The 54,056-nt window shown below is 72.8% G+C and carries 48 protein-coding genes and 1 tRNA gene (1 of these 49 only partly in view); 11 read left to right on the top strand and 38 right to left on the bottom strand.

From position 1 onward, the window contains the following. Window positions 1–119: 119 nt before the first annotated feature. On the bottom strand, window positions 120–1,265 hold the full coding sequence (hppD, locus tag ACIQPQ_RS35915) for a 4-hydroxyphenylpyruvate dioxygenase (RefSeq protein WP_383779156.1): 1,146 nt from the start codon (window positions 1,263–1,265) through the stop codon (window positions 120–122). Window positions 1,266–1,390: 125 nt separating this feature from the next. On the opposite strand from hppD, the gene ACIQPQ_RS35910 reads away from it, so the two are divergent. The 5 genes from ACIQPQ_RS35910 (at window position 1,391) to ACIQPQ_RS35890 (ending at window position 5,659) form a co-directional block, all read left to right on the top strand. Then, window positions 1,391–1,879 (top strand): Lrp/AsnC family transcriptional regulator, encoded by a 489-nt coding sequence (locus ACIQPQ_RS35910; RefSeq protein ID WP_383779158.1) that lies wholly within the window; start codon window positions 1,391–1,393, stop codon window positions 1,877–1,879. Between the two features lie 22 nt (window positions 1,880–1,901). Then, window positions 1,902–2,549, top strand: coding sequence for an ABC transporter permease (locus ACIQPQ_RS35905; RefSeq protein WP_401312714.1), 648 nt, complete (start codon window positions 1,902–1,904; stop codon window positions 2,547–2,549). Continuing rightward, window positions 2,542–3,780 carry a betaine/proline/choline family ABC transporter ATP-binding protein gene (locus tag ACIQPQ_RS35900; RefSeq protein WP_401312711.1) on the top strand — a complete coding sequence of 413 codons (1,239 nt, stop codon included), beginning with the start codon at window positions 2,542–2,544 and terminating at the stop codon, window positions 3,778–3,780. Before ACIQPQ_RS35905 ends, ACIQPQ_RS35900 begins: the two co-directional genes overlap by 8 nt. After that, window positions 3,777–4,604 carry an ABC transporter permease gene (locus ACIQPQ_RS35895; RefSeq protein ID WP_401312708.1) on the top strand — a complete coding sequence of 276 codons (828 nt, stop codon included), beginning with the start codon at window positions 3,777–3,779 and terminating at the stop codon, window positions 4,602–4,604. The genes ACIQPQ_RS35900 and ACIQPQ_RS35895 overlap by 4 nt, the downstream gene beginning before the upstream one ends. Before the next feature lie 173 nt (window positions 4,605–4,777). Beyond that, window positions 4,778–5,659: a glycine betaine ABC transporter substrate-binding protein gene (locus ACIQPQ_RS35890; RefSeq protein WP_401312734.1), complete on the top strand. Its 882-nt coding sequence runs from the start codon at window positions 4,778–4,780 to the stop codon at window positions 5,657–5,659. 30 nt (window positions 5,660–5,689) lie between these two features. Here ACIQPQ_RS35890 and ACIQPQ_RS35885 read toward each other — a convergent pair whose 3' ends face one another. The 6 genes from ACIQPQ_RS35885 to ACIQPQ_RS35860 all read right to left on the bottom strand — a co-directional run bounded on the left by ACIQPQ_RS35885 (window position 5,690) and on the right by ACIQPQ_RS35860 (window position 13,004). Beyond that, on the bottom strand, window positions 5,690–6,481 hold the full coding sequence (locus ACIQPQ_RS35885; RefSeq protein ID WP_401312705.1) for a S16 family serine protease: 792 nt from the start codon (window positions 6,479–6,481) through the stop codon (window positions 5,690–5,692). A 165-nt stretch (window positions 6,482–6,646) separates the two neighbouring features. Continuing rightward, a complete protein-coding gene (locus tag ACIQPQ_RS35880; RefSeq protein WP_383779165.1) occupies window positions 6,647–7,297 on the bottom strand; it encodes an IclR family transcriptional regulator in 651 nt (216 codons plus the stop codon). A 366-nt stretch (window positions 7,298–7,663) separates the two neighbouring features. After that, complete coding sequence (locus ACIQPQ_RS35875; RefSeq protein ID WP_401312702.1) at window positions 7,664–9,457, bottom strand: DEAD/DEAH box helicase; 1,794 nt, start codon at window positions 9,455–9,457, stop codon at window positions 7,664–7,666. A gap of 216 nt (window positions 9,458–9,673) precedes the next feature. Continuing rightward, window positions 9,674–11,131 (bottom strand): MFS transporter, encoded by a 1,458-nt coding sequence (locus ACIQPQ_RS35870; RefSeq protein WP_401312731.1) that lies wholly within the window; start codon window positions 11,129–11,131, stop codon window positions 9,674–9,676. A 138-nt stretch (window positions 11,132–11,269) separates the two neighbouring features. Continuing rightward, window positions 11,270–11,869, bottom strand: coding sequence for an HD family hydrolase (locus ACIQPQ_RS35865; RefSeq protein ID WP_401312700.1), 600 nt, complete (start codon window positions 11,867–11,869; stop codon window positions 11,270–11,272). A gap of 10 nt (window positions 11,870–11,879) precedes the next feature. Then, the gene (locus tag ACIQPQ_RS35860) at window positions 11,880–13,004 is read right to left on the bottom strand and encodes a helix-turn-helix domain-containing protein (RefSeq protein WP_401312698.1); all 1,125 of its coding nucleotides are present in this window, start codon (window positions 13,002–13,004) and stop codon (window positions 11,880–11,882) included. Window positions 13,005–13,121: 117 nt separating this feature from the next. Here ACIQPQ_RS35860 and ACIQPQ_RS35855 point away from each other — a divergent pair, with 117 nt between their 5' ends. The 3 genes from ACIQPQ_RS35855 (at window position 13,122) to ACIQPQ_RS35845 (ending at window position 13,847) form a co-directional block, all read left to right on the top strand. Beyond that, window positions 13,122–13,451: a hypothetical protein gene (locus ACIQPQ_RS35855; RefSeq protein ID WP_401312695.1), complete on the top strand. Its 330-nt coding sequence runs from the start codon at window positions 13,122–13,124 to the stop codon at window positions 13,449–13,451. After that, window positions 13,448–13,636, top strand: coding sequence for a hypothetical protein (locus tag ACIQPQ_RS35850; RefSeq protein WP_401312692.1), 189 nt, complete (start codon window positions 13,448–13,450; stop codon window positions 13,634–13,636). Before ACIQPQ_RS35855 ends, ACIQPQ_RS35850 begins: the two co-directional genes overlap by 4 nt. A 139-nt stretch (window positions 13,637–13,775) precedes the next feature. Next, window positions 13,776–13,847, top strand: a tRNA-Cys gene (locus ACIQPQ_RS35845). Window positions 13,848–14,018: 171 nt separating this feature from the next. On the opposite strand, the gene ACIQPQ_RS35840 is transcribed toward ACIQPQ_RS35845, so the two are convergent. The 14 genes from ACIQPQ_RS35840 to ACIQPQ_RS35775 form a co-directional block, all read right to left on the bottom strand. Beyond that, on the bottom strand, window positions 14,019–14,420 hold the full coding sequence (locus ACIQPQ_RS35840; RefSeq protein ID WP_401312689.1) for a hypothetical protein: 402 nt from the start codon (window positions 14,418–14,420) through the stop codon (window positions 14,019–14,021). Window positions 14,421–14,769: 349 nt separating this feature from the next. Next, on the bottom strand, window positions 14,770–15,486 hold the full coding sequence (locus tag ACIQPQ_RS35835) for a hypothetical protein (RefSeq protein ID WP_401312686.1): 717 nt from the start codon (window positions 15,484–15,486) through the stop codon (window positions 14,770–14,772). Window positions 15,487–15,989: 503 nt separating this feature from the next. Continuing rightward, window positions 15,990–17,603, bottom strand: coding sequence for an SMI1/KNR4 family protein (locus tag ACIQPQ_RS35830; protein WP_401312683.1), 1,614 nt, complete (start codon window positions 17,601–17,603; stop codon window positions 15,990–15,992). A gap of 95 nt (window positions 17,604–17,698) precedes the next feature. Beyond that, the gene (locus ACIQPQ_RS35825) at window positions 17,699–18,181 is read right to left on the bottom strand and encodes a hypothetical protein (protein WP_401312680.1); all 483 of its coding nucleotides are present in this window, start codon (window positions 18,179–18,181) and stop codon (window positions 17,699–17,701) included. Between the two features lie 41 nt (window positions 18,182–18,222). Then, entirely contained in the window at window positions 18,223–19,506 is a 1,284-nt protein-coding gene (locus tag ACIQPQ_RS35820; RefSeq protein ID WP_401312678.1) for an SUKH-4 family immunity protein, read from the bottom strand. Between the two features lie 259 nt (window positions 19,507–19,765). After that, a complete protein-coding gene (locus ACIQPQ_RS35815) occupies window positions 19,766–22,078 on the bottom strand; it encodes a xanthine dehydrogenase family protein molybdopterin-binding subunit (RefSeq protein ID WP_401312675.1) in 2,313 nt (770 codons plus the stop codon). After that, a complete protein-coding gene (locus tag ACIQPQ_RS35810) occupies window positions 22,075–23,925 on the bottom strand; it encodes a (2Fe-2S)-binding protein (RefSeq protein ID WP_401312673.1) in 1,851 nt (616 codons plus the stop codon). Before ACIQPQ_RS35810 ends, ACIQPQ_RS35815 begins: the two co-directional genes overlap by 4 nt. Beyond that, the gene (locus ACIQPQ_RS35805; RefSeq protein WP_383779189.1) at window positions 23,922–24,815 is read right to left on the bottom strand and encodes an FAD binding domain-containing protein; all 894 of its coding nucleotides are present in this window, start codon (window positions 24,813–24,815) and stop codon (window positions 23,922–23,924) included. The genes ACIQPQ_RS35810 and ACIQPQ_RS35805 overlap by 4 nt, the downstream gene beginning before the upstream one ends. A gap of 273 nt (window positions 24,816–25,088) precedes the next feature. Next, window positions 25,089–26,771 carry a beta-N-acetylhexosaminidase gene (locus tag ACIQPQ_RS35800; RefSeq protein WP_401312728.1) on the bottom strand — a complete coding sequence of 561 codons (1,683 nt, stop codon included), beginning with the start codon at window positions 26,769–26,771 and terminating at the stop codon, window positions 25,089–25,091. 21 nt (window positions 26,772–26,792) lie between these two features. Then, entirely contained in the window at window positions 26,793–27,662 is an 870-nt protein-coding gene (locus ACIQPQ_RS35795; RefSeq protein WP_401312670.1) for a carbohydrate ABC transporter permease, read from the bottom strand. Then, complete coding sequence (locus ACIQPQ_RS35790; protein WP_401312667.1) at window positions 27,659–28,624, bottom strand: carbohydrate ABC transporter permease; 966 nt, start codon at window positions 28,622–28,624, stop codon at window positions 27,659–27,661. The genes ACIQPQ_RS35795 and ACIQPQ_RS35790 overlap by 4 nt, the downstream gene beginning before the upstream one ends. After that, on the bottom strand, window positions 28,621–29,913 hold the full coding sequence (locus ACIQPQ_RS35785) for an extracellular solute-binding protein (RefSeq protein ID WP_401312664.1): 1,293 nt from the start codon (window positions 29,911–29,913) through the stop codon (window positions 28,621–28,623). The genes ACIQPQ_RS35790 and ACIQPQ_RS35785 overlap by 4 nt, the downstream gene beginning before the upstream one ends. A gap of 302 nt (window positions 29,914–30,215) precedes the next feature. Beyond that, window positions 30,216–30,500 carry a DUF3039 domain-containing protein gene (locus ACIQPQ_RS35780; RefSeq protein WP_383779195.1) on the bottom strand — a complete coding sequence of 95 codons (285 nt, stop codon included), beginning with the start codon at window positions 30,498–30,500 and terminating at the stop codon, window positions 30,216–30,218. Window positions 30,501–30,529: 29 nt separating this feature from the next. Continuing rightward, window positions 30,530–31,102, bottom strand: a complete 573-nt coding sequence (locus tag ACIQPQ_RS35775; protein ID WP_401312661.1) for a YqgE/AlgH family protein — start codon at window positions 31,100–31,102, stop codon at window positions 30,530–30,532. A 263-nt stretch (window positions 31,103–31,365) separates the two neighbouring features. Between ACIQPQ_RS35775 and murA the strand changes: the two genes are divergently transcribed. After that, window positions 31,366–32,712, top strand: coding sequence for a UDP-N-acetylglucosamine 1-carboxyvinyltransferase (murA, locus tag ACIQPQ_RS35770; RefSeq protein ID WP_383779198.1), 1,347 nt, complete (start codon window positions 31,366–31,368; stop codon window positions 32,710–32,712). A gap of 166 nt (window positions 32,713–32,878) precedes the next feature. Here murA and ACIQPQ_RS35765 read toward each other — a convergent pair whose 3' ends face one another. The 7 genes from ACIQPQ_RS35765 to ACIQPQ_RS35735 all read right to left on the bottom strand — a co-directional run bounded on the left by ACIQPQ_RS35765 (window position 32,879) and on the right by ACIQPQ_RS35735 (window position 41,686). Further along, on the bottom strand, window positions 32,879–33,160 hold the full coding sequence (locus ACIQPQ_RS35765; RefSeq protein ID WP_004000874.1) for an HU family DNA-binding protein: 282 nt from the start codon (window positions 33,158–33,160) through the stop codon (window positions 32,879–32,881). 424 nt (window positions 33,161–33,584) lie between these two features. Beyond that, window positions 33,585–35,000, bottom strand: coding sequence for an NAD-dependent malic enzyme (locus ACIQPQ_RS35760; protein ID WP_401312658.1), 1,416 nt, complete (start codon window positions 34,998–35,000; stop codon window positions 33,585–33,587). Window positions 35,001–35,442: 442 nt separating this feature from the next. Continuing rightward, window positions 35,443–37,866: a HelD family protein gene (locus ACIQPQ_RS35755; RefSeq protein WP_401312655.1), complete on the bottom strand. Its 2,424-nt coding sequence runs from the start codon at window positions 37,864–37,866 to the stop codon at window positions 35,443–35,445. Window positions 37,867–37,992: 126 nt separating this feature from the next. Next, entirely contained in the window at window positions 37,993–38,775 is a 783-nt protein-coding gene (locus tag ACIQPQ_RS35750) for an anti-sigma factor family protein (RefSeq protein WP_401312652.1), read from the bottom strand. Between the two features lie 50 nt (window positions 38,776–38,825). Continuing rightward, window positions 38,826–39,347, bottom strand: coding sequence for a sigma-70 family RNA polymerase sigma factor (locus ACIQPQ_RS35745; protein WP_044471680.1), 522 nt, complete (start codon window positions 39,345–39,347; stop codon window positions 38,826–38,828). A gap of 457 nt (window positions 39,348–39,804) precedes the next feature. Beyond that, window positions 39,805–40,440 (bottom strand): CGNR zinc finger domain-containing protein, encoded by a 636-nt coding sequence (locus ACIQPQ_RS35740; RefSeq protein WP_401312649.1) that lies wholly within the window; start codon window positions 40,438–40,440, stop codon window positions 39,805–39,807. 64 nt (window positions 40,441–40,504) lie between these two features. Then, window positions 40,505–41,686, bottom strand: a complete 1,182-nt coding sequence (locus ACIQPQ_RS35735; RefSeq protein WP_401312647.1) for a uroporphyrinogen-III synthase — start codon at window positions 41,684–41,686, stop codon at window positions 40,505–40,507. A 222-nt stretch (window positions 41,687–41,908) separates the two neighbouring features. Here ACIQPQ_RS35735 and ACIQPQ_RS35730 point away from each other — a divergent pair, with 222 nt between their 5' ends. Next, window positions 41,909–42,457: a hypothetical protein gene (locus tag ACIQPQ_RS35730; protein ID WP_401312644.1), complete on the top strand. Its 549-nt coding sequence runs from the start codon at window positions 41,909–41,911 to the stop codon at window positions 42,455–42,457. Here ACIQPQ_RS35730 and ACIQPQ_RS35725 read toward each other — a convergent pair. The 10 genes from ACIQPQ_RS35725 to ACIQPQ_RS35680 all read right to left on the bottom strand — a co-directional run bounded on the left by ACIQPQ_RS35725 (window position 42,440) and on the right by ACIQPQ_RS35680 (window position 53,865). Next, window positions 42,440–43,033: a hypothetical protein gene (locus ACIQPQ_RS35725; RefSeq protein WP_401312642.1), complete on the bottom strand. Its 594-nt coding sequence runs from the start codon at window positions 43,031–43,033 to the stop codon at window positions 42,440–42,442. The two genes, ACIQPQ_RS35730 and ACIQPQ_RS35725, sit on opposite strands and share 18 nt — an antisense overlap. Window positions 43,034–43,040: 7 nt before the next feature. Next, window positions 43,041–44,432, bottom strand: coding sequence for a hypothetical protein (locus ACIQPQ_RS35720; RefSeq protein ID WP_401312639.1), 1,392 nt, complete (start codon window positions 44,430–44,432; stop codon window positions 43,041–43,043). After that, window positions 44,429–44,731 carry a hypothetical protein gene (locus ACIQPQ_RS35715; protein ID WP_401312637.1) on the bottom strand — a complete coding sequence of 101 codons (303 nt, stop codon included), beginning with the start codon at window positions 44,729–44,731 and terminating at the stop codon, window positions 44,429–44,431. Before ACIQPQ_RS35715 ends, ACIQPQ_RS35720 begins: the two co-directional genes overlap by 4 nt. Continuing rightward, complete coding sequence (locus ACIQPQ_RS35710; RefSeq protein WP_401312634.1) at window positions 44,728–45,357, bottom strand: hypothetical protein; 630 nt, start codon at window positions 45,355–45,357, stop codon at window positions 44,728–44,730. Before ACIQPQ_RS35710 ends, ACIQPQ_RS35715 begins: the two co-directional genes overlap by 4 nt. Before the next feature lie 43 nt (window positions 45,358–45,400). Next, window positions 45,401–46,426: a hypothetical protein gene (locus ACIQPQ_RS35705; protein WP_401312631.1), complete on the bottom strand. Its 1,026-nt coding sequence runs from the start codon at window positions 46,424–46,426 to the stop codon at window positions 45,401–45,403. After that, window positions 46,414–47,082: a hypothetical protein gene (locus tag ACIQPQ_RS35700; RefSeq protein ID WP_401312629.1), complete on the bottom strand. Its 669-nt coding sequence runs from the start codon at window positions 47,080–47,082 to the stop codon at window positions 46,414–46,416. Before ACIQPQ_RS35700 ends, ACIQPQ_RS35705 begins: the two co-directional genes overlap by 13 nt. Window positions 47,083–47,283: 201 nt before the next feature. Beyond that, entirely contained in the window at window positions 47,284–48,450 is a 1,167-nt protein-coding gene (locus ACIQPQ_RS35695) for an acyltransferase family protein (protein WP_401312627.1), read from the bottom strand. Window positions 48,451–48,584: 134 nt separating this feature from the next. Beyond that, window positions 48,585–50,663, bottom strand: a complete 2,079-nt coding sequence (locus tag ACIQPQ_RS35690) for a bifunctional polysaccharide deacetylase/glycosyltransferase family 2 protein (protein WP_401312726.1) — start codon at window positions 50,661–50,663, stop codon at window positions 48,585–48,587. 501 nt (window positions 50,664–51,164) lie between these two features. Continuing rightward, entirely contained in the window at window positions 51,165–52,076 is a 912-nt protein-coding gene (locus ACIQPQ_RS35685; RefSeq protein WP_401312624.1) for a translation initiation factor IF-2, read from the bottom strand. Window positions 52,077–52,848: 772 nt separating this feature from the next. Further along, window positions 52,849–53,865 (bottom strand): LysR family transcriptional regulator, encoded by a 1,017-nt coding sequence (locus ACIQPQ_RS35680; RefSeq protein WP_401312622.1) that lies wholly within the window; start codon window positions 53,863–53,865, stop codon window positions 52,849–52,851. Window positions 53,866–53,948: 83 nt separating this feature from the next. On the opposite strand from ACIQPQ_RS35680, the gene ACIQPQ_RS35675 reads away from it, so the two are divergent. Continuing rightward, on the top strand, window positions 53,949–54,056 hold the 5' end (the start) of the coding sequence (locus ACIQPQ_RS35675; RefSeq protein WP_401312619.1) for an MFS transporter. Its footprint extends 1,134 nt past the window's final position; 108 of the gene's 1,242 nt are visible here — the first part of the coding sequence; its start codon is at window positions 53,949–53,951; its stop codon lies off the right edge, out of view.

Below are 54,056 nucleotides of genomic sequence, written 5' to 3'. Positions count from 1 at the left end.
CCTCCGCCTTGCAGCTGCACGCACCACACCCCGCTCACCGGCACTCACCAGGCACCCAGGCCCGAAGCCGGCATGATCCAAACGACAGACCCTAGCCGACCGGGCGCCGGGGGGCGCGGCTACAGGTTGCCGCGCTTCTCCTGCTCGCGCTCGATCGCCTCGAAGAGGGCCTTGAAGTTGCCCTTGCCGAAGCCCATCGAGCCGTGCCGCTCGATCAGCTCGAAGAAGACGGTCGGGCGGTCCTGGACCGGCTTGGTGAAGATCTGGAGCAGGTAGCCGTCCTCGTCGCGGTCGGCGAGGATCTTCAGCTCGCGCAGGGTGTCGACGGGGACGCGGGTGTCGCCGACCCACTCGCCGAGGGTGTCGTAGTACGAGTCGGGGGTGTCGAGGAACTGGACGCCCGCGGCGCGCATCGTGCGGACGGTCTGCACGATGTCGTTGGTGTTGAGGGCGATGTGCTGGACGCCCGCGCCGCCGTAGAACTCCAGGTACTCGTCGATCTGGGACTTCTTCTTGGCGACGGCGGGCTCGTTGATCGGGAACTTGACCTTGAGGGTGCCGTCGGCGACGACCTTCGACATCAGGGCGCTGTACTCGGTGGCGATGTCGTCGCCCACGAACTCCTTCATGTTCGTGAAGCCCATGACCTTGTTGTAGAAGCCGACCCACTCGTTCATCCGGCCGAGTTCGACGTTGCCGACGCAGTGGTCGACGGCCTGGAAGGTGCGCTGGGCGGGCGGCTCGACGATCGGCTGCGCGGCGGCGAAGCCGGGCAGGTAGGGGCCGTCGTAGTCGCCGCGCTCGACGAGGGTGTGGCGGGTCTCGCCGTAGGTGGCGATCGCGGCGAGGACGACGGTGCCGTGCTCGTCCTTCAGCTCGTACGGCTCGGCGATCGAGCGGGCGCCGTGCGCGAGGGCGTAGGCGTACGCGGCGCGCGCGTCCGGGACCTCGATGGCGAGGTCGACGACGCCGTCGCCGTGCTCGGCGACGTGCCGGTCGAGGAAGTGGCCCCAGTCGGTGGCGGGCTTGATGACGGAGGTGAGGACGAAGCGGGCGGAGCCGTTCTCCAGGACGTAGGAGGCGGTCTCGCGGCTGCCGTTCTCCGGCCCGGCGTAGGCGACGAGCTTCATGCCGAACGCGGTGGAGTAGTAGTGCGCGGCCTGCTTGGCGTTGCCCACCGCGAAGACGACCGCGTCCATTCCCTTGACCGGGAAGGGGTCGGCCTGCCGGGCGGTGTCGGGAGTGAGGTCTGTGGTCTGCGTCATGCAGGCAGCGTGACCCCACCCTGCAAGGTGCGCAATAGTTCTCGCATTCACTGGGCAGTCTGCTCAGTCATACGGCGGTACTGGCGGGCTTTCTGTACAGGGTGACCATCGTGGAGGTGGTGCGGATGGGGATCGATCAGCTGGACGGGCGGATCATCGTGCTGCTGGCCAGGGAGCCGCGGATCGGGGTGCTGGAGATGTCCCGGCGGCTGGGGGTGGCGCGGGGGACGGCGCAGGCGCGGCTGGACCGGCTTCAGTCGAACGGCGTCATCCGCGGGTTCGGTCCCGAGGTCGATCCGGCGGCCCTCGGCTACCCGGTCACCGCGTTCGCCACGCTCCAGATCCGGCAGGGCCAAGGGGCCGACGTACGGGCCCACTTGACGTCCGTGCCGGAGGTGCTGGAGCTGCACACCACGACCGGCAGCGGGGACATGCTGTGCCGCCTGGTGGCCCGCTCCAACGCCGATCTCCAGCGGGTGATCGACCGGGTTGTCGGTTTCGATGGCATCGTCCGGGCCTCCACCGCGATCGTCATGGAGAACGCCGTCCCGCTGCGGATCATCCCGCTGGTGGAGCAGGCGGCGGCGGAGGGCCGGGAGCGGGACGGGAGCTGACCGGCGACAGGGGTGAGGACGTGTGAACTTCTGGGAGTACGTGAGCCAACAGCACCAGCAGCTGTTCACGGACGCCTGGCAGCACGCCAGCGCCGTCTTCCAGTGCATGGTCCTGGCCACCCTGATCGGGGTGCTGATCGGGGTCACCACCTACCGCAGCGGCTGGGCGGGCGCGCTCGCCACCACCGCGACCTCGACCCTGCTGACCGTGCCGTCGCTGGCGATGATCGGTCTGCTGATCCCGGTCGTCGGGCTGGGCGTGCCGCCGACGGTGATCGCGCTGACCCTGTACGGGCTGCTGCCCATCGTGCGGAACGCCATCGTGGGGCTGCGCGGCGTCGACGCCTCTCTGGTGGACGCGGCCACCGGCATCGGGATGTCCCGGCTGGCCCGGCTGGCGCGGGTCGAGCTGCCGCTGGCGTGGCCGCCGATCCTCACCGGCATCCGGGTCTCGACGCAGATGCTGATGGGCATCGCCGCGATCGCCGCCTACGCCTCCGGGCCCGGTCTCGGCAACGAGATCTTCCGCGGCCTGGCCTCCCTGGGCAGCAAGAACGCGCTGAACCAGGTCCTCGCGGGCACCCTCGGGATCATCGTGCTCGCCCTGCTGTTCGACGCGGCGTACGTGCTGCTCGGGCGCCTGACGATCCCGAGGGGGATTCGTGTCTGACACCGCCACGCACGGCGCGACGATCGAGCTGGAGAACCTGTCCAAGCGGTATCCGGGCAGCGCGCAGCCCGCCGTGGACGGCGTGAACATGGAGATCAGGGCCGGGGAGACGGTCATCTTCGTCGGGCCGTCGGGCTGCGGGAAGTCCACCACCCTCAAGATGATCAACCGGCTGATCGAGCCGACCGGCGGCCGTATCCGCATCGACGGCGAGGACGTCACCGACATCGACCCGGTGAAGCTGCGCCGCAAGGTCGGCTACGCCATCCAGTCCTCCGGGCTCTTCCCGCACATGACCGTCGCCCAGAACATCGCCCTGGTGCCGAAGATGATCGGCTGGTCCAGGACCCGCATCCGGGACCGGGTGGAGGAGATGCTCGACCTGGTCGGCCTGGACCCCGGCGAGTTCCACGGCCGCTACCCGCGCCAGCTCTCCGGCGGCCAGCAGCAGCGGGTCGGCGTGGCGCGGGCCCTCGCGGCCGATCCGCCGGTGCTGCTGATGGACGAGCCGTTCGGCGCCGTCGACCCGATCACCCGCGACCACCTCCAGGACGAGCTGATCCGGCTCCAGCACGAACTGCACAAGACGATCGTGTTCGTCACCCACGACTTCGACGAGGCGATCAAGCTGGGCGACCGGATCGCGGTACTGCGGGAGCGCTCGCACATCGCCCAGTTCGACACCCCGGAGGCGATCCTCACCAACCCGGCCGACGACTTCGTCTCCGGGTTCGTCGGCGCGGGCGCCGCCCTGAAGCGGCTGAACCTGACGCGCGTGCGGGACGTGGAGATCACCGAGTACCCGACGGTCACCGTCGACGACCCGCTCCAGACCATCTTCAACCGGCTGCGCTCCAGCGGCACCAACGAGATCCTGCTGCTGGACCAGCGCGGGCGGCCCTACAAGTGGCTGCGGCGCGGCGACCTGATGCGCGCCAAGGGCTCACTGGCCCGCGCGGGCACCCTGGTCAGCGACACCGTCACCCGCGACGCCACCCTCCGCGACGCCCTGGAGGCGGTCCTCACCGACAACACCGGGCGGGTCGCGGTGACCGGGCGGCGCGGCGAGTACACGGGGGTCGTCGACATGGAGACGCTGCTGAACTCGGTGCACGAACTGCTGGAGGCCGACCGGCTGGAGGCGCTGGAGGCGCAGGCCGAACTGGCGGAGTCCCGCAGCGCGCAGACCCACGCCGCGCAGGAGGGCCCGGCCGGGGAGGCCGTACGGTGACCGCGCCCGAGCTGGACCCGCCGCGCGAGGCGCCCCCGGAGGCGGAGGCGACGCGACCGCCCGCCCCGCCCCCGCCGCCCCGGCGCTCCCGGCTGACCTGGCAGCGGCTGACGTTCCTGCCCGCGTTCCTGGTGGCGCTGCTGCTGGGCACCTGGCTCTGGTTCCAGCAGGCCGACCTGGACCCGATCTCCGAGAACGCGCTCTCCGACGGGCAGGTGTCGAAGGCGCTGTGGCAGCAGGTCGAACTGACCGTGATCTCCACGTTCTTCGTGCTGATCATCGCCATCCCGGCGGGCATCCTGCTGACCCGGCCCCGGCTGCGCCGGGCGAGCCCGGTCGCGCTCGCCGTCGCCAACGTCGGCCAGGCCACCCCGGCGATCGGCCTGCTGGCGCTGCTGGTGATCTGGCTGGGCATCGGCCGCCGCGCCGCCCTGATCGGCATCATCGCCTACGCCGTGCTGCCCGTCCTCTCCAACACCATCGCCGGGCTCGACGCCAACGACCCGACGCTGCTGGAGGCGGCACGCGGCATCGGCATGTCCCCGGTGGGCGTACTGACCCGCGTCGAACTCCCGCTGGCGGTCCCGCTGATCCTCGCCGGGGTGCGCACGGCGCTCGTCCTCAACGTCGGCACGGCGACCCTGGCCACCTTCGGCGGGGGCGGCGGCCTGGGCGTGCTGATCACGGCGGGCATCACCAACCAGCGGATGCCGGTCCTGGTGCTGGGCGCGATCCTCACCGTGGCCCTGGCCCTCCTGGTGGACTGGCTGGCCTCCCTCGCCGAGGTGCTGCTGCGGCCCCGGGGACTGGAGGCGACCCAGTGACGGCGGGCGCGGGACGGGGTGCGGCACGGGTCGGCGGCGTGCGGCGGGGTGCGGGTGTGCGGCGGGACGGAGCCGTACGGCGGGGCCGGGGTGCGGGTGTGCGGCGGTGGGTGGCCGGGGCCGGGGTGCTGGTGCTGACGGCGGCCGGGTGCGGGCTGACCAGCGGCTCGCCCATGGTCGACGACGTCTCCCCCGGCTCCATCGGGAAGGGCGAGCCGCTGGACGGCGCCCATCTCACCGTGACGGCCAAGGCGTTCACCGAGAACCTGATCCTCGGCGCGATGATCGGCATCGCCTTCCAGGCGGCCGGGGCGGAGGTGCTGGACCGCACCGGCATCCAGGGCTCCATCGGCAGCCGCGAGGCGATCCGCAACGGCGACGCGGACGCCATGTACGAGTACACCGGCACCGCGTGGATCACGTACCTCGGCAACAGCGAGCCGATCACCGACCCGCAGAAGCAGTGGCAGGCGGTGCGGGACGCCGACGGGAAGAACGGCGTGACCTGGCTGCCGCCGTCCCGCCTGGACAACACGTACGCGCTGGCCATGAACCAGGCGAACTTCAAGAAGTACCGCACCCGGACGCTCTCCCAGGTGGCCGCGCTCTCCAGGTCCGACCCGTCGGCCGTGACGCTGTGCGTGGAGAGCGAGTTCGCCAACCGCGCGGACGGACTCTCCGGCATGCAGAAGGCGTACGGCATGAAGGTGCCGTCCGGCCGGATCACGCAGATGGACAGCGGGATCATCTACACCCAGGTGCAGAAGGGGAGTTGCACCTACGGCGAGGTCTACACGACCGACGGCCGGATCGCGTCCATGAACCTGGTGGTGATGGACGACGACAAGGACTTCTTCCCCAACTACAACGCGGCGCCCGTCGTCAACTCCAGGACGCTGAAGAAGTGGCCCGCGATCGCGGGTCTGCTCGACCCCATCACGAAGAAGCTGGACAACAAGGTCGCCCAGGACCTCAACGCCCGCGTGGACGTGGACGGCGAGGACCCGCACCAGGTCGCCCTGGACTGGATGAAGGCGGAAGGGTTCGTGAAGTGACGTACGTGGTGCGGGAGTTGGGGCCGTCGCTCAGCAGCTCGGGACGCGGCCCGTGCCCTTCGCCAGCGCGACGAGCGCGGCGACCGCGCCCTTGAGGGTGGTGACCGGGATCAGCCGCAGGCCCCGGGGCAGGTTGGCGCGCGCGTCCCCGCACTCCGCCTTCGGCACGAGGAAGACGGTCGCCCCGTCGCGGCGCGCGGCCTGCGTCTTCAACGCGACCCCGCCGACCGCGCCGACCCTGCCGTCCGGGTCGATGGTGCCGGTCCCCGCGATGTCCCGGCCGCCGGTGAGGTCGCCGCCGCTGCCGTCGCCGTCGAGCTTGTCGACGATGCCGAGCGAGAACAGCAGCCCGGCGCTGGGGCCGCCGACGTCCGCGAGCCGCAGGGTGACGTCGATGCCGTCGTCCGTGCGGCCGAGGTAGCGCAGGGCGGCCTCGGTCGCCGCGTCCTGCGACTCCTCCATCTGCTCCGTGTTGTGCCGCTCGATCTCCTTGACGTCACCGCCGGTCGGATAGACCGAGTCGCGCGGCATGACCGCCTGGTCGGCGCGGAACCAGCTGTCGACGACGTCGCCCAGCGAGACCCGGGTGTCCGGGTTGGTCGCCTCGATCGTCGTCATCCGCAGCTGACCGGTGGTGTCCCGGACCGGGGTGCCGGAGATCGTGATGACCGGGGTGCCCTTGTTCTCGCCGAGCACGTCCGCCGTCAGCCCCGGCTGCGCCACCGAGAACGGCAGCGGCGCGAACCCCGCGGTGACCAGCAGCGCCACGAACGGAACGGCACAGACGGCGAGGGCCCGGGGGCGGGAGAGACGAGAGAGCACGGGGTCAATGTACGCGAGGGGTTCCGGCCCCGGCGCCGGGGGCGGACAGCGTACGCCGAGCCGCGCGGCGGGCGACCGGGGGGCGTGCGCCGACGGTGCCGCGGGCCGGTGGCGGGCGGCGCCCCGTACCGGCCGGCCGGCCTGCCTGCCTGCCCGTCACCGCGGCTACCGCAGGGCTTCCGCGACCTCCCGTGCCGCGTGCATGACCCGCTCCCCCACCCGCTCCGGCACCGCGTCGCTCAGCATGACGACGCCGACGCTGCCCTCGACGCCCGTCACCCCGATCAGCGGCGCCGCGGCCCCGCTGGCGCCCGCCTCCAGTTCGCCGTGCGTCAGCGTGTAGCCGGGGTGCTGCGCGGCGGAGGAGGTCCGCTGCCGCGCGGAGAGGATCGCCCGGCCCGCCGCGCCCCGGTCCAGCGGATGCCGGAACCCGGCCCGGTAGGCCACGTGGTAGTCGGTCCAGGTCGGCTCGACCACGGCGACCGCGAGCGCCTCGGAGCCGTCGACCAGGGTGAGGTGGGCGGTCGCCCCGATGTCCTCGGCCAGCGACCGCAGCGCGGGCAGCGCCGCCTCCCGTACGAGCGGATGCACCTGGCGGCCCAGCCGCAGCACCCCGAGCCCGACCCGGGCCCGCCCGCCGAGGTCACGGCGGACCAGCGCGTGCTGTTCCAGCGTGGCGAGGAGGCGGTAGACGACCGTCCGGTTCACCCCCAGCTTGTGGGACAGCTCGGTGACGGTCAGCCCGTGGTCCGTGTCGGCCAGCAGCTTGAGGACCTTGAGTCCCCGGTCGAGCGTCTGGGAGGTCTCCGCGGTCACGACGCCCACTCCTTCAGTGGTGAGGTCGGCGGCCATCGTCGCGGCGGGTGCGTCACCGAGTCCCGTCAGTGACGCGCGTCAGAGGCCGCCGTTCGGCAGAGACCCGGCGTTGTCCGGGTCTGGTCGCTTCACGGCTGCGCTCCGCGGCGGCGCTGCCACGGGGCGTGTGCGTAGCGGGACATTAGCGAAACGGGTTCGCTCAGCGGAAGGCTCCGTCCAGAATCCGGTCAAGGACAGGTACGGACTACTTGCGTTTGTACCGATACGTACAGTGCGCGCAGCGGCCCCGGCCGCCCCGTCGGCCCCACCTGTCACAGGCGGGGGCCGACCGGCTCCGGGGATCACGGCGTGACGGCCCCGACGGGGTCACGTCATCCGGGTCGCCCACTCCTGGACCTTGGTGATGCGCTGCCGCAGCTGCCCCGCCGTCGCCTCCGCGCTCGGCGGACCGCCGCAGGCCCGGCGCAGCTCGGTGTGGATCACGCCGTGCGGCTTGCCGCTCTGGTGGACGTAGGCGCCGACCATCGTGTTGAGCTGGCGGCGCAGCTCCATCAGCTCCTTGTGGGAGACGACGGGCCGCCGCTCGGCGGGCAGCTCCAGCAGGTCGGCCTCGTCGTCGGGCTTCTTGCGGCTGTGCGCGATCTGCTTGGCCTGCCGCTTCTGCAGGAGGAGCTGCACCTGCTCGGGTTCGAGGAGGCCGGGGATGCCGAGGTAGTCCCGCTCCTCCTCGCTGCCGGGGTGGGCCTGCATGCCGAACTCGGCGCCGTTGTACATGACCCGGTCGAAGACGGCGTCGGACTCCAGCGCCTCGAAGGGCAGCATGTCCTGGTCGCCGGTGTCCTCGTCCTGCTGCTTCTCGGCCTCCTGGAGGAGCTTGTCCTCCTCCGCGTACGGGTCCTCCTCGCCGTCCTTCTTCGGCTTGTCGAGGACGTGGTCGCGCTCGACCTCCATCTCGTTGGCGAAGCCGAGCAGGTCGGGGACGGTCGGCAGGAAGACGGAGGCGGTCTCGCCGCGCCGCCGGGACCGTACGAAGCGGCCGACGGCCTGCGCGAAGAACAGCGGGGTGGAGATCGTGGTGGCGTACACGCCGACGGCGAGGCGGGGCACGTCGACGCCCTCGGACACCATGCGGACGGCGACCATCCACCGGTCGGTGGAGGCGCTGAACTCGTCGATCCGGTTCGAGGCGCCGGTGTCGTCGGAGAGGACGAGGGTGGCCTTGCTGCCGGTGATCTCCCGGATCAGCTTGGCGTAGGCGCGGGCCGACTCCTGGTCGGAGGCGATGACGAGGGCGCCCGCGTCGGGGATGGCCTTGCGGACCTCGGTGAGCCGCTGGTCGGCGGCGCGCAGCACGCTCGGCATCCACTCGCCGCGCGCGTCCAGCGCCGTCCGCCACGCCTGGCTGACCGCGTCCTTCGTCATCGGCTCGCCGAGCCGGGCGGCGATCTCGTCGCCCGCCTTGGTCCGCCAGCGCATGTTGCCGCTGTAGGAGAGGAAGATCACCGGCCGCACGACGCCGTCGGCGAGCGCGGAGCCGTAGCCGTACGTGTAGTCGGCGGACGAGCGGCGGATGCCGTCGTTTCCCTCCTCGTACGATACGAAGGGGATGGGGTTGGTGTCGGAGCGGAACGGGGTGCCGGTGAGGGCGAGACGGCGGGTGGCCGGCTCGAACGCCTCCAGGCAGGCCTCGCCCCAGGACTTGCTGTCCCCGGCGTGGTGGATCTCGTCGAGGATGACGAGGGTCTTGCGCTGCTCGGAGCGGTTGCGGTGCAGCATCGGGCGGACGCCGACGCCCGCGTAGGTCACGGCGACGCCGTGGTAGTCCTTGCTGAGCGGGCCCGCGCTGTACTCGGGGTCCAGCCTGATCCCTATCCGCGCCGCCGCCTCCGCCCACTGCTTCTTCAGGTGCTCGGTGGGCGCGACCACGGTCACCTGCTGCACGACGTGGTGGTGCAGCAGCCAGGACGCGAGCGTCAGCGCGAACGTCGTCTTCCCGGCGCCCGGGGTGGCGACGGCGAGGAAGTCGCGGGGCTGCTCCTGGACGTACCGCTCCATCGCGCCCTGCTGCCAGGCGCGCAGCTTGCCGGCGGTACCCCAGGGGGCCCGGCCGGGGAAGGCGGGAGAGAGGTGGTGGGAGGTGGAGGCGGCGGTGGTAGTCACGGTCTCCGGTTCGTCGGTCGTTCGGCACGGCCGCGGACGAGGGCCCGGGGACGGCGCGTACGACGGCGTACGGCGTCGGTGGCCTCGGCACGGCTGTGTGGACATCGGCACGGCCGTGCGCGCCAGGGGCACGGCTGTGTATGACAACCGGGCCACCCTACCGGCGGCCTCCGGCCGGGCACGCGCGAACGAGGCCGCGTCGCCCCCGGGTGGGACTCACGTCACAGCCGCCGCGGCCGTCGCGGGCTGCCGCAGCCGGGTCGTCACCCAGGCCCCCACCAGGGCGACCACGGCCATCGGCAGGAAGACGGCGGCGAACGCGACCGGATGGGCGCCGTGCGCGGCGTCCCCGGTGGCGTGGGCGACGGTCCCGCCGCCGAGCGCGGCGAAGGCGGCGCCGCCGGTGGCGAGCAGCAGGATGTTGGCGAGGCCGTCGGAGATCTGCAGCGCGGCCGAGTTGGTCCCGGCCTCCTCGGGCGCGGACAGCTGGAGCAGCAGCACACTGGTGGAGGAGATCACCAGCCCCATCCCGAAGCAGCCGAACCCCCAGGCCACGGCCACCGTCCACACCGGTACGGCGGGGATCAGCACGCTCGGCGCGGCGGCGATCGCGGCGGCCACCAGCACCATCCCGGACGTCATCAGCCGGTCCCGGTACGGCTCGACGCGCGGCCGGGACTGCACCCAGGAGCCCAGCGCCCAGGTGGCGCCGCCCGCGGCGAGGGAGAACCCGGCGAGGGTGGGACTGAGGCCGCGCTGGGTGACCAGCATCAGCGGGACGAAGGACTCGGCGGCGATGAACGACCCGGCGGCGACCCCGCGCAGCAGCACCACCGACGGCAGCCCGCGGGCGGCCCGCCAGGTGCCGGGCGGCAGCAGCCCGCGCACGGCGGGCACGAGGAGCGCGACGCCCGCGGCGGCGGGCAGCACGGACCAGGGGCGCAGGTCCTGGGCGGCGTACTGGAGCAGCCCGGCGCCGCAGGAGATGCCGAGCGCGAGCCGGATGCGCCGCCGGTCGACGGATGCCCCGGCGCCGCCCTTGACCGGTCCCCCGGCCCGCCGCCGTATCTGCGGCAGCGCGAGCGCGAGCGGCAGCAGCACCAGGACGGGGGTGCCGAGGAACACCCACCGCCACCCGAGGCGTTCGGTGACGGCCCCGGCCGCCAGCGGCCCCACCACGGACGGCACCACCCAGCTCGCCGCGAACGCCGCCATGATCGCGGGCCGCAGCCGCTCGGGGTAGGCACGGCCGACGACGACGTACAGCGCGACGATCACCAGCCCGCCGCCGAACCCCTGCACGGCCCGCCCGAGGATGAACAGCCACATCGCGCCCGCGGTCCCCGACAGCACCAGCCCCACCGCGAACGCCCCGATCCCGCAGGTCAACGCCCCGAGCGGCCCCCGCCGGTCGGACCACTGCCCCGCCAGCACCATCCCGAACAGACTGGTGGTGAAGTACCCGGAGAACGCGAACGCGTACAACGCGACCCCGTCCAGCTCCCGCGCCGCCACCGGCATCGCCGTCCCGACAGCCGTCGCCTCGAAGGCGATCAGCAACACGACGGAGACGACACCGATGCTGAGGGCACGGTGGGGCCGGGAGAGAACGGAGTCACCGGAGCCGCTGGGGCTGTCCGGACAGGAGCCGGAGACACCGGCTCGGACCTGCATGTCGTCGGGGGTTTCGGGGGCGGGCATACCCGCCAGGGTAAGGGCCGTATCACCGGATGACCCCTGTCGGAAGTCGCCAAGGGCATGGTCCGATGGTCGTAGGCCACTCGCCGGCCGAACGGCCGCCGGGCGGCCGGGTCAGCGCGGCCGCTCTCCGGGCCGGGGCTGCTCTCCGAGGACGGCGCGCAGCCAGTCGAGGGGGTCCATGCCGAGCAGCCGGTCGGCGAGGGCGGCTCCGCTGGGGGTGGCGATGCGGCGGCGGCTGTTGTCGATCCACCGTTGTGCCAGGGCGTACCCCTGGGCCCGGTACTCGATCCCTTGCAGCAGGCACTCCAGTTTGTCGGCGTCGCGGGCGCAGCGGGCCTCGTCGGACTCCTTGTCCTCGTACTCCCCGACGACGTCCCGGATCACCGCTGCGAGCGCCTCGGGCATCCCGGCGACCTGGTCGGCGGTGACGGCCCGCGGATCGGCCGAACCCTGGTACTTCTTCCCCAGGTGGTTGACGTCCCCGGTCCGGGGCTCCTGGGAGTCGTGCCAGACGGCGAGGAGAGCGGCACGAGCGGGGTCGGCGCCTTCGAGCGTGGCGATGACGGAGGCGAGAAGAGCGGTCCGCCAGGAGTGCTCGGCGACACTCTCGGGGTCCCGCACCCCGGCCATCCACCAGCCGGTACGACGGGCCGCCTTGAGCGTCCCGGCCTCGAACAGGAACCTGGCGACGGGGGTCAACTCGTCGGACACGGTGCTCCTCTCATGCCTCAGCGAGGCGTAACGCGTACCTGATGCTCTCCAGTTCGCGGCGCGCGCGGGCGGAGATCTCGCGGCTATCCAACATCACAGGCAGCCTGGCGCGCAGTGCGCGCGTCGCGGTCCCGGACCGGACCAGGTTGGGGCGGATGCCGAGAAGAGCCCACAGGGTGCGGATGTTGAGGTCGACGTATCCGTGTTCCGGCGACAGTCCCTGTACAAGGTGGGCGAGCAGCTTGTGGCCGGACCAGACGTCTGGCGTACGTGAGGCGATGAAGTCGTCCGACAGCTCCAGATGCGCCATCTCACCGAGCCAGTAGGCCCAGTAGTTCAGGTTGGCGGCCTCACCGGCTTCGTCGGCGAGTGCGGTGTCGATGAAGTAGCTCATCCGGTCGCGATCACCCTGGCGGCCCGCGACGGCCGCGACGGAGCGCGAGTTGAGCCAATCGGTGAGCCAGTCGCTCGGCCGCTCTGTCGCCTGCTGGTGAGCGAGCCAGTCCGGGGTGTCGGCCTCGTTGTCGTACCCAGCCAGGTAGAGAGCCTGTCGCCGGAGAAGGAACTGGCCTGGCTTCTGCGCGCGTTCAGCTGTGTCACGCATCCGTTCGAAGAACCGGCGGCGGTCGTCGGCGGAGATCTCGGGAACCGTCGGTACGGGTCTGCGGCGCGACTTGGGGGGCGCGGGCAGGTCTCGTACGGCCTGAGGGGGAACGCCGGTGAGAGGCCACGCAAGTACGCCGACCAGGTCGCGCTGCATGACCCAGGCGCCTAGGGGTGACTCGTCGACAGCGGTCCCGTCGGCCAGTGCACTGGCCAGGAGCGCGTCGGCCTCTATCGCACGCTCAAGCGCTTGGAGCAGTGCCGGGAGAGTACCCATCCGCATGAGGCGATGCCGTTGGACGAGCATCTGACCGACGGACACGGCGGTCAGCGGCCGACGGCCGGACTCCCACCCTGAAATCGTGTCGACGGACACGCGCAGCTGCTCCGCCATGGCGTCCTGGGTGTGCCCCAACTGCTCGCGGATCAGCCGGAACGTGTACCCGGAGACGATCCCGGCACAGTGCCGTGAGAGCGAACCCTGACCACTGGTCGGGGTTCTTCTCTGACTCGATGGCATGTCACTCACCATTCGCCGCTTGGACCGCGCCAACCCGTACGGGCAGTCACTTCAGGGGACATACGCCCGTCTCTACCGTTCACGTAGTCACCTGGATTCAGAGCGTAAGCGTATAGGGATGGTGCAATCGTGGATGCCGATCTGCAGACGAGCACCCGGGACGCCTTGGCGGCCATCGGCTTGCCGGCCCGGCAGGACCTCGACGACGCCCGACAACGAGGCAGGGTCTGCCTCTGGTGTGCGGCAGAGCTGACCGGCGGATCCGCCGTCGACCTCGGCCAGCAGACGGACTCCTCGGGGAGGCACTGGTTCCCACGCGCCTGTCGACGTGACGCCGCGGCCCGCGCCAAGACCGCGCTCTTCGACCACGTCGGCATCTGCGAGCAGTGCACCTACGGCTCCGACCTGTGCGAGGTCGGCCGGGTTCTGTACCGACTCATCCGACAGGAGTGGCGATGATCTGCGCCCGCTGCGACCGCCCCATCGTGGGCGAGCCCGTGATCTTCTCTCCGGAGATCGGCTCGGGCGTCGCCCCCGAGGTGCTGCTGTGCCCGGAGTACTGCCGCCCGGCAGGGCAACGGCAGCCCAAACAGAGGCCCGCCGCCCTCAGCACCGACAGCCCCCGCCCCCGGCCGCGGCGGTAGCGCCCGCCCCCCCCGTTCATGAACGGCATATGGCAGTCGGATTGCAGCCCCCACGCCTCCCTTGAGCCCCCCACCACCCCCGCCCTACTGTCGAACCACAACGTCCGACCAGGCCCCCGGGCCCGACCGGACCGGCACCGGCCGTGTGCCCGAGTGGTTTAGGGACTCGCCTGCAAAGCGAGTTACGTGGGTTCGATTCCCGCCACGGCCTCTGTTCGCCACCGAGCGAAAAAGTGGGCGGCACCCCCAACAGGTGCCGCCCTCTCTGTTTCTCCGTCTCGCTCGGGGTCCTCCCTGGCGCTGCCGCTGCAGATCGTGATCTTGTTCGCGAACGGCTGGCCGCCGAGCGCCGCGCGTGTGCCGAGGTGGCTGGCTCAGCGGATCAACGGGCGGGGCGGATGACAGTGATGTCGACAGCACCGGGATCCGGTCCGGGCGAGTCCACTGCGACGCGCACGTTGAACTCGCCGCGGTCGCCCACTCGATGCACGAAGCGTGTCAGCTGCTCGACATCACCGACTGCGATGCGGCCGTCGGACAGCAGGAGGGAGCCATTGAAGATCGTGGTGAAATCCGGGTCGGGCCCTGCGGCCGCTGGCGCTTGAGGCTGCACGAAGAGACGCACTTTGATCAGTCCCCTCTGAGCGCGAACCCGAACAGCCACGTGGGTGTCACAGCTGGACGCAGCGGCGGCCTCCAGGGCGAGTGAGACTGGAACCCAGTCAGTCGCTCCCAGGTGCAGCACGGGGTGATTCACATAGATGTCGAGTCCGGCGACCTGCACGGTGCTCCTCTGCTCGCAACTACGAGCGGCCACCGTTGGCCATCGGTGTGAAGGCAAACGATCACGCGGTGGCCACGGGTCACAGCGTAGAGCCTGCCCGCCGGCAGAAGGAGTTCGGTGCCCTTATGGGACGCATAGCCGGTCGTTGCACCAGGATTGAGCGCCTGCGCCGAGCCGGGCGGTGGGTGCTCGGAGTGCTGTCGAACGCGCTGCGTCAGAACTGCTGGAGCATCGCCGGGCAAGATGGCGTGACCGGAGACGGGGAGCGCACGATCTTCAGCCCGATCGGGCCGCACTCCCGTGTCAAGAAGAGGATCACTCGACGGTGACGCCTCCGTACTCGCAGTGGTCAATTCGATTTCGGAAGCTCGGCGATCCGTGCCCAGACCCGGAGTAGGCGTCTTGCAGCAGGACCCACTTCGCTGCTGGGCCAACCAAAATGATCATAGAGCCGATCTAGCATCCTGAAGACGGCGAGAGGGGTCCCCCCAAGGTCGGCCGCGGTCTGCTGTGCAGTGGATTCGATACTTCCGAAGGAGTCGCCGTGCGTGCGGTCGAGCAGAGCACCTTGACTTTTCAGGTACTGCATCATGCCGTGTTGCCGACCGTGAGAAACGGCGGACATCGTCTGGTAAGACACCGTCCCGAGCCCGCCACCTTGGCCAATCAGAGCCTCAACCAGGTCAGTGGCTCCGACGTTTCTTGTCACACCCGGTCCGGCGATGAAGGGAGGGCGTTTCTCGTCCTTGACCCGTGGTGTGAGCCCTTGGCGTCTAGCTGACTCGATGACAGTCTTCATGCGGCCGTCGAGATGATCGATAGCTGCCTGCATCGTCGTGGAAGTTGTCCTACGCGCCGCTTCTGCAATCCGCTTCTGCTCCCACAAGGACGCCAGGCGGTCACTCTCGTGCCGACGGATGCGTTCCAGTGGCATGAGGCCAGGTTCGAGCAGGTAGTAGCTTCTCGAGGCAACCTCGATCGTGCTGCGTGCGAGCGACGAGGGACCGTAGACGCACACCGGCTTGTGTGTCCGCAGCAAAATCGACAAGCCCGCCAGATGATCCATTGCCACTCTCGCCAATTGCAGGCCCCCCATGTTTGCGTTGCGAGATGGCGCCACGGCCCAGTCATCAGCGAAAGGCTCACCGATGACTTCTAGGGCAGCTGGCGATCCAGGCAGGAAACCCAAGTGGGTATCGCAGTCTCGCGCAAAAGGTTCACATACCAAAGTTAGAGCGTTGGCTAGATCGCCCCATGGATCTGATGACATGACTGCACGGTACGGGTCTCCAACCCTGCGAGCGTATTGATTTACATGGTTCGTCACCGACCTGGGACAACGTGCCCCCTGGATTGCATTACAGGCTGTGCAAGCCGAGTACCGGTGGCTGCATCTGGAGAAGGCATGTGCCGTGACTCCGTCTCATTTTCCGTCTCGTTCGTGACTGTAGGCACCCGGTGAGAGCCATGCGCAAGGCACTCCCGCCACGGCCTCCGACTGCCTGACAGGGCGGCACCCGCACGCACGGGTGTCGCCCCGCTGTCGTGTCCAGGTGCCGTCTGTGCGGGTTAGGCGCCTGCCGGGGCCCGGAGCGCTGCCAGGTAGTGGTGGCCCTCCGCTCGGGCGGACTGCCAGTCGGGCCAGCGGGTGGGGGCGGCCAGGGTGAGGAGGGGGAAGACGTCTCCTGTGCGGTCGAGTGCCGCTGCCAGGGCGCACGCGCGGTCGGTGAGGGGGCCCGCGGGTGGGGCGTCGTCCAGGTCGCGGGCCATGGTCACCGTGCGGAGGGCGCGGAGCAGGGTGACCATGGCCGCCGCTCGGGTCGGCGGGGTGGAGAGGTCCGAGGTCAGGAGGTCGTCCAGGGCGGCCGGGGTGAGGGGCAGCGTGGCCGTGGCGAGGAGGGGGGTCAGCCGGGTCGCGTCCGTCGGGGGGAGGTGGGTGAGGAGGCGGGTGCGCTGGGGCGGGGTCAGGCGGGTCAGGGCGTCCAGGGCCGTCCAGAGGCCGAGGGGGGTGTAGAGGCGGCTCGGGGGTGCGTCGGGGGCGGGAGCGGGGGGCGGCGCGTCGAGCATCGTCGCCGCCAGGGTGATGTTCAGCGCGCTGCGTTCGGCCTCGGGGAACGCCTGCCGCTCGTGGGTGAGGAGGTCCGTCCAGCGGCCGGCGAGGGTCAGGGCGACGGACACGCTCGCGGGGTTGTTCAGCAGGGCCTCGGAGAGCTGGACGACGCGGGCCGTGGCCGCCGGGTCGGGGGCGGGGGCCAGGAGGGCGTCGCGGACGAGGCCGGTGACGTACGGGCCGAAACCGCCGTACCGGTGGCCGCGCGGGAAGCCGAAGTCGTGCGGGGTGCGCAGGCGTTCGGCGGCTTCGAGGAGCGCGGGGAGGTCGAGGGCGTCGCACGCGCGCTCGGCCTCGGCCAGGCGGACGCGGTGGCGCAGGACGGTGAGGGTGAGGTCGAGGAAGTCACCGGGCGCCGGGTCCGGGACGCCGTCCGGGAGGGCGGGGAACCACGGGAGGTCTGCCAGCGGCAGCCATTCGTCCGCGTCGCAGAAGGAGTCCAGGGTGTAGCGGGCGTAGGACTCGTCGGTGTCGTCGGCGAGGTGGATGAGGCCGCCGTCGTAGCCGAAGCTGTCGAACCACACGGTGCCCGACCAGGGGCCGTTGAGGACCAGGCGGGCCAGGAAGTGGCTGCGGGTGGCGCCCAGGGTGAGGGTGCCGTCGGAGTACTCCGTGCCGGGCGGGAGGTCGCGGAAGGCGGTGCGCGGGTCGTCGAACTGGCCGTAGAACTCGCCCGGACCGTCCGCGAAGAAGTCGCCGTTGCCCTCCTGCGCCTCCCATTCGGTGATCTCGCGCTCGCTGCCCGCCCACGGGGCGTCGAGGGGGAACGGTTCGGCGGAGCGGGGTTCCGGCTGGTCGGCCAGGGGCTGAGCGGCGTACGCCATCAGCAGGTTGCCGGGGTCGCCGAACTCCAGGAGAAAACGGCGGTAGTTCTCGGGCAGGCGCAGTCCCGCCCGCCGCTCCAGGGCCACCACCTCCGCCTCCGGTACGGGCGAGGGGTCGTAGTCCCAGGCCTTGCCGTTGCCCGGCCGCAACGCCGCCCACCGCGCGAGCAGTTCCCGGACACGGGTCAGCCGCCGCCCGATCCGCTCGTCGTCCAGCGGCCGTCGCGCCCCCGACTCCCCCACCACCATCGATCCCCCAGCCCTCGGCTTCGTCCGCGTTCTCCACGGCACCCTAGACGTCCCCTACGACACCGCTGTCCCGGCGCCCGTCGAGCACGGCCGGGTCACCCCCCGTCCCGTTCCGGCCACGGTGTGCCCAGGTCGCGGCGCATCGCTGTCTGGGCCTTCTCCGTGGCCCTGAGGTAGGCGCCGACGTGGGTGCGGAACTCCGGGGTGTCGGGGCCCGCGCCGGAGGCGACCGTGTCGCGGAGGTCGCGGGCGCGCCAGAAGGCCTCGTTGGTGGGGTCCATGACGTCCCAGGGGGCGATCAGGGCGAGTTCGTAGCGGAGGGGGTAGAGCTGGGCGGCGGTGAAGATCTCGTGGGCCGCCGTGCTGGTCTCCTCCGGAGGGCGGGTCGCGCGAGCGGTCTCGTGGAGCCGGCTGTAGACGTCCGACAGGGCGCCCATGAACGCCGCGTACGCCTGCCGTCGGCTGTCGCGGTCCTGCGCCTGCCGTTCGCGGCGCCAGCGGAAACGGTCCGCGAGGAGGGTGGAGCCGACGCCGATCACCGCGCCGATCAAGGTGTTCACAGGGGCCAGCCAGTCCATGACGGGACCCTAGAGCGCACCACCCCTCCGCTGTCGGGGAGTTACGCGAACAGGCCGCCGCCCGCCTCGTCCTCGAACATCTCCGGCCAGTAGCGCCAGCCGTCGTCCGTGGGGGTGCGCGGGGTGGGGTCGCAGGCCATGGGGTCCAGGGCGGCCAGGGTGCGGGTCATCGTCGCGGCGAGCTGGTCGTAGGCCTCCGTCAGGTCGTGCTCGGCGTCCAGGGTGTGCTCGCGGCGGATCAGCCAGAGGGTGAACGCCAGCGTCGAGATGTCGGCGTTCAGCGGGCGCAGCGCGGCGTCCGGCTCGGACCAGGCGAGGACGGCGCCCGTGGTGCCGTCCAGGACCAGGCTGGTGTCCTCCACCAGATGACCGAGGCGGATCAGTCTCTCCGCGCCCTCCGGAAGCGGGGCGTCCGACTCGGCGGAGTCCTCGCCCGTGTCGGCCCGGTGCTCGGCCAGGGTCGGCAGCGGTACGTCCGTGTCGAGGGAGAACCACACGCACTCCTCCGGCAGGCCCGTCTCGCGCAGGAAGCGGCGGGTCGGCTCGTGGACGAGCGCGGACGGGAAGTCGACCTCCTCGAAGCGGACGATCGCGCCGGTCTCGAACTCCTCGTCCAGCAGCCGGGGCGGCAGGTCCAGGGCCAGGCCGGAGCGGGTGCCGGGGCCCGCCATCAGCGCCAGCGGGCGGATCACCGCGGCCAGCTTCCAGAACGGCGGCACCTCGCCGTCGGCGCCCGCCTCGTAGAGCGCGAGCAGGTCACCGGAGGCCTCGGCCACCGCCTCCGGGCCGTACCTTCCCGCGTAGGCCGCGAACTGGCCGCGCAGCGCCGCCAGTTCGTCGGCGGCCGTGGCGAAGCGGACCAGCTTCTCCAGGGACGGCGCGAAGGGGCGGCGGTCCATCAGGTCGAGGCGGTCGTGGAAGAAGTACGTCGTGGTGATCTCGCCGGTGGCGCCGTCCAGCAGCACCGACTCGGTCTCGGGGCCCTCGCCGCCGAGGAGGCCGCCGATGACGAGCTGGTCGCGCAGGTCGGCGGGGAGGCGGTCGGCGGTGTCGCCGGTGGAGTCCGCGACCGTCCGCAGGCCGGTCGCGCGCAGCGTCTCGAACGTCACCAGCCCGCCGACGTCGGGGAGTCCGGGGCCGGTCAGCCAGCGGCGCGTCGGCACGTGCGTGACGTACGGGTCGAGCTGGGCCTCGGTCAGGGTGAACGTCACCGGCGTGCCGAGGGTGGCGGTCGTCCCGCCGGTCGTGTGCGCCGCGTCCGTGCCGTGCGTACGACTCGTGCTGTGCGTATGGCTCGTGCTGTTCGTGCCGCTGGTCGTGCTCATCGGTCGGTCCCCCGTGCGTGAAGTTCGCCGTCCCACTGCTGCGCACATTACGCGGCACCACTGACAACGGCCCTCGTGAGGAAGGACGGACGGCCGGGGCCGCGCGTTCCCGTCCCGCGCAGGATCACCCGACCGGTGTCACCCGCCGTCGACGACCGGGTGTCCGGCCGGAGGCGGGGGCGTGACACCCCGGTGCGGCGCCCGCCCGCGCCCACTCCGCCCGCCCGCGCCCACGCGCCCGTACGCGTCGACGCGGCCCCTACTGCCCGCCCGTCACCACCGCCGCCTGCGGCCTTATCGGCAGCCGGTTGACGGGGCGGCCGGTCGCCGCGCGCACCGCGGACGCGATCGCCGCCGGGGACGTCACGACCGGCACCGCGCTGACCGCCTTCGCGCCGAACGGCGCGACCACGTCCCGCTCCTCGACCAGCTTGACGATGCGGATGTCGGGCGCGTCCAGCGCGGTCGGCAGGGCGTAGCCGGTGAGGTCGGGGTGGCGGACCAGGCCGCGCGGGGTGCGGAGGTTCTCGGTGAGGGCGATGCCGACGCCCTGGGTGACGCCCGCCTCGATGCGCGCGTTGAGCTGCGCCGGGTTGAGGACGCGGCCGACGTCCTGGGCGACCGCCAGCTCCACCACGCGCACCGAGCCCAGCTCGATGTCGACGTCGACGACCGCGCGGATCGCGCAGAAGGCGAGGCCGACGAACGCGTCGCCCTGACCGGCGCCGTCCAGCGGCTCGGTGGGGTGCGGGCGGCACTGCGCGGTGGCCCACAGCTCCTTGCCGTGGAGTTCCTCGGCGACGGTGGTCGACAGGACGCCGTCGTACGAGGTGATCTTGCCGTCGGTGATCTGGAGCAGTTCGGTGGACATGCCGAACTTGTGGGCCAGCGGCTGGAGGAGCTGGGTGCGGACCATCTTGGCGGCGCGTTCGACGGCGCCGCCGGAGACCCAGGTGTGCCGGCCGCGGCAGCCGGGCCCGGCCGGGGGCTGGTCGGTGTCGACGGGCGCGACGTGCACCTCGTCGATGCCCAGGGTCTCCTGGACGATCTGGCGGGCGAGGGTGGTGAAGCCCTGGCCGCTCTCGACGGCCGCGCAGAGCACGGTGGCGACGCCGTCCTGGACCTTCACGGTGGCCGTGGACACCTCGTCGGCGCCCTCCGCGCCGAGCATGTGGACCATGCCGAGTCCGTAGCCGACGCCCCGGCGGACCGCGCCGGGTTCGCCCGCGCCCTCGGGGCCGCCGGGCAGCAGCCAGTCCTCCTCGGGGGTGTCCTTGGGGAGGGCGGGCAACGGGAAGTCCTGGACGGCCTGGAGGAGTTCGGCGACCGGCGCCGGGCAGGTCACGGTCTGCCCGGTGGGCAGGACGTCGCCGGTGGCCATGGCGTTGCGCAGCCGTACCTCGGCCGGGTCGAGGCCGAGCTTCTTGGCGAGCTTGTCCATCTGGGCCTCGTAGGCGGCGCACACCTGGAGGGCGCCCTCGCCGCGCACATGGCCGGACGGGGGGTTGTTGGTGCGGACGGCCCAGCCCTCGATGAAGGCGTTCGGCACGACGTAGGGGCCGCAGGCGAAGGAGACGGCGGCGGCGAGGGCCTCGGCGGAGGTGTCGGCGTACGCGCCCGCGTCGAGGAGGATCTGCGCCTCGACCTTGACGAGGCGGCCCTCGGCGTCGGCGTGGTGGCGGTAGCGCAGCAGGGTGGGGTGGCGGTGGGCGTGGCCGAGGAAGGACTCCTCGCGCGTGGCGGTGAGTTTCACCGGGCAGCCGGTGCGCAGGGCGAGCAGGCCGAGGGGGAGCTGGAAGCCCTGGTCCTCGCGGTCGGCGGTGGCGCCGGGGACCCCGGTGACGACGATCTTGACCCGCTCGGGTTCCAGGCCGTAGCAGGCGGCGGCGGTGTCGCGGTCGGTGTGCGGGTCGGTGGAGGCGAGGTACAGCTCGACGCCGCCGTCGGGGCGGGGCACGGCGAGTCCGGCCTCGGCGCCGATGGGGGCGGGGTCGGCGCGGCCGATGCGGTACTGGCCCTCGACGACGACCTCGCCCGCGGCGGACGGGTCGCCGTGGTGCAGCGGGATGTGCCGGATCAGGTTGCCGTCGGGGTGCAGGGCGTCGGCCTCGAAGGCGCGTTCGGGGTCGATGACGGGGTCAAGGATCTCGTACTCGACGATGACGGCGGCGGCGGCCATGCGCGCGGTGTCGGGGTGGTCGGCGGCGACGGCGGCGATGGGCTCGCCGTGGTGGCGTACGACCTCGGAGGCGAACACCGGGCGGTCGGCGCGCCCGCGGCCGTGCAGGGCGCGGCCGGGGACGTCCTCGTGGGTGACGACGGCGCGGACGCCGGGCATCTCGCGCGCGTGCGACGTGTCGATGGAGACGATGCGCGCGTGCGCGTGCGGGGAGCGCAGGACGGCCGCCCAGAGCAGGCCCTCGGCCCACAGGTCGGCCGCGTAGGGGAAGGTGCCCTCGGTCTTGGCGCGGGCGTCGGCGGGCTGGAGGGACGCGCCGAGGCCGTGCGGGATCGGCTCGGGGGCCGGGGCGGCCTCCGCGGGATCGGTCGCGGTGGCTGCGTCGTGGGTCACGCCTGGCCTCCGTCCTGGCCGTACGCCGGGTCGTGCGGGTGGGGCTGCGCGGGGTTGTCGAACGCGGACGGGTGGACGCCTCCGGCGCCGGGGCCCGCCTGGTGGGGAATACGTGCCTCGTCGCCCTCCGACTCGGTGTCGGCGGCGGAATGCGCCTCGCGTTCGGCGACGACGTCCTGGACGGCGCGCAGGACGCCCCGGTAGCCGGAGCAGCGGCACAGGTTGCCGCAGAGGGCCTGGCGGGTCTCCAGCTCGGTGGGGGCGGGGTTGCCCTCCAGGAGGTCGTGCACGGTCATCGCCATGCCGGGCACGCAGAAGCCGCACTGCACGGCGCCGCAGCGGGCGAGCGCGCGCTGCACGTCCGAGGGCTGCCCGTCGACGGCCAGGCCCTCGACGGTGCGGATCTCGCTGCCCGCGGTGGTCACGGCGGGCACCAGGCAGGACGCGACGAGGCGACCGTCGACCTGGACGTTGCACGCGCCGCACTCGCCCTGCGAGCAGCCGTCCTTGGCGCCCGCGAGGCCGAGCCGCTCGCGCAGCACGTAGAGCAGGGACTCGCCGATCCAGGCGTCGGTCACCGGCCGGTCGGAGCCGTTGACGCGCAGCACGTAGGAGGCGAGGGGGTGTTCGTCGTGGAGGGGGACGGGCTCCGGGTCCGGCGCCGGGTCCGTCTCGGCAGCGTCGGCGTCGGGCGCCTCGGAGTCCGCGGGGCGGTCGTCCGTACGGTCGTCCACGCGCGTGGACGTGGCGTCGGCGGTGGCGTCCGCGGCGTCGGCGGGCGCCTCGGTGCCGTCGGCGCCGGTGCCGTCCTCCGTCCCGGCGGCCTCGTCGGCCGCGGCGGGCTCCTGGCGGTCCGCCGCGGGCACGGCGGCGGCCTCGGGCTCCCCGGCGGCCTCCTCGCCCTCCGGCGCGGCCGGGGGGGCCGCCACGGCCTCGGAAGGCTCCTCGTACGGGTCCTCGTAGGGCTGCTCCGGAGCGTCTTCGTACGCCCGCCCGGCCCCGCCGTAGGACCGCGCCGCGTCATCGTCGTAGGACCGCGCCGCGTCGTCGTAGGACCGCTGTCCGGGCTCGTCGTCATACGACCGCTGTCCGGGCTCGTCCTCGTACGACCGGCCGGGCCCGTCCTCGTAGGGGCGTCGTCCCGGCTCGTCGTCGTACGGGGGCTGTCCGTGGCCGTAGGCGGACGGGGCGTCGGCCGGGGGGGCCTCGGCGGGGGCGTGAGCCGCGAGCGCCGCGCCCGCGCCGTCCGTGTCCTGGCCCCAGGGCGGCGCGTCGGGGGCCGGTCCGTGCGCCCAGGGCGCGGCGGCGCCGCCGGGGAGGGTGGCCGGCGGGGTGCCGCCCCACTGCTCGACCAGCGAGGACGTGGTGAACTCGCCGGACTCGTCGGGGAGGTCGCCGCCCACCACCGGGATCGACCACTGGCCGGTCACGTCGTGCCCCGGCCCGGCGGCGGGCGGATGCTGCGCGGGACCCGCGGGTCCCCCGGCGCCGGTGCCGGTGTCCTCGAAGGCCCACTGCCCGGTCGCGCCCGGGTGGTACGTGAAGCGGTCGTCGCCGGCCGAGTGGCCGCCCGCGGGCGCGGGCCACTCGGTGCCGCCCGCCGGGGGCGCCCAGGCGCCCTCGGGGCCCGGGTCGACGCCCTCGTACGCGGTCTCGATCCGGGGCGGCACGTAGCCGTGTCCGGGGGCGGCCAGGGGGTCCTGGCCGCGTGCGGCGAGGAGGGCGTCGATGCCGCCCTCGGGGAGCTTCACGAAGGCGGTGGCGCCGTCGTCGTAGTCGCCCTGCGGCAGCGGGTCCCAGCGGCCGCCGCCCGGCGGCGTGCCCTGTCCGTGCTGGTCGTCGGTCACGACAGCGCCCTCCCCAGTGCTCGTCGGGCCAGTGCGGCGACGGTGCGCCGCAGGTGCAGTACGGCGGGCGGCAGCGGCGGCACCGAGCCGTCCTCGGCGGGCACCGCGTCGGGGATGCAGGCCGCGGCGACGTACTCGCCGAAGGCGTTCAGCGCCTCGGGGACGATGGCGCGGCCGTTGTCCCAGTCGATGAGGCGGGCCACCCACTGCTCGGCCTCCAGGGGCCGCAGCGGCATCGGCGCTATGGCGCCCACCGCGCAGCGCACGCCGCGCCGGGCCGGGTCGAGGACCAGGGCGACCGAGGCGACGGCCCGGCCGGGGCCGGTGCGGCCGGTGGCCTTGAGGAAGACCTGCGGGGCGTGCAGCAGGGGCACGCGCACGTAGCCGATCAGTTCGCCGCCGCGGAGCATCTCCATGCCCGCCAGCAGGTGCGAGACCGGGATCTCGCGGCGGGCCCCGCCGGGTCCGGCGACGACGAGGGTGGCCTCCAGGGCGGCCAGCACGGGCAGCGCGTCGCCCGTGGGGGCGGCGGAGGCGATGTTGCCGCCGAGGGTGCCCGCGTTGCGGATGTGCGGCGGTCCGGCGGCGCGCGCGGACGCGGCGAGCGCCGGGATGAGGGCGGCGAAGTCGGGGCGGCCCATGCGCGCGTGGGTCAGTCCCGCGCCGAGCAGGGCGTGGCCGTCCTGGTACTGCCAGCCGCGGATCTCGCTGATCCGGCCGAGGCCGACCAGGGCGGTGGGCCGCAGCTGGCCCGAGTTCACGGCGGCCATCAGGTCGGTGCCGCCCGCCACGGGCACGGCGGCGGGCAGCGCGGTCAGCGCCGCCACGGCCTCGTCCAGCGTCGTGGGCAGCGTGACGGCCTGCCCCGCCTGCGGTGCGTGCGTGGTCAAAACCGGCTGCCCCTTCCCGCTGCCCCACCTGGTCCCAGCTGGTCCCCCCTGTGCTGCCGTACGGTACGTGCTGACGGGGCGGACGTGGCAACTCTGGCACATCTTCGCAAGCCCCGAACGCAGGGGTCCGCTAGGAGGCATTCGCCCGTTTCCCCAGGCAGATGGTCCGTTTTCGCACCCCATCAGCCGTGTGTACGGATTGCCGCCCTTGAGTGAACCTGCCGGTTTTCTCCGTGAGATGCCTTACGGGGCGTACGAGGCGCCGCCCCCGTGTCACCGGTTCGGGGGCGCCCCCTCGATCGGCCGGCCCGGGAGGCCGGGGCGGCGCTGCCAGGGGCGGGGGCCGGACGGCGGGCGGTAGCCGACCCCGAGGGCGTCGAGGCGGCCGTAGTGGGCGGTCATGCGGCGGGCGAATCCGGCGAAGTCCCGTTCCGCCGGGGCGGGCAGGAGGCTCCAGGCGACCTCGGCGAAGGCGGCGAGCCGGGGGAAGGCCTGGTAGTCGACGCGCGCGGCGTCCTCCATGACCTCGGTCCACAGGTTGGCCTGGGTGCCCAGCACGCGCGCGGCCTCCCGCGGCGTCAACTCCGGTGGAACGGGCTCGAAGCGGTAGACGTCCTCCAGGGTGCGCACGTAACCGATCGGCACCGGCTCGTCGGGGCCGCCGTCCTGACGGTGGTCCAGGTACACCTGCTGCTCGGGGCACATGACGACGTCGTGTCCCGCGCGCGCGGCGGCGATCCCGCCCGCGTAGCCCCGCCAGGACGACACGGCGGCGCCGTCGGCGAGCCCGCCCTCCAGGATCTCGTCCCAGCCGATCAGGCGCCGCCCGCGCGCGGCGAGCCAGGTGTCGAAGTGGCGGACGAACCAGGACTGCAGCTCGTCCTCGTCGGCGAGGCCGAGTGCGGCGATCCGGGCCTGCGCGGTGGGCGAGGCCCGCCACTGGTCCTTGGGGCACTCGTCGCCGCCGATGTGCACGAACTCCGCCGGGAACACCTCCAGGACCTCCTCGAACACCCCCTCGTAGAACCGCAGGACGGCGTCGGTCGGGGCGAGGACGTTCGGGTTGACGCCCCAGGTGTCCCAGACGCCGAGGGCGGCGGTGTCGACGACGTCGGTGTTGCCGAGTTCGGGGTAGGCGGCGATCGCGGCCTGCGAGTGGCCCGGTACGTCGATCTCGGGGACGACGGTGATGTGCCGGGCGGCGGCGTAGGCGACGATCTCACGGAGGTCGTCGCGGGTGTAGAAGCCGCCGTGCGGACGGTCGTCCCAGAGCGGGGAGGCGCGGTGGCCGGATTTGGTGCGTGCCCGCCAGGAGCCGACCTCGGTCAGGCGCGGGTAGCGCGCGATCTCGATCCGCCAGCCCTGGTCGTCGGTCAGATGCAGGTGCAGGACGTTGAGTTTGTGCGTGGCCATCAGGTCGAGGAAGCGCAGCACGCCGTCCTTGGGCAGGAAGTGCCGGGCCACGTCGAGCAGCACCCCGCGCCAGCCGAACCGGGGGGCGTCCTCGACCGACCCGGCCGGCACCACGGGGGCGGCGCCGGGCCGCACGGGCGCCCGCCGGAAGGCGTCCGGGCCGAGGAGCTGACGCAGCGTCTGGGCGCCCCAGAAGACCCCGGCCGCGTCGCCGCCCCGGATCTCCACGCCGCCCCCGGCGCTCACGTCGAGGCGGTACGCCTCCGCGCCGAGCGAGCCGTCCACGGCCAGCCGCACCGCACCCCCCTCCGGCGCCGAAGCCCCCGGGCCGCCGGAGGCGCCCGCGGCCACCGGCGGCAGGGACAGCCCGTACGCCGCCCCCAGCGTCGCCCGCAGCCAGCGTTCGGCGGTGCCGGTGCCGGGGCCCGCCGACAGCGCGGTGTCCGCGCCGAGGGCGAATCCGGGGCGCCCCGACGGCTCCCGCACGGACCGGGGCGCCGGAACGATGTCGGTCGCAGAAGTCACGGCCGTCCGTCCTTTCAGTTCAGGTCAGTTCAGTTCAGGTCAGTCCTTCACCGCGCCGCCCAGTCCGGAGACCAGACGCCGCTGCACGAGCACGAAGAACACCAGGACCGGAACGGTCATCACCGTGGAACCGGCCATCACCCCGCCCCAGTCGGGATCGTCGGGTTTGTAGAACACCAGCAGCGCCATCGGGAGGGTCGACTGCGAGGTGTCGCTGATGATGAACGACTTGGCGAACAGGAAGTCGTTCCAGGCGGAGATGAAGGAGAACACGCTCGTCGCCACCAGACCGGGCAGCACCAGCGGGAAAAGGATCTGCCAGAGAAAACGCGCGCGACTGGCCCCGTCCAGGTAGGCGGCCTCCTCCAGGGCCTCCGGGACGCCTTTCACGAATCCCCTCAGCATCCAGATCGCGAACGGCAGCGAGAACGCGATGTGCGGCAGGATCAGCGCGCCCAGGGTGTTCAGCTGACCGGCGTCGCGCATGACGAAGAACAACGGGATGGTGAGCGCTTCCACCGGCACCATCTGCGCGATGAGGAACATGATGAGGAGGGTCGTGCGGAACCGGAAGCGGAAGCGCGCGACGGCGGTCGCGGCGAGAAACGCGATGAGCGCCGACGCGATCACCACGGTGCCCGCGACGATCAGGCTGTTGAGGAAGTAGCGGCCGAATTCCTGCTGGCCGAACACCCGGCGGAACGAGTCCAGTGACGGCGCCGTCGTCCACGGCCGGGGCGTCCCGGACTCGATCTCCCCGGCGGGCTTGAACGCGCCGAGCACCATCCAGTACAGCGGGAACGCGACCAGCGCGGCGATCAGCAGGGCGCCCGCGTCGGCGGCGGCCCGCCAGGGGCGGCGCGGGACGAGACCGCCCGGCAGCGCCTGAAGAGGCTTCGGGAGCTTCACAGTTCCTCCCCCTGACGGCGCAGCAGCCGCAGGTAGACCAGCGTGGCGGTGAGCAGGATCAGCAGCATCACGACGCCGATGGCCGCGCCGAGTCCGTACTGCGAGGAGGCGAACGCCTGCTGGTAGGCGTACACGTTGAGGACCAGGTTCTGGCCCGCGATGCCGCCGCCGCCCGTCATGACGTAGATCTGCGTGAAGACCTTGAAGTCCCAGATGACCGACTGGATGGTGACGACCACCAGGATCGGGCGGAGCATCGGGGCGAGGACGGAGCGCCAGATCCGCCACTGCGACGCGCCGTCCAGGGCGGCGGCCTCCAGCACCTCGGAGGGCACGGCGCGGATGCCCGCGTAGACCGTCACCATCACGAACGGGAAGGAGCACCAGACCACTTCGAGCAGGACCAGGAAGAAGGCGCTGTAGCGGCCGTAGGTCCACGAGTGGTCGCCGAGGCCGAGGACCCGGTTGACGGGGCCGAAGTCGGGGTCGAAGAGGAACAGCCAGACCGTGGAGCCGGTGACCGCCGGGGTGGCCCAGGCGCCGAGCGCGGCCAGCATCAGCGCCAGCCGGGGCACCGCCCGTACGCGGGTGAGGAGCACGGCGAGGGCGCAGCCGACGGCGAGGGTGGAGACCACGCAGGCCGCCGCGAAGACGACGGTGGCGAGCAGGACCTGCCAGAAGGCGTCGTCGGCGAAGACGTCGGCGTAGTTGCCGAAGCCCCGGAAGACGGTGGGTTCGCCACCGCTGACCTGGGCCTGGGTGTAGCGGAACAGCGAGATCAGGCCGAGCTGGTAGACCGGGTAGGCGAGCAGGGCGGCGAGGACGACCAGGGCGGGGGCGAGGTAGAGCCAGGGCGTCCAGCCGCCGCCCCCGAGCGGGCGCGGGGCGCGGCGCGCGAGTCCGCGCCCCGCCCGCGCCCGCCCGCCGGGGGTCTTCGTGAGCCCGGTGGGGAGCGTGCTCATCCGGCGGAGCCGAACGCCGCGTCCATCTTCTGCGCCGCGTCACCGGCCGCCGCGGCGACGTCCTTGCGGCCGCTGACGACCTCCTGGAACATCGTCGGCAGCACCAGCTGGGAGTCGATCTGCGCCCAGGCGGGCGAGGCCGGGACGAACTTGGTGCCCGCGGCGAGCGTCTCGACGAACGGCTTCACGTACGGCTTGCGGGAGGCCGCCTCGGCGCGCACGTCGGTGAAGGTCGGCAGGAAGCCCATCGCGTCGAACAGCTCCGCCTGCGTCTTCTTCGCGGCCAGGGCCTCCATGAGCTGCACGGCGAGGGTGCGGTGCGAGGTGCTCTTGAGGACGCCGACGTTGTTGCCGCCCGCGAAGGCGGGCGCGACCGAGCCGGGTTCGACGCCGGGCAGCGGGACGACCGCGTACTTGCCCTTGACCTTGCCCGCCTCGACGGCCGCGTGGCTGAAGTCGCCGCCGATGGCCATGCCCGCCTTGCCCGCGGCGAACGCGGTGACGGTGTCGTTGCCGCCCATCCCCGCGCACTTGGCGGCCGGACAGTTGTCGTCGCCGAAGAGCGAGGTGTACGCCTCGATGCCCTTTTGGGCGTCGGCGCTGTCGAGGGCGGAGGCGTACGAGCCGTTCTTGCCGGTGGCGAGTTCGCCGCCGTGCGCCCACACGAACGGCATCGCGCCGTACGTGTAGGCGCCGCCGACGACCAGGCCGTACAGGTCGGGCTTCGCGGCGCGGACCGCGCGGGCGGTGGTGGCGAGTTCGGCGAGCGACTTCGGGGGCTTCAGGCCGAGTTCGGCGAAGAGGTCGGTGCGGTAGTAGAGGGCGCGGACGCCGACGTAGAGGGGCGCCCCGTAGACCTTGCCGTCGACGGTGACGGACTGGCGGGCGGTGGGATCGGTGCTTCTGGAGTCGGGCCAGGCGGCGAAGTCCTTGGTGACGTCGAGGAGTCCGCCGTCCTTCACGTAGCCCGCGGTGTCGGTGTTGCCGAACTCCATGACGTCGGGCGCCGACTTCGGGTCGTTGAAGGCCGCCTTGACGCGCTGGGCGCGGGTGTCGACGGGGATGTACTCGACCTTGACGTCGGTGCCCTCGTGGGCCTTCTCGAAGTCGGCGACGACGCCGTCGACGACCTTCTGCTTGGGGTCGTTGCCGACCTCCTGGAACAGCCAGACGCGGAGCGTGCCGCTCTTCTCGTCCTTGTCGGAGGAGGAGTTGGCTGAGGTCTGGGGCGCGCACGCAGCGGTCACCAGGACGGTCACCAGGGCGGCGAGGCGGACGGACGGCTTCATACGGACGTACCTCCGAGCAGGCGTTGCAACATGCGCAATGACGGTTTCGCTGTGCACAACACCGGGAGGCTATGGAGTGGACGAACGCCGCCACAAGAGGCACCCGAGAGGTCTCCACCACCTTGTGACCGTCAGACGCACTCCGTGCAACGCGCGGGCCCCGAAACGCCCCGGAAGCCCCCGGAAGTCCCCCGAAGGCCGGAGAAAGACCGCAGAACGGCGCGAAGGCCCCCGAGACGCCTGGAATCGCGTCTCGGGGGCCTTCGCGCCGTCACACCGGCGGGGCCGCGGACCTCAGCGGGTCACGCGCCGTCCTTGCCGCCCTTGTCGTCACCGTCGGAGCCCATGGACTCGTAGATCTCCTTGCACATGGGGCAGACCGGGTACTTCTTGGGGTCGCGGCCGGGCACCCACACCTTGCCGCACAGCGCGACGACGGGGGTCCCGTCGAGCGCGCTCGCCATGATCTTGTCCTTCTGGACGTAGTGCGCGAAGCGCTCGTGGTCACCGTCACCGTGCGACACCTGCGGCGTCGGCTCTACGAGGGTCCCCGTACCGGTGCCGCGCTCGGGCTCAAGAGTGCTCATGCGCCCAAGGGTACTGAAACGCCCGCGCATCAGTTGAGCGAAGGGTCGTCCGGGTAGGTGGCCACCATCGCCAGCTCGTTGCGCTGGCGGCGCAGCACCTCGCGCCAGAGCCGTTCGGGCGACGGCGAGGACACGTCGCCGGGCTCGGACTCCACCACGTACCAGGCGCCGTCGACCAGCTCGTCCTCCAACTGGCCCGGCCCCCAGCCCGCGTACCCGGCGAAGATCCGCAGCGAGCCGAGCGCCGCGGCGAGCAGCTCCGGCGGCGCCTCCAGGTCGACCAGGCCGATCGCGCCGTGCACCCGGCGCCAGCCCAGCGGGGCGCCCTCAGCGGCCGGACCGCCGGGGACGACGGCCACGCCGAGCGCCGAGTCGAGGGAGACCGGGCCGCCCTGGAAGACCACGCCCGGCTCCCCGGTCAGTTCCGCCCAGCCCTCCAGGATGTCGCCCACGCCCACCGGGGTGGGCCGGTTGAGGACGACACCGAGGGAGCCCTCCTCGTCGTGGTCGAGGAGGAGCACCACCGCGCGGTCGAAGTTCGGGTCCGCCAGGGCGGGGGTCGCCACGAGCAGCCGCCCTGTGAGCGAGGACACCTCGGTCATGCCAGACATGATCCCGCATCCCGCCCCGGAACGGGGAGGCGATACGGCGAGCCGGGTGAGGGGCAGGTCGGGCGCACGGGGGCGGTCCGGGCGCACGCGGGCGTCGGCGCCGGGCCCCGTCACGGGACGTACCCGGCGTGGAACCGTTCGTGTTGTGACACAGCCATGACGTGCCTGGTGCGTCCTCGGGCTTACGGGACGGGGGGCCACGGCGATTACTCTGTCTCCTCTGGCCCTGCCCCACCCCACGGAACGCGAGACACATGACCGTCAACGGCTCAGACGACGTACTGCTTGTCCACGGCGGCACCCCGCTGGAGGGCGAGATCCGGGTCCGCGGTGCGAAGAACCTCGTACCCAAGGCCATGGTCGCCGCTCTGCTGGGCAGTGCGCCGAGCCGGCTGCGCAACGTTCCGGACATCCGCGACGTGCGGGTCGTACGCGGACTGCTGCAACTGCACGGGGTGACGGTCCGTCCGGGCGAGGAGCCGGGCGAGCTGGTGCTCGACCCGACCTACGTCGAGAGCGCCAACGTCGCCGACATCGATGCCCACGCGGGCTCGTCGCGCATCCCGATCCTCTTCTGCGGCCCGCTGCTGCACCGGCTGGGCCACGCCTTCATCCCCGGTCTCGGCGGCTGCGACATCGGCGGCCGGCCGATCGACTTCCACTTCGACGTGCTGCGGCAGTTCGGCGCGAAGATCGAGAAGCGGGCCGACGGCCAGTACCTGGAGGCCCCGCAGCGGCTGCGCGGCACGAAGATCCGGCTGCCGTACCCGTCGGTCGGCGCGACCGAGCAGGTGCTGCTGACGGCCGTCCTCGCCGAGGGCGTCACGGAACTCTCGAACGCGGCCGTGGAGCCGGAGATCGAGGACCTGATCTGCGTCCTGCAGAAGATGGGCGCCATCATCGCGATGGACACCGACCGGACCATCCGGATCACCGGTGTGGACCAGCTCGGCGGCTACAACCACCGCGCCCTCTCGGACCGTCTGGAGGCCGCCTCCTGGGCGTCCGCCGCGCTCGCCACCGAGGGCGACATCTACGTCCGCGGCGCCCAGCAGCGCTCGATGATGACGTTCCTCAACACCTACCGGAAGGTCGGCGGCGCCTTCGAGATCGAGGACGAGGGCATCCGCTTCTGGCACCCGGGCGGCCAGCTGAAGTCGATCGCCCTGGAGACGGACGTCCACCCCGGTTTCCAGACCGACTGGCAGCAGCCCCTGGTCGTCGCCCTCACCCAGGCCACCGGCCTGTCCATCGTCCACGAGACGGTGTACGAGTCGCGGCTCGGCTTCACCTCCGCGCTCAACCAGATGGGCGCCCACATCCAGCTCTACCGCGAGTGCCTGGGCGGCTCGGTCTGCCGGTTCGGGCAGCGCAACTTCCTGCACTCCGCGGTCGTGTCGGGCCCGACCAAGCTCCAGGGCGCCGACCTGGTCATCCCCGACCTGCGGGGCGGCTTCTCGTACCTGATCGCCGCGCTGGCGGCCCAGGGCACCTCGCGGGTGCACGGCATCGAGCTGATCAACCGCGGCTACGAGAACTTCATGGACAAGCTCCAGGAGCTGGGCGCCAAGGTCGAGCTGCCGGGCAAGGCGCTCGGCTGACGGCCCGTCCGGCCCCGTACGCCGATGGGGCGGTCACCCGGAGTCCGGGTGACCGCCCCATCGGCGTCTCGTGCTCACCGGGCGCCGCCACGCCCTCGAAGGCGCGGGGACTGCCGGGCCGGTCTCATTCGGCCCGCAGTCGCCTCACGGCGCGCTCGGCGGAGCGTCACTTGCCCTTGGCGGCTTCCTTGAGCTTGGAGCCCGCGGAGACCTTCACGCTGTAGCCGGCCGGGATCTGGATCGGGTCGCCGGTCTGCGGGTTGCGCGCGGTGCGAGCGGCACGGTGGGTGCGCTCGAAGGTCAGGAAGCCGGGGATGGTGACCTTCTCGTCGCCCTTGGAGACGATGTCGCCGACGACCTCGGCGAACGCGGCCAGCACGGCGTCGGCGTCCTTGCGGGTCACCTCGGCGCGGTCGGCCAGCGCGGCCACCAGCTCACTGCGGTTCATGTTCTTACTCCCGTGTTCTTCTTGCCGTTGAGGCGTGCCACGCGGCGAGAGCCACGTGGTGGGCACAGCGAAACCGATGTTGCCAGGGTCCTCGGACAGTCCCCGGACCCGGGTCCCTCTTCGGACCCCCGCGCCCAGAGACGCATCCTGCCCCCACCTGCGGCGGGAAAGCCAATCCGGCACCCGCAGGAGTCGTGAGAACACCCTTGGGAGTCACACGAAAGCGCCACTGACTGGCCGCCCACCCTAGAGGGCGGTCAGGTGAAGGAGGTTCCACGACGCGCCGGTTTCCCGGCCCGTCGTGGTGATCCTCACAGCCCACGGAACGCCCACGCGGAGCGGAGTACCCGTGACCGGCCGCCCCACACGCCCCGTACGGGGCAAGGGCGAGGAGGCCCCCGTGCGGGTCAGGGGGCCGTGGGGGTCAGGCGGTGGCGCCCGCGGCCTTGGCGGCCTCGCGGACGGCTCCGGCGACGGCGCCGGCGACCTTGTCGTTGAAGACGCTCGGGATGATGTAGTTCGGGTTCAGCTCGTCCTCGGTCACCACGTCCGCCAGCGCCTTCGCGGCCGCGAGCATCATCTCGGTGTTGACGGTGCGGGACTGGGCGTCGAGCAGACCGCGGAAGACACCCGGGAAGACCAGCACGTTGTTGATCTGGTTGGGGAAGTCGGAGCGGCCGGTGGCGACCACGGCGGCCGTCTCGCGGGCGATCGCCGGGTCCACCTCGGGGTCCGGGTTCGCGAGCGCGAACACGATGGCGTCCTGCGCCATGGCGGCGACGTCGTCGCCGTCGATGACGTTCGGGGCCGAGACGCCGATGAAGACGTCGGCGCCGCGCACCGCCTCCTTGAGGGTGCCGGTCAGGCCCTCGGGGTTGGTGTTGTCGGCGATCCAGCGAAGCGCCGAGCCGGGCCGGGCGTCGACGAGGTCCGCGCGGCCCGCGTGGACCACGCCGTGGATGTCGGCGACGACGGCGTTCTTCACCCCGGCCGCGATGAGCAGCTTGAGGATGGCCGTACCGGCCGCGCCCGCGCCGGACATGACGACGCGGATGGTCTCGATGCCCTTGCCCGCGACGCGCAGGGCGTTGGTGAGGGCGGCGAGGACGACGATCGCGGTGCCGTGCTGGTCGTCGTGGAAGACGGGGATGTCGAGGGCCTCGCGCAGCCGGGCCTCGATCTCGAAGCAGCGGGGGGCGGAGATGTCCTCCAGGTTGATGCCCGCGAAGCCGGGGGCGATCGCCTTGACGATCTCGACGATGGCGTCGGTGTCCTGGGTGTCCAGGCAGAGCGGCCAGGCGTCGATGCCCGCGAACCGCTTGAAGAGGGCGGCCTTGCCCTCCATGACCGGCAGGGCGGCCTTGGGGCCGATGTTGCCGAGGCCGAGGACGGCGGAGCCGTCCGTCACGACCGCGACGGAGTTGCGCTTGATGGTGAGGCGGCGCGCGTCCTCGGGGTTCTCCGCGATCGCCATGCACACGCGGGCCACACCCGGCGTGTAGATCATGGAGAGGTCGTCGCGGTTGCGGATCGGGTGCTTGGACTGCATCTCGATCTTGCCGCCGAGGTGCATGAGGAACGTACGGTCGGAGACCTTGCCGAGGGTGACGCCCTCGATGCCGCGCAGCTCCTCGACGATCTCGTCGGCGTGGCCGGTGGAGGTCGCGGCGATCGTGACGTCGATCCGGAGCTTCTCGTGGCCGGAGGCGGTGACGTCGAGACCGGTGACCGAGCCGCCGGAGGACTCCACGGCGGTGGTGAGCTGCGAGACGGCGGTTCCGCTCGCGGGCACCTCCAGCCGGACCGTCATCGAGTAGGAGACGCTGGGCGCCGTTGCCATGGCCGACTTCCTCTGCTGTTTCACGGTGGTGCTGGTCCACGGTGGTGCGGGCTCACCGTGGTGCTGGGCTCTGCGGTCCGATGGTCGCACCTACCCCTGAGTACGCGGTAACCACCCCGGGTTGCGGACGTATTGTTCACGGCCCGCACCGGTTCCGGAGCGCGACTTCCACCATACGAGAGCCGCGTTGCGGCAGGCGGAACGGGAAGAGGCCCACGTCCCGTGGACGTGGGCCTCCCGCCGAGCTGAGTGGCACCGACCCGCCATGCTCGCCTCGCGGCAAGTGGTCGCTCGTAGCGACGAAGGTTGGGCCCGGGGGCTTGGATCGAGCCGGTGCCACACCCAGGCTAACAAACGGACGGCCGAAGACCATTCCCGTCGGCGGAGTTCGTTCCGGCCCGCCGCGGCCGGGCGGGCACGGGGTGTGCGGCGGGCCGGGGCGTCAGTCCCGCAGCAGGTCGGGGACCCCGTCCGCGTCGGGCTCGTCGCGGTCGGCGGAGACCACGGTGAGCTGCTGGGTGGCGCGGGTGAGGGCGACGTAGAGGACGCGCAGACCGGCCGGGGACTCGTCGGCGATCTCGGCCGGGGAGACGACCACCGTCGCGTCGTACTCCAGGCCCTTGGCCTCCAGGCTGCCGAGGGCGACGACGCGGTCGCCGAGCCCGTCGAGCCAGCGGCGGGCCTCCTCGCGGCGGTTCATGGCGACGACGACGCCGACCGTGCCGTCGACCCGGTCGAGCAGTCCGGCGGCCTTGGCGCGCACGGTGGCGGCGAGGGAGCCGGCGACGGCCGTGAAGCGGGGGACGACGCCGGTGGAGCGGACCGCCGACGGGGAGCGCGAGCCCGGCATGGCGAGGGCCAGCACCTTCGCGGCCAGCTCGGCGATCTCGGCCGGGTTGCGGTAGTTCACGGTCAGTTCGAAGCGGCGGCGGGGGCGGCTGCCGAGCGCCTCGTCGCGGGCCTCGGCGGCCTCGTCGGGGTCGGACCAGGAGGACTGGGCCGGGTCGCCGACGACCGTCCAGGTGGCGTGGCGGCCGCGGCGGCCGACCATGCGCCACTGGAGGGGCGTGAGGTCCTGGGCCTCGTCGACGATGACGTGCGCGTACTCGGTACGTTCCTGGGCGAGGCGCTCGGCGCGCTCGCGCTGCGACTCCTCCCGCACCGGCATCAGCTCCTCCAGGCCGGTGAGCTGGTCCAGCGGGTCCAGCTCCCGTCTTCTGCGGGGGCGGGCCGGGACGCCGAGGATCGCCTGGAGTTCGTCCAGCATCGCGATGTCGTGCACCGAGTGGCCGTCGCGCCTGAGGGAGCGGGCCACCTTGCGGACCTCGCCGGGGTTGAGGACGCGGCGCGCCCAGCGGCCCAGCCTGCGCTCGTCGGCCATCGCGGCGAGCACGGCCGCCGGGGTCAGCTCGGGCCACCAGGCGTCGAGGAACGCGGTGAAGGAGTCCTCGCCGGTGACGTCCTCGTCGAAGGAGGAGCGCAGTTCGGCGGCGAGTTCCGGGTCGCTGTGCCGCCCTGACGCGCCGGACCGCTCCCACAGGGCGTCCAGCAGCAGGCGGCGGGCGCGCGGGCGCAGCAGGTTGACCGGGGCGGTGCCGCCGAGGGCGCTCTGCCGGATGCGGTCGAGGTCGGCGGCCTCCAGCTCCAGACGGCGCCCGAAGGCGACGACGCGCAGGCGGGCGGGCGGCCCGGACGGGGCGGCAGTGGTGGCGGTGGCGGGCGTACCGGTGCCGCCGTCCTCAGCGGCCTCGGCGTCCCCGGTGTCCTCGCCGAAGGCCGGCTGTCCGGACCGGGGACGGCCGCCACCGGGGCCGCCGGCCTCCAGCGCGCCGCGGGCGGCCTTCCGCAGCACCTTGAGCATGCGGTACGAGCCCTTGGCGCGGGCCACGGCCGGGGAGTCGTACAGGGTGGCCTCGGCGCCGTCGACGAGGGAGCCGATGGCGCGGATCGCGACCTGGCCCTCCTCGCCGAGGGAGGGCAGGACGCCCTCGGTATAGGCGACGAGCAGGGGCGTCGGGGAGACGATGAGGATGCCGCCCGCGTACCGGCGCCGGTCCTGGTAGAGGAGGTAGGCGGCACGGTGCAGGGCGACGGCGGTCTTGCCGGTGCCGGGGCCGCCCTCGACGTAGGTCACGGAGGCGGCGGGGGCGCGGATGACCAGGTCCTGCTCGGCCTGGATGGAGGCGACGATGTCGCGCATGGTGTGGCTGCGGGCCTGGCCGAGGGCGGCCATGAGGGCGCCGTCGCCGATGACGGGCAGCTCGCGGCCGTCGAGGCGGGCGGTCAGCTCGGGGCGCATCAGGTCGTCCTCGACGCCGAGGACGCGGCGGCCCTTGGAGCGGATGACGCGGCGGCGCACCACGCGACCGGGCTCGACCGGGGTGGAGCGGTAGAAGGGCGCGGCGGCGGGCGCCCGCCAGTCGATGACGAGGGGGGCGTACTCCTCGTCGAGGACGCCGATCCGCCCGATGTGCAGGGTCTCGGCGATGTCGGCCGTGTTGTCGGGCCGGACCGCGCCCTCGGCGGGCTCCACGGCGGTGTAGGCGCCGTCGGGGCCCTTCTTGCCGTCCTTGCCGAGGAGGAGGTCGATCCGGCCGAAGAGGAAGTCCTCGAACTCGTTGTTCAGGCGGTTGAGGTGCACGCCCGCCCGGAAGACCTGGGCGTCGCGCTCGGCGAGCGCGCCGGGGGTGCCGACCTGGCCGCGGCGGGCCGCGTCGTGCATGAGGAACTCGGCCTCGTGGATCTTCTCCTCGAGGCGGCGGTACACCCGGTCGAGGTGTTCCTGTTCGACGCCGATCTCCCGGTCCCGGACGGAGTCCTCGACCGGTTCCACCACCGCGGTTTCCTGCTGAGCCTGGGCGGCCACCGTGCCCCCTTCTGACGTGCTGGGCAGCCGTCAACCGTACGCGAAGAGGGCCGGTCACGGCGAGGGGCCTGCCCGGACGCGCCGGACAGGCCCTGCGACCGGAGGCGGGACACGCCCGCCGGGGCGCTACGCGTCGATCTCCACGAGCTTCGTGCCGTCGAACGTCATGACCTCGAAGCGGTCGATCTCGCCGGGCTTGAGGGCGGCGGCGCCCTGCACGTACAGCGGGTTCTTCGCCTGCTCGGTCTTGGCGCCGGGGAGGCCGTAGCCCCACTCCGGGACGGTCCAGGAGCTGACCGTCTCCCGCTCGCCGTTCTTGCCGACGGCGATCAGGGAGCACTTGTTGGGTCCGGAGACGTTGTTCAGCTTGACGACGGCCTCGGTGCCGTAGGCCTTCTCCTGGAAGGCGACGGTGCCGCTGACCTTGGTGGTCGGGTCGGTCGCGGTGACCTTCGCGGCCAGCGTGTCGAACGCCGACTTGGCCGGGCTGGCGCCCGCCTCCACGGTCGTACGGGCGCTGCCGCCGTCGTCGCCGCCGTTGGCCGCGACGGCCGCGAAGGGCCCGCCGATGATCAGGGCGACACCGGCCGCGACCATGTAGAAGCTGCGGCGGCGCTTGGCCGCGCGGCGGTCGGCGACCTCGTCGACCAGCTTCTCCACCAGGCGCGGGCCCGGCCGCGCGGACAGCGACTCGCCGATGGCGGGCGTCCCGGCACCCGGCAGGTCCGCGAGGGCGGCCAGCATGGGTTCCATCCCCGCCAGCTCGTCGAGCTGCTGGGCGCACCACTCGCAGCCCGCGAGGTGGGCCTCGAACGCGGTCGCCTCGGCGTCGTCCAGGATGCCGAGGGCGTAGGCGCCGACGGTCTCGTGTTCGCTCGGGCTCGGAGATCCCTGCACAGCTCCCTGCATGGGGCCAGACATACCCGAACCACCCGCTCCGAATCCCCCGTAAACGCTCATCACGCCGTCACCCCCCGCTCCTCCAGCGCCAGCTTCATCGACCGCAGGGCGTAGAACACCCGGGAGCGCACGGTGCCGCTGGGTATCCCCAGGGTCTCGGCCGCCTCGTTGACGGTACGCCCCTTGAAGTACGTCTCGACGAGGACCTCGCGGTGGGCCGGGGTCAGGTCGTCGAGCGCGTCGGACAGCGTCATCAGCCACAGCGCCTTGTCGATCTCGTCCTCCGCGGGAATGACCTCCAGCGGCGACGGGTCGACCTCCTGCGGCCGGGCCTGCCGGCTGCGGTGGCCGTCGATGACGATGCGGCGAGCGACCGTCACCAGCCAGGGGCGTACCGATCCGGTCGCTCGATTGAGCTGGCCGGCGTTCTTCCAGGCCCGGATGAGTGTCTCCTGCACGACGTCCTCGGCCCGCTGCCGGTCTCCGGCGACGAGGCGCAGGACGTACGCGAGCAGGGGTCCGGCATGCTCCCTGTACAGAGCACGCATCAGATCCTCATCGGGCTCCGAGGGCTGGGACATGCGATGTCGGGCCCTCGATCCACGTTCATTGGCCACGGCCGCATCCTTGCGCACGCCCACCTCCGGTGTCCGGGGGTTCCCCCGAGTCGGTCGCTCCCCCACCGGTACGCAGCCGACCTGGCGGGTGTTCAAACCGGAGTGACAGATTTCTCGCGGGTGTCGTGACGAGGGGGACATGGAGGCACATTCCCGCCCCTCTTTCTTTACATTTCCCCCACAGGCGGGGCGGGGCGGCGCGCTGCCCGGTGACGGGGCGAGGTAAACGACGTGTAACGCAAATCACTTCGGGGGCGGGCGTGCGAACACGGCATATCGGGCGGGGTAGTTGGGTGGGGGGCGGTGCGGGGGCCCTCGGACGCGGGTGCTGCCGGGTACGGGTGTCGCCGGACGGCGGTGCTGCCGGGTGCGGAAGTCGTCCGCCTCGGGTGTGTTCTTGGGTCTGCCCTCGGGTGGGTCGTCAGGTGCGGGCGAGGGCGGCGCGGCGGCGGTGGCGGGCGACCCGTTCGCGGTTGCCGCAGACCTCGCTGGAGCACCAGCGCCTGCGGCGCCCGCGCGAGGTGTCGACGTACACGAGGGGGCAGTTCTCGCCCGCGCACTGGCGCAGGGCCTCGCGCGCGGCGGGGTCGGTGAGCAGGTCCACCGCGTCGCGGGCGACGGCCGCGAGCAGCGCCGCGCACTCCGGGGGCGCGTCCAGCTCCCCCGCGAGCAGCCCGTCCGCGCCGCACACCGCGCGCGGGGCCGGGGGCGCGGTCCGGGCCACGGAGTTGAGGTGCGCGAGCGCCGGCCCGTACGGCCACGGCTCCCGCGCCAGCCAGCCGCGCACCAACCGGCCGACGCTGCCGCGCAGTTCCCGGAAGGCGTACGGCCAGGCCGGGTCGGCGTGGGTGAGCGCGGTGCCCGGCGGGACCAGCCCGGAGCCGGTGATCCAGGCACACAACGGCGGTACGGCGTCGAGGCGTTCACGGGGATGCGCGGTGGCGAGGAGGTCCAGGCTGAGGCGCCCGGTGTCGAAGCGGAGGGGGCCGGGGGCGCCGCCGGGGTCGGGGGCGGGGGTGGCGTCCGGACGGGGGGCCGGGGTGAGGCCCGTACTCATTGCCATGTTCCTGTCACCGCCTGGGGGGAGGCTGAGGCCGGGCTTCCGCGAGGAAGCGTCCCCTTCACAGTGCAGGGTGCGGCGGGGCGGGGGAAGCCCCCGCGCGCGGCCCGGCGGCGAGGGCGGCCGGGTCCAGGGCGAGCCGGTAGCCCCGCTTGACCACCGTCTGGATCACGTCCGGCGCCCCGAGGGCGGACCGCAGCCGGGCCATCGCGGTCTCCACGGCGTGCTCGTCCCGGCCCGTGCCCGGCAGCGCCCGCAGCAGCTCGGCGCGGTTCACCACCCAGCCGGGCCGCCGGGACAGGGCCCGCAGCAGGGCCATCCCGGCCGGGGGCACGGGCCGCGGCAGCCCGTCGACGAGCACGGCGTGCCCCCGGATCTCCACCTGGCGCCCCGCGACCGGCAACGTCCGGGCCCGTCGCGGCAGTTCACGGCACAGCAGCTCCGTCAGCGGGCCGAGCCGGTAGCGCTCCGGGACGGCCGGGTCCACGCCCCGCGCCCGCAACGGCCGCGCGGTGACCGGCCCGACGCACGCGGCCAGCACGTCCTGGCGGAACGCCGCCAACAGCCCCGGCAGCAGGCCCCGTTCCTCGGCGCGGGCCAGCAGGGAGGCGGCGGCGGGAGCGCTGGTGAAGGTGACGGCGTCGACGCCGTGCGCGAGGACGGCGTCCAGCAGCCGGTCGAGGGGGCTGACGTCGGCCGGGGGCGTCCAGCGGTGCACGGGCACGGCCACGACGTCCGCGCCCGCCTCCCGCAGCGCCGCCACGAGACCCGGCGGCGGCTCACCGTGCACCTGCACCGCGACCCGGCGCCCGTCGACACCGTCCGCGACCAGCCGCTCCACCAGTCCGTCCCAGGAGGCCCCCGCCTCCGCGGACACCGTCAGCCCCGCGGCACGGACCGCGCCCGCCACCCGCGGCCCGCGCGCGACGATCCGCGCGGCCCGCAGCCGGGCGCGCAGCCGCGTACCGATCCCCCGCTCGTCGGCGGCGACAAGCCAGCCCCGGAACCCGGTCGCGGTGGTCGCCACCACGACATCCGGCGTACTGCTCACCAACTGCTGGGTCACGGCCAGCAGTTCACCGTCATCGGCGAGCGGCACGATCCGCACCGAGGGCGCCCGCAACACGGCGGCCCCCCGCCCCCGCAACAACTCCACCTGCACCTCGACCCGCCGCGCGGCGGTCACCCCCACGGTGAACCCGGCCAACACCCCACCACCGCCCCGCTGCTGCTGCTCGTACATCACTCCCGTCCCGTCCCCGGCACCCCGCACCATCAGTGACAAGCACCCCTGCAAGTGCCGAGCGAGCCTGCCAACGGGGCGTGACGGGGGCGGTTCGTGGGGGTGTCGGGGGTGTTACGGCGGGGGTGGGGTGGAGGGCCCGGGGAGGGAGGGGCTGAGCCGCCCGCCCCGGCAGGTGGCTCGCTATTCTCGACCGGTCCGCACACAGCATCGGGAGAGTCCATGGCCGCGGGTTCGCCATCCGAGAGGCACGAGGCGCGACGATCTCCACGGAGTACCGCAGGAAAGCTGCTGCTCGGCTCGGGCTTCCTCGTCGTCGCCACCACCACGGTCCTCGGCGCCTACGCCGGTGCGGCGCTCCTCCTCGGGCTCGCCGACCTGGCCCCCCTGTCCTCCCTGGCCCCGGACGACGGGCGGGGCGCCCTGGTGGTCGGCGGTGTCGGAGCGGGCGGGCTGACCGGGCTGGCCCTGCCCCTGCTCGTGCTGGCGTCGGCGCGGGGAACTACAGACCGGCCGCGCACCCCGTGGCCGCGGGCGGGATTCAGGGCTCTCGGACTGCTCGCCGCGGACGTCTGGCTGGTGCTCGTGGCGCTCGCCGTGACCCAACTGGGCTGGCTGCTGCCGCAACAGCTCACGACGACCGTCGCGGTCTTCGCCGTGGGGTTCAGCTGGACCCCCCTGGCGGTGGCACCGTGGGAGGGGACCGCGCTGGGCAGGCGACTCGGCCTGCGCGGCCCCGGCACTGCCTCGGGGTCAGACGAGCCGGACTGAGCCAGCCAGTTCGTCGGCGATCTCGGTCAGCACCTCGCCGAATCCCAGGGCCGACCAGAGCAGACGGCACTCCAGCGCCATCGCGTGCTCCCGCGCCACCACGTAGTGGGCGACCCCCTCGACCACCAGGCCGTGCGCGGCGTCAGGCGCCGTGGGTTCCTTGCGGTGAACGCGCAACGCGGGCCCCAGCGGCACTCGTACCTCGGAGAGTTCCTGGTCACCGAAGCGGGCCTGCCGGGCGTGGAGCGCCTCCGCGCGAAACGCGTCCACGCTCAGCCGCTCTGCGGGGCCCGTCAGCTGCCGCACCGTGAAGAACGCGATCACCGCACTGTCCGGAGGCGCCAACACGGCGGCGCACAGGGCACCCTGACCGACCGCCGCACGCCAGTACCACAGCAGGTCCAGGGCGAAGGCCTCCCGCACGGTCTCCGGCACAGCGGGGGCCACATGCCCCGACGCCGCTTCCCGCGTCCAGGACTCGGGCTCGCGCGACTCCAGATCCAGCACCAGCCAGGTGTGCAGCTGCGGCAACGTCACCCGGCACTCCCGCCAGGCACGCGGGACGGGAGAGGTCATACGCCGCTCACCGTCCCGCCAGTGAGGCGTCCGGACCGGTCACGTCGATCTCGGGATCGCCGCCGAACACCCCGAGGAAGCTGTTCATGTCGGAGCCCGCGCCCACGCCCGTACCCGCGAGGCTCACGGAGTTGTACGCGACCGCCTGCTTGAAGGCGTCCGGCGTACCGATGAACGCGAGATCGGCGGGGTCGATGTTCTTGATCCGGGCCAACTCGTCGACCATGCCCGGTCCGGCGTACATGCTGGCCAGACCCCGCGGCCCCGCGGTGACGTACGCCTGCCGTGCCGCGGTGTAGTGGTCGGTGACGTTGAAGAGGTCTCTCCAGTGGCTTCCGATCACGCGGACGTCGTCCCCGAAGGCTCCGGGCAGGCCGCGGAAGGCGGCGGCCACGGTCACGTCCGGCAGGGCGGCCGCGGGGGTGGCGCCCGCGCGGGACCCGACCATGGTCTGCACGAGCGCCCGCCGGGCGGCCGTGCCCATGCCGGGGTTCCAGGCACGGACGTACTGGGTGGCGGCCGTCCAGACCCGGCTGCGTCCGACCGTGGCGGCCAGCTTCGCACCGGTGGAGAACACCCGGCCGACGCCGAATGTGGCGAGCCCGAGCACATCCATGGCCACGTCGCTCCAGGAGCCGTCGCCGTTGACGGCCAGGAGGACGTGGCAGACCAGGGAGACCACCGTCATGACCAGGGCGACCGTGCCCAGCACACCGGCCAGGGCCTGGCCGATGACCGGTATCCAGCCGAGGAGCAGGGCCAGCAGGCCGCAGACAGCGGCCACCGTTCCCGCGATCTCGCTGACGATCTTCAAGGTGTCGCGGAGATCGTCCAGCCAGGAGTCGTCGAGGCCGTCGCCCTCGGTCGTGTCGTGGATCCTCCTGGCCGCCTTGTCCCCCGCCTCCTTGTGCCGGGTCTTCAGCGAGACGAGCTTCTCGCGCAGCCCGTCCAGGCCGTCCCGGAGGTCGGCGACCTTGTCGTCGAGCTTTTTCCGCGCGGCGCCGTCCGTGTCGCCGGGCGGATCGTCGGCGGCGGTCCGGGCCTCGGCCAGGTCGGCCTGCCGGGTCTCCGCCTGTGTGAGGAGGCCGTCCGCCTCGTCCTGGATCGTCTCCAGGTCGGTGCAGTACTCCTTGAGCGCCGCGGCCCCCTCGGCGTAGCGCTTGTGCGCTCTGCTGACGGACTTCGCCGTGTCGTTCGCCTTGTCGGCGAAGGCCCGTCCCGCGTCCGAGTCCCAGCTCTCCTGGTTCCCGAGCCGACGCAGCGCGTCCGCCGTGTCGGTGATGGTCTTCGCGGTGGCCCTGAACCGGCGTGCGAGTGCCTTGAGTTCGTAGACGTCGCCAGGGACCGGGTCGTCGGCCTCCCCCAACGCGTCCCACCGGCGGGCAGCGGGTCGGCTCACCGCTTCTTTCCCTTTCCGACCAGAGCGTCGTAGAGCAGGGTGTCGACCTCGGTGTAGGCCTTGCCCGCCTCCTTGGCGAACTTTCCGAGCCCTTTGATCTCGTCGATCATCTTGGCCCGGTTGTCGTCCCACCCGTCGGAGAAGTCCTGGAGGCGTTCGTGGAGCAACTCGTGGCCGACGGTGCGGCGGTCGTAGCGGTCCATGAGCTTGTCGAGGCCCTCCAGCTCCGTCGCCACCGTGCGCAGACCGGTGCCTGCGGTCGTGAGGTCGCCCGGCGAGACCTTCAGATGCCCGGTCATGCGGTCCTGTCCTCCTCGGCACCGGCGGGTCGCCGCCAGCGCAGTGTGCCCGCCACCGCGTCGAAGAGTTCGACCATGGCATCGGCGAGAGGTTCGAGCGGCGTGCTGAACGTCAGCGTCAGCACCTCGTCGCGGCCGGGAATCGGGACGAAGAACTCGACGACGGTGTCGTCGAACTCGCTCCCCAGTCGCCGCGTCTGTCTGGTCCGCACCTGGCGCCGCCGCCTGGCCGCCCGTCCGGCCGCGGGCAGTTCCACGAGCCCGACCTCACCGGAGCCCGCGAGTGAGGCGACGGCGTCGAGGCTGTCGAACCTCTCCCGCAGCCGCGAGACGAGCAGCGAGGCCGACAGCGGAATCCCCGCCGCCTCCAGAAACGACAGATAGAGCACGACGCCGCCCTGTTCGCGGCCAGCCTCGGCGACGCCGAGAAGCTCCGCCTCCGCCTTGCGCCGCAGAACCGGCTGGTCGTCCACCCCGGCGAACTGCCGTTTGACCAGGGCTCGTACGGCCGCCTGCCGCGCCTCGTCCGGCTGGAGCGGGACGCGGTACCAATCACCGGGCGTGAGCAGCCCGAAGGTCGACGCCTCCCCGGCCGACAGATCGCCTGCTTCGACTTCGCCGTTCAATCCCGCCCACCCATGTCCGTACTCGGGTCCGGTCTCCGCGCCGTCAGCGGTTGACGGACTGGATCTCCTGGACGACGACGGTCTGCGTCGTCCCGAACGTGCCGTCGGGAAGGTCTCCACCCGCTCCGCCGGTACCCGTCCAGGTGATCTTCCAGGTGATCGTGGCCCTCAACGGATAGGAGCCGTCGCCCGAGGAACGCAGGTACTCGACGCCGCACGGTGGTGTCTCGTCGGCTCGCCCCCTCGTGAACGGCTCGCCGATGGCGCCGTCGACGATCTCGCACACCCCGGAGGACGGGTAGGTGACGGCGTCCGCGGTGCCCGGATCGATTCTGAGGGCGACCGGCTCGGCCGTGGCGGTGGCCTGAAGGCCGAGCAGCGGCACGGAGGCGGTGACCGAGACCGGTGTGAACCGCGCTCGGTCGAGCCACACCCAGGTGGGGAGATTGACCTTCGTGGTGTCCGCGGGGGCCAGCGTCACGTCGGTTCCGGGCACGCGGATCTCCGCGTAGGCGAGTGCGGCGAGAATCTCGGGCGAGATGGCGTTCGCGATGTCGGCGGGTGGGGGATCACCCTGGTCCACCCAGAAGACGGGCTCGTCGCAACTGTCCCAGCCGGGGCGGAAACTCCGGTCGACGTAGGACTCCCAGAAGTAACCCTTGCCGGACTTGTCCTTGTTGAAGTCCTTGTACGGCTCTCCCTCGACGTAACGCCGACGCTGCTCCAGGTCCCACTCCGGGCCCGTCGACCCGGCGGCCCAGATCGGCTCCAGCGTCTTCTGCAGTTGTTCCGGCGTGTACTTGGGGGCGTACCAGCAGGCGGGCGGCGACCAGTCCGCGGCAGCGGTCAGCGCCCCCGCCGAGTCTCCACGACCGTTCTTGGAGCGGTCGAAGACGACGCCTCCGACCGACACCGACACGGTGTCGCCCTTCGCATCGGCCTTCTGGTCCGTCTGGCCGACAGGGCCTCGTCCGCCGCGATCCGCGTAGGCCGGCGGCGCGCTGAGGAGAGAAAGCACGGCGAGTGCCAGAACAGCGGCTCCCGCCGACCGTCCGGCTACTGTTCGCATTCCTTGTCCCCCCGGTTGGACACGATGTCGGTCGTCTGCCACACGCCCTGAGCGTTCTTGACCAGCTTGGCGCTGTAGAGGACGTAGGCGCTGTCCGTCCCCGGCGATCTGTCGACCTTCCCCGTCTTCCGGTCCTTGATGTAGGACTTGGCCTCGTCGGAGCAGTATCTGACGTAGGCGCCGTCGTCCCCCGAGAGGGTCACCTTGCGATCGAAGTACCGTGTGACGCCGACCCAGGTGACGTTGTCGTCGATGTAGCCACGCGCGAAGGTGATCGACGCGCTGAGTGCCTTGCCGGTGTTGTAGAAGCCGAGCGCCTCGGTGTCCGTGTTCCCGGCGAAGACCGCCTCGTCGATGGCGTTGACGCTCCGCGCGTTGTCCGCCAGGACGGCGTCCTTGACCGGGTCGCCGGTCTTGGCGTCCTCGAAGACGTTCTTCGCGTCCGAGGGGAACGTGATCTCTGGACGCCCTGAGTCCCGGTCCGGTGAAGGCGACGCCGATGCCGACGCCGACACCCCCGTCTCCGCCCCCGCGATCCTGTCGTCCTTCCCCGACCCCCCGGTCCCCTCGTCTCCGCCCCCGCATCCCGCCAGGAGCAGGGCGGCGGCCGCTGCTGTGGTGGGGGCCGTGAGGCGGAGGCGGGGGTGGCGGGTCACGGGGGCTCCTGGGGGCGTGGGGGGCTGCGGAGGCTCCGACACGTTAGCCGGGGGGTGGGGGGCGGGGCCAGGGCGGATCGCCCGGGTTGGGGTGGTGATCGGGGGGTACGGCGCCGGGAGGGGCGTAATCCGTTTGTGCGGGGGTTCTGTTGGGGCGGGGAGCGAGGGGCCCCCGTACCGCCGTACGGGGGAGAGCCCCGGTCAGGGGCGGTGTGTGGTGGACGTGCGGCCGTCCGGCCAGAGGCGGGGGCGGCGGCCCGCGGCGAGGTCCTCCATCCAGCCGAAGCAGAGGACGCAGACCGCCGTCAGCAGCCAGACGACGGGGAGTTGGGGCCACGGGCTGGTCAGCAGGCCGGGCGCGTCGGTCTCCAGGACGCCGATGTCCCACAGGTGGTCCCACAGGGACTCGGTCACGACGATGCACACGTTGTGCCAGAGATACACCGTCACGGCACGGGAGTTGAGCAGGGTGATCAGCCGGTCCCAGCGGCGCAGCCCCGGTGGCCACTCCCGCCAGGCGGGGCTGAGGTGCAGCAGCAGCAGCACGGCCGCGAAGGACCACAGGGACTGCGCGAACGGCATGTCGTCCAGGTCGTGCCCCTCGCGCAGGTCCTGCCCCAGGGCGTACCAGAGGCCGACGGCGGCGACGACCGGCGCGAGCGACGGTACGACATAGCGCGGCAACCGCCGCAGGACGCCTTCCTGGTGGGCCATGCCCAGCAGCCAGCACGCGCCGAACGCGCCGAAGTCGCTCAGCGCCGACTCCAGCCGCCACCCCGGCACGGTCAGCCACCCGAACTCCAGCGCCGCCGACAGCGCGACCGGTGCGAGGACCGTCGGCCAGGGCGCCCTGCGCAGGGTGCGCAGCAGCAACGGGGAGAGGAGGACGAACCAGAGGTAGGCGCGCAGGTACCAGAGGGGTACGCCGATCGCGGCCGACCAGTCCGGCCCGATCAGGCCGGCCACTCCGGGCAGGCCCTCGCCGTACGGCGGATCGCTCAACGGGAGGACCCAGAAGCCGAGATGGAGCCACCACCAGCCGGGGTGGCCCTCGGCGTCGGGGCCCCAGCCGCCGAGCAGCATGCCGGTCACGCCCACCGCGCCGAGCAGCCACAGCGGCGGCAGCAGGCGGCGCAGCCTGCCGCGGACCACGTCGGTCGCGGGGCGGCGTGCGAGGGAGCGGGCCATGAGGTTCCCGGCCAGGGCGAACATCACGCCCATGGACGGGAAGACGACGGGCAGCCAGGCCCAGCCCATCAGGTGGTAGAGGACGACGCGGAAGAGGGCGATCGCGCGGAGGAGGTCGAAGTAGCGGTCCCGGCCGCTACCGCCAGCGCGTCCGCCATCGGGGACGGGGGTGTCCGGCACGCCCGGCACACCCGGCACCTCCGCCAACGGCAGTGCCGCCGTGTCCCGTTGCCCGTCCCGTTGGCCGTCTCGTTGCGCATCCCCTTGCGCGACCCGTCGCGGGTCCGGCCGTGTCGTGTCGGGGCTGATGCCGCTCATGACGTCACTCCCCCGTCCACGGGCGTACGGATCTCGCCGGGCGGTGCCGCGACCTGGCCCTTCCTGCGGAGTTTCTGCCAGCGCAGGCGGCCGCCGGTGAGGGCGGTGATCCAGGACTGGAGCAGGACGATGTACATCAGCTGCCGGTAGAGGAGTTGCTGGAGGGGGAGGGAGATCAGCGGGGTGAGGCGTTCGCGGTCGAGGGCGAACGCGTAGGCCGCGCAGGCGGCTTGGACGGCGAGGACGCCGAACCAGGCGGCGATGGTCTTGCCGGTCGGGCCGAACAGCAGCCCGTAGACGAGGAAGAGGTCGATGAGCGGGGCCAGCAGGGGGGCCACGACCATGAAGAGGGAGACCAGGGGCAGGCCGACGCGGCCGAAGCGGCCCGAGGGGCCCCGTTCGACGAGCGCGCGGCGGTGCTTCCAGATCGCCTGCATCGTGCCGTAGCACCAGCGGTAGCGCTGGGACCACAACTGCTGCACGGATTCCGGGGCTTCGGTCCAGGCGCGGGCCTTCTCCGCGTACACCACCTTCCAGCCGTCGCGGTGCATCGCCATGGTGATGTCGGTGTCCTCGGCGAGGGTGTCGTCGCTCATGCCGCCGACCCGGTCGAGGGCGGTGCGGCGGAAGGCGCCGACCGCGCCGGGGATGGTCGGCATGCAGCGCAGCACGTCGTACATGCGGCGGTCGAGGTTGAAGCCCATCACGTACTCGATGTGCTGCCAGGCGCCGATGAGGGTGTCCTTGTTGCCGACCTTGGCGTTGCCCGCGACGGCGCCGACCTGCGGGTCGGCGAAGGGCTGGACGAGTTCGCGGACGGTGGACGGCTCGAAGACGGTGTCGCCGTCCATCATGACGATGAGGTCGTGCCGGGCGTTGGCGATGCCCCGGTTGAGGGCGGCGGGCTTGCCCGCGTTGAGCTGCCGTACGACGCGTACGCCGGGCAGGTCGAGGTCCTCGACGATGCGGGCGGTGCCGTCCGCCGAGCCGTCGTCGATGACGAGGACCTCGACCGGATGGTCGCTGCGCACCAGTGAACGGACCGTGTTCTCGATGCACTTGGCCTCGTTGTAGGCGGGGACCAGCACGGACACCGGTTCGGTGACCGGGGCGTCGGGGCCCCAGCGGAAGCCGCGGCGCCGGGTGCGGCGGGTGTGGATCGCGGAGAGCAGCAGCATCAGGCCGAAGCGGGCGAAGACGAGGACGCCGATGACGGCGAGGCCGACCACGAGGACGCCGGTGAGTTCGTCGGCGGCGGTGACCAGCGCGGTCCACGCCTTGCCCTTCCACAGGTCGGGTCCGGTGACCGCGGTGTGCGCGCTGGGCGCGTCCAGGGCCTGGGTGAGGTTCTCGAACGCGTAGCCCTTCGCCTTGAGTTGGGGCAGGTACGTGTCGAGGGCGCGGAGGGTCTGGCTGCGGTCGCCGCCGGAGTCGTGCATGAGGACGATGGCGCCCTTGCCGCCCGCGGGCGTGGCGTTGCGGACGATCTGCGCCGCGCCCGGCCTGCGCCAGTCCTCGCTGTCGACGCCGGTCAGCACGGTGAGGTAGCCGCGGCTGCCGATGTAACGGGTCACCGGCCAGGTGTTGTTGTCGAGGGCGGACGCGGTGGAGGAGTAGGGCGGGCGGAAGAGGGAGGTGCGGATGCCCGCGGCGCCGGTGAGGGCGAGCTGGTTCTGGGTGAGTTCCCAGTCGATGCGCTTCTTCGACTGGTAGGAGAGGTCGGGGTGGTTGAAGGTGTGCAGGCCGATCTCGTGGCCCTCGCGCACCATCCGCTCGACCAGGTCCGGGTAGCGGCTGGCCATGGTGCCGGTGATGAAGAACACCGCGTGCGCGTCGTACTTCTTGAGGACGTCGAGGACCCGGGGCGTCCAGCGCGGGTCGGGGCCGTCGTCGAAGGTGAGGACGATCCGGCCGTCCGGCACGTCCATGCTGGTGACCTGCCCGCCGCGGGTGTCGACGACGGGGCCGCCGTCGAGGATCTTCTCGGGCACCCGGTCGGCGGGGGCCTCGGTGCGGACCCGGTAGTCGGCGAGGACCTCGCTGTGCACGTAGCCGCGCAGCAGCAGCATCGCCATCAGCGCGGCGAGGCCGACCAGGGGCAGCAGGTGGCGCAGCCGGAGGCTGGGGCGCAGCCGCCGCCGCGCTCCGGCGTGCGACTCGCCGCCGCCGGGCGGGGCGGCCCGGCCGGAGCCGGATATCCGGCGGCCGCGCGGGGGGCGCCGGGCGGCCCGGCGGCCGCCCTGGGCCGGGACGGCCGCCTCGGCGTCGCCCGCGGGCGGCGCGGCGGACCCGTGGGTCGGGGCGGTGACGGCGCGCCCGGCGGACCGCCGGGTCGCGCGCCTGCTGGTACGTGGTGCCATGGGGACGTTCTTTCGGGGACCTCGGGGACGGGGAACGGGCACGCGGACACACCGGGGTACGGGCGTACGGGCGCACGCGGACAGGGGCGTACGCGCCGTGGGCGTACGCCGGGGAGGGGCGGGACCGGCCCCGGCGGATCGCCCCAGGGCGGGTGAGGTGGAGTGACGTGAAGGGGGCGCGGCTGGGGCGGGCGGGGTGCGGTGGCTCCGCGCGCGTCAGGCGGCCGTACGGGCGGATGCGGCGGCGGACGTACCGGCCGGGCCGGACGACGTAGCGGAACCGGAACCGGAAGCGGCGTCGGAACCGGAAGCGGAACCCGTACCGGAGCCCGAACCGGAGGCGGACGGCCCGGCGGAACCGGCCCCGCCGGACGCGCCGCTCCCCCCGGCCCCGCCGGACGCGCCGGGGTCCGCCCCCGACGCCGCCGCCGTACCGGGCCCGGTGTCGTCCGGGCCCGCCGCGGGGCCGCCCGCCGTGACGACCGGGGCGGGCGGGCCGTCGGCGACGGTGGTGCCGGTACCGCCCGCGGGGGACGGCGAGGACGCGGGCGGCGAGGGCTCCTCGGTGACGGAAGGCTGCGGTTCGGGCGAGGACGGCGGCGAGGCGGGCGGGCTGCTCTGCGCCGGGGGCGGCGGCTCGCTGCTGGCGGCCGGGCTGGGCGCCCCGCCGGACCGGCTCGGCAGCGGCCCGACGACACCGGACGTGGCGCTCGGCCGTACGGCGGCGGGGGCGCCGCTGCCCGACGCGCTGGGCGCGGCGGTCTCACCGGGGCGCGGGGGCACCGGCCCGGAGGCGGTGACGCCGGGCACGCCGGGCGCCGCGAATCCGGGGGGCGTGCCGGTGGCGCGGGAGCTGGGCTCGGGCGAGGTCTCCACCTGCCCGGCGGGCTCCTCGTCCTTCTGCCCCGGCACCGGCAGCCAGGGTGCACCCGCGTTGCCCGACAGGAGGGTGGCGACGATGACGACGGCGTAGGCCCCGCACGCGAGGCCGACGGCGATGCCGATCCGGCGGAAGGTACGGCTGCGGCGGCCGGACTCGTCCACGAAGACGGGGACGTCGGAGGCCTCGGCGCCGGACCGGCCGTGCGCGCGGCTCCTCGGGTGCGGGGTGTCGAGCTGGACGGTCACCTCGTCGGGATCGTGACCGTCCCCGGCCGCACCCCCCACGCCCCCAGGGCTTCCAGGGCTCCCGGAGCTGCCCGCGGCGCCCTTCGCCCGCTTCCCGCCCCGCCCGGCCCGGCTGCTCCGGCCACCCTTCGCGGCCCTCGCGCCCGGCCCGGCCCTCCCGCCGGTCGCGTCCTTCCCGCCGCTCGCGTCACCGCTCGCGCCGCCGGTCGCGCCCGTCCCGCCCAGGCCGCCCGTCCCTCCGCCGAGGGGGAGTTCCAGGCCACCGTGCGGGAGGCCGAGGTCGGCATCGGCCTGGCCGGTCTCGCCCCAGGGGTCGCGCAGAGCGGCCCCGGAACCCCCCGTCGGACCGCCGCTCAACCGTTCGTTTTCGGAAAGGGCGTTCGAGCGCGCCGGGGTGGTGTTACGCGGGGAATCTCCCGTTAAGTCGCGTCGGCTCCCGCCGGACGGCAGCTCCGGGAAGGACACCCCGGCGCCCTCTCCGTGGCCGCCGCCGTGGCCGCCGCCAGGGGCGGCTCCCGCCGCGCCGAAGCCGCCGACGGCACCGGCGAACGCCCCGGTGGTTCCCTCCACGACCGGGACGTCCCCGGTCGGAGACGCCGCCGCGGGCCACGGGGACCCCTCCGGTTGGGCATCTTCGCGCCAATTCTTCACGTGCGTGTTTCCCCCCACGGGACACCAAGGAGCCGGATTCCAGGTAGGTCCGGGATCGTGAGCACATGCCGGTGAATCCGGGCCCCCACCCGGTCGGCGCACCCGCGCCGGCCCAGCGTGCTCAGGCCGACGAATCTAGCGCAGGGCCGCCGCCCATGTGGGTGATGTCGTATTTGTGGACAGAAGTCATGCCCATGTCGATGGCTGAAATCCATCCCTTGACGGGGCGGTCGAGCCAGGACTCGGCGAACCCGAGTTCGACCGCCGCCCGGCGCAGTGCGTCGAGGGCGGGATGGACCAGCCCCTTTCGCCAGACGAGGGAGACGGGCGAGAGCGGCACCGGATCGACGAGCGGGCGCAGCACCGTGCCCGGCATGGCCGGAAAACCTACTACCGCGAGGATCGGCCAGGGGTCCTTGGCCATGAGCCGCTGGAACTCCTCCTCCCCGACGGCGAGCGGCACGGGTGGCGCGATCTCGATGCCGCGCCCCTCGAAGAGCTGCCGGGCGAGGTCGGTCCACTCGGGGGTGCGCGGGTTCCCGGCGCCCGCGTAGACCCGTTCGCCCGCGAGGGCGGCCAGCGGCACCCGCTCCAGCGCGGCCAGCGGGTGGCTCGCGCGCAGCAGGACCGCCATCGGCTCCCAGCGCACGAGCTGGTGGTCCAACTGCCCGCGCAGCGCGGGTGCGAGGCCCGCGTACCGGCCGAAGGAGGCGTCCAGCCGTCCGGCGACGATCTCCACGGCCGCCCCGGCGAGCCCGCTCTCGTAGCGGGCCATCAGCTCCAGTTCGGGGGCGCGTTCACGGGCCCGGTGCAGGACGCGGCGGCCGGTGGCGAGGCCCGGCGAGTTGAGGTCGACCAGCAGCGGGCGGGCCGGGCCGAAGGCGGAGGCGAGGTCGTCGAGGGCGCCGAGGACGCGGCGGGCGTACGGCACCAGCCGTTCGCCGTCGGCGGTGAGCGTCACCTGCCGGGTGGTGCGCACGAACAGCTCGGCGCGCAGCTCCCGTTCGAGGCGCCGCACGTCGCGACTGAGGGCCTGCTGGGCGACGTGCAGGCGGGCGGCGGCGCGGGTGAAGTGAAGGTCCTCGGCGACGGCGAGGAAGGCGCGCAGGAGGCGCGGATCGGGGTGCGGGGCGGGCATCCGGCGAACTTACAACACAGGTGCGTGAATCCACCTCGAACAGGTGTTGGACCGCGGGGGCGGTCGCGGGCGACGGTGGCCGCATGCCTGGCCAGAACCCCTACCGCCGTCTCCTGACCGTCCCCGGCGCCCGCGCCTTCACCGCGGGGAACCTCCTGGCCCGTCTGCCGGCGGGCATGTTCGGCGTCAGC

This window comes from Streptomyces sp. NPDC091281, assembly GCF_044757425.1.
In the GTDB taxonomy this organism is placed as follows: domain Bacteria; phylum Actinomycetota; class Actinomycetes; order Streptomycetales; family Streptomycetaceae; genus Streptomyces.
This window is presented reverse-complemented; position numbering and strand designations above follow the sequence as displayed.

Excerpts from the sequence above, each read along its gene's own strand:
- hppD (WP_383779156.1), bottom strand. The coding sequence starts at position 1,265 with ATGACGCAGACCACAGACCTCACTCCCGACACCGCCCGGCAGGCCGAC.
- ACIQPQ_RS35910 (WP_383779158.1), top strand. The coding sequence starts at position 1,391 with ATGGGGATCGATCAGCTGGACGGGCGGATCATCGTGCTGCTGGCCAGG.
- ACIQPQ_RS35890 (WP_401312734.1), top strand. The coding sequence starts at position 4,778 with ATGGTCGACGACGTCTCCCCCGGCTCCATCGGGAAGGGCGAGCCGCTG.
- ACIQPQ_RS35870 (WP_401312731.1), bottom strand. The coding sequence starts at position 11,131 with ATGCAGGTCCGAGCCGGTGTCTCCGGCTCCTGTCCGGACAGCCCCAGC.
- ACIQPQ_RS35860 (WP_401312698.1), bottom strand. The coding sequence starts at position 13,004 with ATGGTGAGTGACATGCCATCGAGTCAGAGAAGAACCCCGACCAGTGGT.
- ACIQPQ_RS35850 (WP_401312692.1), top strand. The coding sequence starts at position 13,448 with ATGATCTGCGCCCGCTGCGACCGCCCCATCGTGGGCGAGCCCGTGATC.
- ACIQPQ_RS35835 (WP_401312686.1), bottom strand. The coding sequence starts at position 15,486 with ATGGATCATCTGGCGGGCTTGTCGATTTTGCTGCGGACACACAAGCCG.
- ACIQPQ_RS35830 (WP_401312683.1), bottom strand. The coding sequence starts at position 17,603 with ATGGTGGTGGGGGAGTCGGGGGCGCGACGGCCGCTGGACGACGAGCGG.
- ACIQPQ_RS35825 (WP_401312680.1), bottom strand. The coding sequence starts at position 18,181 with ATGGACTGGCTGGCCCCTGTGAACACCTTGATCGGCGCGGTGATCGGC.
- ACIQPQ_RS35820 (WP_401312678.1), bottom strand. The coding sequence starts at position 19,506 with ATGAGCACGACCAGCGGCACGAACAGCACGAGCCATACGCACAGCACG.
- ACIQPQ_RS35790 (WP_401312667.1), bottom strand. The coding sequence starts at position 28,624 with ATGAGCACGCTCCCCACCGGGCTCACGAAGACCCCCGGCGGGCGGGCG.
- ACIQPQ_RS35785 (WP_401312664.1), bottom strand. The coding sequence starts at position 29,913 with ATGAAGCCGTCCGTCCGCCTCGCCGCCCTGGTGACCGTCCTGGTGACC.
- ACIQPQ_RS35780 (WP_383779195.1), bottom strand. The coding sequence starts at position 30,500 with ATGAGCACTCTTGAGCCCGAGCGCGGCACCGGTACGGGGACCCTCGTA.
- ACIQPQ_RS35775 (WP_401312661.1), bottom strand. The coding sequence starts at position 31,102 with ATGACCGAGGTGTCCTCGCTCACAGGGCGGCTGCTCGTGGCGACCCCC.
- murA (WP_383779198.1), top strand. The coding sequence starts at position 31,366 with ATGACCGTCAACGGCTCAGACGACGTACTGCTTGTCCACGGCGGCACC.
- ACIQPQ_RS35765 (WP_004000874.1), bottom strand. The coding sequence starts at position 33,160 with ATGAACCGCAGTGAGCTGGTGGCCGCGCTGGCCGACCGCGCCGAGGTG.
- ACIQPQ_RS35760 (WP_401312658.1), bottom strand. The coding sequence starts at position 35,000 with ATGGCAACGGCGCCCAGCGTCTCCTACTCGATGACGGTCCGGCTGGAG.
- ACIQPQ_RS35750 (WP_401312652.1), bottom strand. The coding sequence starts at position 38,775 with ATGCAGGGAGCTGTGCAGGGATCTCCGAGCCCGAGCGAACACGAGACC.
- ACIQPQ_RS35745 (WP_044471680.1), bottom strand. The coding sequence starts at position 39,347 with ATGTCCCAGCCCTCGGAGCCCGATGAGGATCTGATGCGTGCTCTGTAC.
- ACIQPQ_RS35740 (WP_401312649.1), bottom strand. The coding sequence starts at position 40,440 with ATGAGTACGGGCCTCACCCCGGCCCCCCGTCCGGACGCCACCCCCGCC.
- ACIQPQ_RS35735 (WP_401312647.1), bottom strand. The coding sequence starts at position 41,686 with ATGTACGAGCAGCAGCAGCGGGGCGGTGGTGGGGTGTTGGCCGGGTTC.
- ACIQPQ_RS35730 (WP_401312644.1), top strand. The coding sequence starts at position 41,909 with ATGGCCGCGGGTTCGCCATCCGAGAGGCACGAGGCGCGACGATCTCCA.
- ACIQPQ_RS35725 (WP_401312642.1), bottom strand. The coding sequence starts at position 43,033 with ATGACCTCTCCCGTCCCGCGTGCCTGGCGGGAGTGCCGGGTGACGTTG.
- ACIQPQ_RS35715 (WP_401312637.1), bottom strand. The coding sequence starts at position 44,731 with ATGACCGGGCATCTGAAGGTCTCGCCGGGCGACCTCACGACCGCAGGC.
- ACIQPQ_RS35705 (WP_401312631.1), bottom strand. The coding sequence starts at position 46,426 with ATGCGAACAGTAGCCGGACGGTCGGCGGGAGCCGCTGTTCTGGCACTC.
- ACIQPQ_RS35690 (WP_401312726.1), bottom strand. The coding sequence starts at position 50,663 with ATGGCGATGCTGCTGCTGCGCGGCTACGTGCACAGCGAGGTCCTCGCC.
- ACIQPQ_RS35680 (WP_401312622.1), bottom strand. The coding sequence starts at position 53,865 with ATGCCCGCCCCGCACCCCGATCCGCGCCTCCTGCGCGCCTTCCTCGCC.